General features: G+C 69.6%; 45 protein-coding genes and 1 pseudogene. All 46 read right to left on the minus strand.

Translation table 11 applies throughout. The annotated features are described in order from the left end of the window. A pseudogene (locus M3U25_RS19760) lies at window positions 1-497 on the minus strand (chemotaxis protein CheW); the annotation flags it as partial. Further along, the gene (locus M3U25_RS19765) at window positions 494-1,276 is read right to left on the minus strand and encodes a ParA family protein (RefSeq protein WP_160946684.1); all 783 of its coding nucleotides are present in this window, start codon (window positions 1,274-1,276) and stop codon (window positions 494-496) included. The gene M3U25_RS19765 and the pseudogene M3U25_RS19760, both read right to left, overlap by 4 nt. Then, complete coding sequence (gene motD, locus M3U25_RS19770; RefSeq protein ID WP_242158395.1) at window positions 1,276-2,223, minus strand: flagellar motor protein MotD; 948 nt, start codon at window positions 2,221-2,223, stop codon at window positions 1,276-1,278. The genes M3U25_RS19765 and motD overlap by 1 nt, the downstream gene beginning before the upstream one ends. Before the next feature lie 7 nt (window positions 2,224-2,230). Continuing rightward, the gene (locus tag M3U25_RS19775) at window positions 2,231-2,971 is read right to left on the minus strand and encodes a flagellar motor protein (protein ID WP_010341770.1); all 741 of its coding nucleotides are present in this window, start codon (window positions 2,969-2,971) and stop codon (window positions 2,231-2,233) included. A gap of 507 nt (window positions 2,972-3,478) precedes the next feature. Further along, complete coding sequence (locus M3U25_RS19780; RefSeq protein ID WP_355503645.1) at window positions 3,479-5,233, minus strand: chemotaxis protein CheA; 1,755 nt, start codon at window positions 5,231-5,233, stop codon at window positions 3,479-3,481. A 4-nt stretch (window positions 5,234-5,237) separates the two neighbouring features. After that, complete coding sequence (locus tag M3U25_RS19785; RefSeq protein WP_242083539.1) at window positions 5,238-5,846, minus strand: protein phosphatase CheZ; 609 nt, start codon at window positions 5,844-5,846, stop codon at window positions 5,238-5,240. After that, entirely contained in the window at window positions 5,847-6,239 is a 393-nt protein-coding gene (cheY, locus tag M3U25_RS19790; RefSeq protein ID WP_010341542.1) for a chemotaxis response regulator CheY, read from the minus strand. A gap of 19 nt (window positions 6,240-6,258) precedes the next feature. Next, entirely contained in the window at window positions 6,259-7,008 is a 750-nt protein-coding gene (locus M3U25_RS19795; protein WP_242158434.1) for an RNA polymerase sigma factor FliA, read from the minus strand. Next, window positions 7,005-7,889 (minus strand): P-loop NTPase, encoded by an 885-nt coding sequence (locus M3U25_RS19800; protein WP_010341540.1) that lies wholly within the window; start codon window positions 7,887-7,889, stop codon window positions 7,005-7,007. The genes M3U25_RS19795 and M3U25_RS19800 overlap by 4 nt, the downstream gene beginning before the upstream one ends. Continuing rightward, window positions 7,876-9,501 carry a flagellar biosynthesis protein FlhF gene (gene flhF / locus M3U25_RS19805; RefSeq protein WP_355503641.1) on the minus strand — a complete coding sequence of 542 codons (1,626 nt, stop codon included), beginning with the start codon at window positions 9,499-9,501 and terminating at the stop codon, window positions 7,876-7,878. The genes M3U25_RS19800 and flhF overlap by 14 nt, the downstream gene beginning before the upstream one ends. Window positions 9,502-9,671: 170 nt before the next feature. Then, window positions 9,672-11,732: a flagellar biosynthesis protein FlhA gene (gene flhA, locus M3U25_RS19810; RefSeq protein ID WP_242159054.1), complete on the minus strand. Its 2,061-nt coding sequence runs from the start codon at window positions 11,730-11,732 to the stop codon at window positions 9,672-9,674. A 17-nt stretch (window positions 11,733-11,749) separates the two neighbouring features. Further along, window positions 11,750-12,880, minus strand: coding sequence for a flagellar biosynthesis protein FlhB (gene flhB / locus M3U25_RS19815; RefSeq protein ID WP_355503639.1), 1,131 nt, complete (start codon window positions 12,878-12,880; stop codon window positions 11,750-11,752). A gap of 101 nt (window positions 12,881-12,981) precedes the next feature. Next, window positions 12,982-15,879: a diguanylate cyclase gene (locus M3U25_RS19820; protein ID WP_355503638.1), complete on the minus strand. Its 2,898-nt coding sequence runs from the start codon at window positions 15,877-15,879 to the stop codon at window positions 12,982-12,984. 269 nt (window positions 15,880-16,148) lie between these two features. Next, on the minus strand, window positions 16,149-16,940 hold the full coding sequence (gene fliR / locus M3U25_RS19825) for a flagellar biosynthetic protein FliR (RefSeq protein WP_242158467.1): 792 nt from the start codon (window positions 16,938-16,940) through the stop codon (window positions 16,149-16,151). Then, complete coding sequence (locus tag M3U25_RS19830) at window positions 16,940-17,482, minus strand: hypothetical protein (RefSeq protein ID WP_355503636.1); 543 nt, start codon at window positions 17,480-17,482, stop codon at window positions 16,940-16,942. Before M3U25_RS19830 ends, fliR begins: the two co-directional genes overlap by 1 nt. Before the next feature lie 5 nt (window positions 17,483-17,487). Beyond that, window positions 17,488-17,757 (minus strand): flagellar biosynthetic protein FliQ, encoded by a 270-nt coding sequence (locus M3U25_RS19835; protein ID WP_010343869.1) that lies wholly within the window; start codon window positions 17,755-17,757, stop codon window positions 17,488-17,490. A gap of 4 nt (window positions 17,758-17,761) precedes the next feature. After that, complete coding sequence (fliP, locus tag M3U25_RS19840) at window positions 17,762-18,592, minus strand: flagellar type III secretion system pore protein FliP (protein WP_160947163.1); 831 nt, start codon at window positions 18,590-18,592, stop codon at window positions 17,762-17,764. A gap of 2 nt (window positions 18,593-18,594) precedes the next feature. Then, the gene (fliO, locus tag M3U25_RS19845) at window positions 18,595-19,011 is read right to left on the minus strand and encodes a flagellar biosynthetic protein FliO (protein ID WP_184502590.1); all 417 of its coding nucleotides are present in this window, start codon (window positions 19,009-19,011) and stop codon (window positions 18,595-18,597) included. A gap of 8 nt (window positions 19,012-19,019) precedes the next feature. Beyond that, window positions 19,020-19,295 (minus strand): flagellar motor switch protein FliN, encoded by a 276-nt coding sequence (fliN, locus tag M3U25_RS19850; protein ID WP_223875781.1) that lies wholly within the window; start codon window positions 19,293-19,295, stop codon window positions 19,020-19,022. A 59-nt stretch (window positions 19,296-19,354) separates the two neighbouring features. Beyond that, window positions 19,355-20,362 carry a flagellar motor switch protein FliM gene (gene fliM, locus M3U25_RS19855; RefSeq protein ID WP_019796142.1) on the minus strand — a complete coding sequence of 336 codons (1,008 nt, stop codon included), beginning with the start codon at window positions 20,360-20,362 and terminating at the stop codon, window positions 19,355-19,357. Between the two features lie 12 nt (window positions 20,363-20,374). Beyond that, entirely contained in the window at window positions 20,375-20,893 is a 519-nt protein-coding gene (locus M3U25_RS19860; RefSeq protein WP_242158469.1) for a flagellar basal body-associated FliL family protein, read from the minus strand. 249 nt (window positions 20,894-21,142) lie between these two features. Continuing rightward, window positions 21,143-22,447, minus strand: coding sequence for a flagellar hook-length control protein FliK (locus M3U25_RS19865; RefSeq protein WP_355503632.1), 1,305 nt, complete (start codon window positions 22,445-22,447; stop codon window positions 21,143-21,145). Continuing rightward, on the minus strand, window positions 22,444-22,905 hold the full coding sequence (gene fliJ / locus M3U25_RS19870) for a flagellar export protein FliJ (protein ID WP_160947166.1): 462 nt from the start codon (window positions 22,903-22,905) through the stop codon (window positions 22,444-22,446). Before fliJ ends, M3U25_RS19865 begins: the two co-directional genes overlap by 4 nt. Window positions 22,906-22,908: 3 nt before the next feature. Next, entirely contained in the window at window positions 22,909-24,285 is a 1,377-nt protein-coding gene (locus tag M3U25_RS19875; RefSeq protein ID WP_184502432.1) for a FliI/YscN family ATPase, read from the minus strand. Continuing rightward, window positions 24,282-24,905: a FliH/SctL family protein gene (locus tag M3U25_RS19880; RefSeq protein WP_355503629.1), complete on the minus strand. Its 624-nt coding sequence runs from the start codon at window positions 24,903-24,905 to the stop codon at window positions 24,282-24,284. The genes M3U25_RS19875 and M3U25_RS19880 overlap by 4 nt, the downstream gene beginning before the upstream one ends. Next, the gene (gene fliG / locus M3U25_RS19885; protein ID WP_242158483.1) at window positions 24,902-25,891 is read right to left on the minus strand and encodes a flagellar motor switch protein FliG; all 990 of its coding nucleotides are present in this window, start codon (window positions 25,889-25,891) and stop codon (window positions 24,902-24,904) included. The genes M3U25_RS19880 and fliG overlap by 4 nt, the downstream gene beginning before the upstream one ends. Window positions 25,892-25,901: 10 nt before the next feature. After that, window positions 25,902-27,623, minus strand: a complete 1,722-nt coding sequence (fliF, locus tag M3U25_RS19890) for a flagellar basal-body MS-ring/collar protein FliF (protein WP_355503627.1) — start codon at window positions 27,621-27,623, stop codon at window positions 25,902-25,904. Window positions 27,624-27,635: 12 nt separating this feature from the next. Further along, window positions 27,636-27,998 carry a flagellar hook-basal body complex protein FliE gene (gene fliE / locus M3U25_RS19895; RefSeq protein ID WP_355503625.1) on the minus strand — a complete coding sequence of 121 codons (363 nt, stop codon included), beginning with the start codon at window positions 27,996-27,998 and terminating at the stop codon, window positions 27,636-27,638. A 254-nt stretch (window positions 27,999-28,252) separates the two neighbouring features. After that, complete coding sequence (locus tag M3U25_RS19900) at window positions 28,253-31,777, minus strand: glycosyltransferase (RefSeq protein ID WP_355503623.1); 3,525 nt, start codon at window positions 31,775-31,777, stop codon at window positions 28,253-28,255. 273 nt (window positions 31,778-32,050) lie between these two features. Then, window positions 32,051-33,295 (minus strand): FkbM family methyltransferase, encoded by a 1,245-nt coding sequence (locus M3U25_RS19905; protein ID WP_355503621.1) that lies wholly within the window; start codon window positions 33,293-33,295, stop codon window positions 32,051-32,053. A 187-nt stretch (window positions 33,296-33,482) separates the two neighbouring features. After that, window positions 33,483-34,100: an acetyltransferase gene (locus M3U25_RS19910; protein WP_355503620.1), complete on the minus strand. Its 618-nt coding sequence runs from the start codon at window positions 34,098-34,100 to the stop codon at window positions 33,483-33,485. After that, window positions 34,097-35,236: an aromatic ring-hydroxylating dioxygenase subunit alpha gene (locus tag M3U25_RS19915; RefSeq protein ID WP_355503618.1), complete on the minus strand. Its 1,140-nt coding sequence runs from the start codon at window positions 35,234-35,236 to the stop codon at window positions 34,097-34,099. Before M3U25_RS19915 ends, M3U25_RS19910 begins: the two co-directional genes overlap by 4 nt. A 26-nt stretch (window positions 35,237-35,262) precedes the next feature. Then, the gene (locus M3U25_RS19920) at window positions 35,263-35,904 is read right to left on the minus strand and encodes a NeuD/PglB/VioB family sugar acetyltransferase (protein ID WP_355503616.1); all 642 of its coding nucleotides are present in this window, start codon (window positions 35,902-35,904) and stop codon (window positions 35,263-35,265) included. After that, complete coding sequence (locus M3U25_RS19925) at window positions 35,901-36,662, minus strand: SDR family oxidoreductase (RefSeq protein ID WP_242158533.1); 762 nt, start codon at window positions 36,660-36,662, stop codon at window positions 35,901-35,903. The genes M3U25_RS19920 and M3U25_RS19925 overlap by 4 nt, the downstream gene beginning before the upstream one ends. Before the next feature lie 14 nt (window positions 36,663-36,676). Next, on the minus strand, window positions 36,677-37,438 hold the full coding sequence (locus M3U25_RS19930) for an SDR family oxidoreductase (RefSeq protein WP_355503613.1): 762 nt from the start codon (window positions 37,436-37,438) through the stop codon (window positions 36,677-36,679). Window positions 37,439-37,440: 2 nt separating this feature from the next. Next, the gene (locus tag M3U25_RS19935; protein ID WP_355503611.1) at window positions 37,441-38,481 is read right to left on the minus strand and encodes a ketoacyl-ACP synthase III; all 1,041 of its coding nucleotides are present in this window, start codon (window positions 38,479-38,481) and stop codon (window positions 37,441-37,443) included. 1 nt (window position 38,482) lies between these two features. Beyond that, window positions 38,483-38,707 carry an acyl carrier protein gene (locus tag M3U25_RS19940; protein ID WP_043091966.1) on the minus strand — a complete coding sequence of 75 codons (225 nt, stop codon included), beginning with the start codon at window positions 38,705-38,707 and terminating at the stop codon, window positions 38,483-38,485. Further along, the gene (locus tag M3U25_RS19945; protein WP_355503609.1) at window positions 38,704-39,888 is read right to left on the minus strand and encodes a DegT/DnrJ/EryC1/StrS family aminotransferase; all 1,185 of its coding nucleotides are present in this window, start codon (window positions 39,886-39,888) and stop codon (window positions 38,704-38,706) included. The genes M3U25_RS19940 and M3U25_RS19945 overlap by 4 nt, the downstream gene beginning before the upstream one ends. Before the next feature lie 274 nt (window positions 39,889-40,162). Continuing rightward, on the minus strand, window positions 40,163-41,650 hold the full coding sequence (locus M3U25_RS19950) for a sigma-54 dependent transcriptional regulator (protein WP_355503607.1): 1,488 nt from the start codon (window positions 41,648-41,650) through the stop codon (window positions 40,163-40,165). After that, window positions 41,647-42,030 carry a response regulator transcription factor gene (locus M3U25_RS19955; protein WP_010341669.1) on the minus strand — a complete coding sequence of 128 codons (384 nt, stop codon included), beginning with the start codon at window positions 42,028-42,030 and terminating at the stop codon, window positions 41,647-41,649. The genes M3U25_RS19950 and M3U25_RS19955 overlap by 4 nt, the downstream gene beginning before the upstream one ends. 15 nt (window positions 42,031-42,045) lie before the next feature. Continuing rightward, window positions 42,046-43,449 (minus strand): RNA polymerase factor sigma-54, encoded by a 1,404-nt coding sequence (rpoN, locus tag M3U25_RS19960; RefSeq protein WP_355503604.1) that lies wholly within the window; start codon window positions 43,447-43,449, stop codon window positions 42,046-42,048. A gap of 267 nt (window positions 43,450-43,716) precedes the next feature. Next, the gene (locus M3U25_RS19965) at window positions 43,717-44,349 is read right to left on the minus strand and encodes a response regulator transcription factor (protein ID WP_017908534.1); all 633 of its coding nucleotides are present in this window, start codon (window positions 44,347-44,349) and stop codon (window positions 43,717-43,719) included. Between the two features lie 90 nt (window positions 44,350-44,439). Continuing rightward, a complete protein-coding gene (locus tag M3U25_RS19970; protein WP_242158574.1) occupies window positions 44,440-45,018 on the minus strand; it encodes a PilZ domain-containing protein in 579 nt (192 codons plus the stop codon). Next, entirely contained in the window at window positions 45,015-45,314 is a 300-nt protein-coding gene (locus tag M3U25_RS19975; RefSeq protein WP_160947182.1) for a hypothetical protein, read from the minus strand. Before M3U25_RS19975 ends, M3U25_RS19970 begins: the two co-directional genes overlap by 4 nt. Next, complete coding sequence (gene fliS, locus M3U25_RS19980; RefSeq protein ID WP_010341674.1) at window positions 45,311-45,730, minus strand: flagellar export chaperone FliS; 420 nt, start codon at window positions 45,728-45,730, stop codon at window positions 45,311-45,313. Before fliS ends, M3U25_RS19975 begins: the two co-directional genes overlap by 4 nt. Window positions 45,731-45,879: 149 nt before the next feature. Next, the gene (gene fliD / locus M3U25_RS19985) at window positions 45,880-47,202 is read right to left on the minus strand and encodes a flagellar filament capping protein FliD (protein ID WP_355503601.1); all 1,323 of its coding nucleotides are present in this window, start codon (window positions 47,200-47,202) and stop codon (window positions 45,880-45,882) included. Window positions 47,203-47,424: the final 222 nt, after the last annotated feature.

A 47,424-nucleotide genomic window follows, 5' to 3' on the forward strand; every position in this document is an offset into this window, starting at 1 on the left:
ATCTGTTCGGGCGTCGGGCCGGCCGGGGCGGGCGCCAGCGCTTGCTGCGACATGATGCCGGCCAGGGCCGGATCGGAGTCGGCCTCGGCCAGGACCGCGGCGGCGATCTGTTCGGGCGTGGGACCGGCCGGGGCAGGCGCCAGCGCTTGCTGCGACATGATGCCGGCCAGGGCCGGATCGGCATCGGCCTCGGCCAGGACCGCGGCAGCGATCTGTTCGGGCGTCGGGCCGGCCGGGGCGGGGGCGAGTGCCTCTTGCGACATGATGCCGGCCAGGGCCGGATCGGCATCGGCCTCGGCCAGGACCGCGGCAGCGATTTGCTCGGGCGTGGGACCGGCCGCGGCTGCAGCAGCCGCAGCCGGCACCGTCTCCTCGGCGTCCGCCTCCACGTCGGCGACCGCGACCGGCGCGGGGCTCGGCGGCGTCTTCTGCTCTTCGGCGATCACGTCGTGGAGCAGGCCTTCCAGATAATCGTCGATGATGCCGGGGGTGCTCATGCGGCTTGCTCCATCGGTGTCGCATCGCTGGCCAGCAGCCATTCCAGCGCGCGGCGGTAGGCGGCCAGGCCGCGGCCGGGGTAGTCGCCGGGCACGCCGGCCACGGTCAGCGCCTTGACGTTGCAGATCTTGGTATCGACCGGGATGGCGTCTTCCCACACCCGCTCGCCGTAGCTGTCCTGCATCTGCCGCAGGGTCTCGTTGCCGGCACGGGTGCGCTTGTCGAACAGGGTCGGCAGGATCGAGGCGGGCAGGGGGCGGCGCCGCGAGCGCTCGACCATGTCCACGGTGCGGACCATGCTGGCCAGGCCGTGCAGGGCCAGCGGTTCGGCCTGGGTCGGGATGATCACGCGGTCGGCCGCGGCCAGCGCGTTGATCATCAGCAGGCCCAGGGTCGGCGGGCAGTCGAGCAGGATGTAGTCGTGCTGGCCGGCGTGGCGGGCCATGGCCTGCTGCAGCGCCAGGCCCAGGCCGGGCTGGTTGGCGCTGCGCCGTTCCAGCGTGGCCAGCGCGGTCTGCCCGCAGACGAAGCTCAGGCGCTCGACCGCGGTGTCGCGGGCCAGTGCGGCGAGCTCGCCCGGCGGGGACGCGAACAGGTCGAGTACGCCCGGCGGCTGCGGTTCCTGCGGCACGTCGAAGGCCCGGGTCAGCGAGGCGTGCGGATCGAGATCGAGCATCAGCACGCGGTGCCCGAGCATGGCCAGCCCACGGCCCATGGCCAGCGTGGTGGTGGTCTTGCCCACGCCACCTTTCTGGTTGGCGATCGCCCAGATGCGCATCAGTTGACTCCTTCAATGGCAGGTACAGCGCGGGGACTGCCGGCGCTGCCGGCGGCCGCCGCGGCGGGGGGTGTCGGGGTGGCCGGCGCGGCGCCGGCGCTCAAGCGGTCGGAGGCCGACGGTGTCGCATCGGTGCTGTCGCCGGAATCGGCCAGGATCACCAGCACCACGCGGCGGTTGGCGTTGCGGCCGGCCGGCGTGTCGTTGCTGGCACGCGGGCGGAACTGGCCGTAGCCGATCATCGACAGCCGCGAGGGCTGCAGGCCCTGGTCGGCGAACAGGTGGACCACGCTGGCCGCGCGTGCCGCCGACAGTTCCCAGTTGGACGGGAACTGCGCGGTGGCGATCGGGGTGTTGTCGGTGTAGCCCTCCACGCGCACGCCGTTGGGCACGCCGGCCAGCACCTGCGCCAGTTCCGACAGGGTGGCGCGTGCGCTCTGGTCGAGCGCGGCCGAGCCGGAGCCGAACAGGATATCGCTGTTGATCTCCACTTCGATCCACAGCCCGGCGCGGCGCACGGTGATCAGCTTCTTCTGGATCAGCGGCGCCAGCGCGGCGCCGAGGCGGTCGGCGATGCCGTCGAGCTGGCGCTGCGCGCGGCGCAGCTGTTGCGCGTCGCGCAGGTCGTCGCCGCGCTGCGCATTGCCCGAGGGCAGCCGGTTGGGATCGGGCAGGGTCAGTGCCGGGCTGGACTTGATCGGGGTCGGCCGCTCGCCGCCCTGGCCCTGCAGCGCCTGGTCGCCGACCTGCACCGGGCGCAGCGTCTTCGGGGTGCCGCCGAACGCCGCGCTCATCGCGTCGGCCATCACCCGGTACTTGGCTTCGTTGATCGTGGACAGCGCGTACATCACCACGAAGAAGGCGAGCAGCAACGTCATCAGGTCGGCATAGGGGATGGCCCATGCCTCGTGGTTGGCGTGCTCGTCGTGGGAATGCTTGCGGGCCATTCGGAACTCAATGCAAGAATCCGGCCAGTTTCGATTCGATGTTGCGCGGGTTCTCGCCCTGGGCGATGGCGATCAACCCTTCGATGATCATTTCGCGCTCGCCGCAGCTGTGCTTGATCACGCTCTTGAGCTTGGCGGCCATCGGCAGGAACAGCAGGTTGGCCGAGGCGATGCCGTAGATGGTGGCGGTGAAGGCGGCGGCGATGCCGTGGCCGAGCTTGCTCGGGTCGGCCAGGTTCTTCATCACCGCGATCAGGCCCAGCACCGCGCCGATGATGCCCAGCGTCGGCGCATAGATGCCCATGCCCTCGAACACCTTGGCCGCGGCCAGGTCGCAATGTTCCTGGCCTTCCAGGTCGATCTCCAGCATGTGCCGGATGGCTTCCGGCTCCACGCCGTCCACCAGCATCTGCAGGCCCTTGCGCACGAACGGATCCTGCTGCTGCGGCACCTGGTTCTCCAGGCCGAGCAGGCCCTGGCGGCGGGCGATGTTGCTCCATTCCACGATCTGCTTGAGCAGCGCCTGGCGATCGCTCGGCGGCGGCCACAGGATCCACTTGGCGATCTGGAACGCGCGGCGGAACACGGACGGCGGGGTGTGCACCAGGATCGCGGCGACGGTGCCGACGATCACGATCACGAACGCAGCCGGCGACCACAGCGCCGAAATGCCGGCGCCCTTGAGGATGCTGCCGCCGATGAGCGACAGAATCGCCAACAGCAGGCCGATGAGACTGAGCTTGTCCATGCAGGAGGTATCGGCCAGGGGGCTTGGGACTTGATGGGTTGGGGGCGGGATTGGGGATTGGGGATTGGCAAGAGCGCGCGTGCTTAGGGTTGGTCGGAGTCTCGTAGGAGCGGCTTCAGCCGCGACGTGCAGACGCCAGCCAGGCGGCGAGCCAGTGCCAGGGCGCTACGGGCACCCGGTTTCGCGAATCAACAATCGCGAACCGCTCATCCCGGCCTTATCGCGTCGCGGCTGAAGCCGCTCCTACAGCGGGAGGTGAGGCACACGGGAGCCGCTGTCGCGATTCCCCAATCCCCATTCCCGGATCCCAGCTTCATGGCGTCGCGGCTGAAGCCGCTCCCACAATGAAGGCATGCCAGTGGTGAACCGCTGTTGCGAATCCCCAATCCCGATTCCCAGCCTCACCGCGTCGCGGCTGAAGCCGCTCCTACGAGGAGATCAGGAAAAACGAGGCGCCAGGGAAGCGGCTTTGACGATTCCCCATTCCCGATTCCCCAATCCCAGCTCTCAAGCCTTCAAGCCATCCACATCCAGGATCAGCGCCAGGCGGCCGTCGCCGATCAGGGTGGCGCCGGCGTAGCCGGGCAGGCCACGCAGGGAGCGCGGCAGCGGCTTGATCACCACTTCCTCGCGGCCGCGGACCTGGTCCACCACCAGGCCCATGCGCGATTCGCCGGCCTGCAGCACCACCACGGTGAGCAGCGGCAGTTGCGGGGCGTCGATGTTGAGCCACTGGCGCAGGTCCACCAGCGGCAGGGTGTGCGACTGCCGGTCGAGCACGGCGCGGCCGTCGAACCAGCCCAGCGAGCGGCGCGGCGCATGCAGCACTTCGACCACGCGCGCCAGCGGCAGCGCGTAGACGGTGTCGCCGGCCTGCACCAGCAGGGTCGGCAGGATCGCCAGGGTCAACGGCACGCGGATCAGGAAGCGGCTGCCGCGGCCCAGCTCCGACTGGATCTGGATCTGCCCGCTGAGTTCGCGGATGCGCGACTGCACCACGTCCATGCCGACGCCGCGGCCGGAGATGTCGGTGACTTCGGACTTGGTCGAGAAGCCGGGCAGGAACACCAGGTGCAGGCATTCCTCGGTGCTCAGGCGGGCCGCGGCCTCGGGGTCGATCAGGCCCTTCTCGCGTGCCTTGGCGCGCAGCCGTTCCGGGTCGATGCCGGCGCCGTCGTCCTGCACCTCGATGCTGACGTAGTCGCCTTCCTGCTGCGCCGACAGGCGCACGTGGCCGCCGCGCGGCTTGCCGGTGGCCTCGCGCAGCGCCGGCGCCTCGATGCCGTGGTCGATGGCATTGCGCACCAGGTGCACCAGCGGATCGGCCAGCGCCTCGACCAGGTTGCGGTCCAGTTCGGTGTCGGCGCCGATCAGTTCCAGTTCCACTTCCTTGTTGAGGGAGCGGGCGACATCACGCGCCACCTTGGGGAAGCGCGAGAACACCTTGCCGACCGGCTGCATGCGCGTACGCATCACCGCCGACTGCAGGCGCGCGGTGGCGATGTCCAGGCTGCTGACCGCGCGGTCCAGTTCCTCGTCGCGCAGGCGCACGCGCAGGGTCTTGAGCCGGTTGCGCGACAGCACCAGTTCGCCGATCAGGTTGACGATCGCGTCCAGGCGCTTGGTGTCCACGCGCACGGTGTGTTCGGGCTCGGCGGCCTTGGCCGGGGCGGCCGCGGCCTTGGGTGCGGGGCTGGGTGCGCGCGGCGCCGGCTGCAGCGCCTGCGGCGTGGCCGCCGGCGGCGCATCGCCGTGCAACTGGTCCAGCAGCGCCTCGAATTCGTCGTCGCTGATCAGGTCCGCATCGCCGGCGGCGGCCGCTGCGGCCTTGGGCGCGGGCGCCGGCGCGGCGCTCATGGCCGGTGCCGGCGCCGGGGCGGCGTCGCCGTGCGCATCGAACTGCGCGATCAGTTCCGCCGGCGCGCGCGGCGGCTCCTGGCCGCTGCCGAAGGCGTCGAGCATCGACTGCAGATAGTCCAGCGACTGCTGCGCGGCGTCGAAGTGCCGCGCCTGCAGGGTGGCCTGGCCGGCACGGGCCATGCCCAGGGTTTCCTCCGCGGCGTGGCATAGCTCGACCATGGCGTTGATCGCCAGGAAGCCGGCGCCGCCCTTGAGCGTATGGAAGCCGCGGAACACGGCGTTGAGCTGGCCGCTGTCCTCGGGCGCCTGCTCCAGCGACACCAACTGCTCGCCGAGCCGGTCCAGGATCTCCTGGGCCTCGATGATGAAGTCGGCAGCGATGTCGTCGGGTACGGCGCTCATAGATTTACAGTCCCAGGCCCGAGAGCAGGTCGTCGGCGTCGTTCTGCGACACGCCGTGGCGGTCCAGGCCGGGCAGGGCCGGGCCGGCCAGGCTGCCGTCGGCCTTGCGTTCTTCCTTCGGCGGCAGACCCAGCGCGCCGAAGCCTTCGTGCACGCGGCGCACGATGCCGGCGACGCGGCGGATGATCTGCCCGGTCAGGTCCTGGAAGCTCTGCGCCAGGGCCATTTCGGTGAGGTTGTGGCGGATCTTGTCGAGGATCTCGCTCTGGTCGCCGCTGAGGCCGCCGGCCGCCAGCTGGTTGGCCAGCGCACGGCATTCCTCGGCCAGGTCCAGGGTGCGGTGACTGGCCTGTTCGGTCATCTCCACCACGTGGTCCAGGCGCGAGCAGGCATCGTCCAGCTCGCCGGCCTCGCTGGGCACCATCGGCAGTTCGCCGAGCGCCTGGCCCAGATCGCGCGCGAGCCGGCTCAGGCCCTGCATCATCGGCCGCGTGCGCCAGGCGGCGAGGGTGTCGATCTCCCTGCGCCAGCCGGCCTCGTCGCCGTTTTCCAGCGCGTCCAGCGCGCCTTGCAGGCGTTCGATCAGGGCAGTACGTTCGGCGGTGGCTTCCATTTAGGCAGTCGCCCCCAGGCGCTCGAAGATCTTGCCCAGCTTCTCCTGCAGCGTCTGCGCGGTGAACGGCTTGATGATGTAGCCGTTCACGCCGCACTGCGCGGCCTCGATGATCTGCTCGCGCTTGGCCTCGGCGGTGACCATCAGCACCGGCAGGTGCTTGAGCTTGTCGTCGGCGCGGATGTTGCGCAGCAGATCGATGCCGGTCATGCCCGGCATGTTCCAGTCGGTGACCACGAACTCGAACGGCGCCGAGCGCAGCGCGGCCAGGGCGCTGTTGCCGTCTTCGGCCTCGGCGGTGTTGGTGAAGCCCAGATCGCCGAGCAGATTCTTGACGATGCGTCGCATCGTCGAGAAATCGTCCACGATCAAAATCCGCATGTTCTTGTTCACCACTGACTCCTAAGGGTTCCTATTCTTCGTCTTCCAGACCGGCATCGGCGACCTCGAACGCCTTCAGGCGTCCGCGCAACCGTACCGTGGCCTGGCCATGGATCTGACACACGCGCGACTCGCTGACCCCGAGCACCGCGCCGATTTCCTTGAGGTTCAATTCCTGCTCGTAGTACAGCGACAGCACCAACTGCTCGCGTTCGGGCAATTGCGCGATGGCCTTGCCCAGCTCGCGGCCGAATTCGCTGCGCTCGAGCATCTGCTGCGGATTGGGTCCGCCCTTGGCGATGGTATCCAGCTCGCCATGGTCCTCGATGCGCGACTCCAGGCTCAGCACCTGGCCGCGGGCGGCATCTTCCATCAAACGCAGGTATTCGGGAAGCGGCATCTCCATCGCCGCGGCCACTTCGTTGGCGGCGGCGGCGCGGCCGGTGCTCTGCTCGATCTTGCGGATCGCCGAGGCGGCGTCGCGGGCGCGGCGGTGCACCGAGCGCGGCACCCAGTCGCCGCGGCGGATCTCGTCGATCATCGCGCCGCGGATGCGGATCGAGGCGTAGGTCTCGAACGAGGCGCCCTGTTCGGCGTCGTAGCTGCGCGAGGCCTCGATCAGGCCGATCATGCCGGCCTGGATCAGGTCGTCGATCTCCACGCTGGCCGGCAGCCGCGCCGCCAGGTGGTGGGCGATGCGCCGGACCAGGTCCGAGTGCTGGGCGATGTAGTCGTTGGCGCTGTTGCGCTGGACGGCGCGGTAGTGGGCGGCGGCGTTCATGCGGCCACCCCGCGCTGGATGATGCGTTCGACGAAGAACTCGACGTTGCCGCGGGGGGCGGTCGGCGCCTGCCAGCGCGCGGTGCGCCGGGCGATCTCGGAGATCGCCTGCGCCGACGGGCTGGACGGGTAGGCCTTGACCACCGGCTGCTGGCGCTGCACCGACAGGCGCAGCCAGTCGTCCTGCGGCACGCAGCCCAGGTAGTTCAGCGACACGTCGCCGAGGAACTTCTCGCAGACCCGGCTGAGCTTGTCGTACAGCAGGCGGCCCTCGTTGAGGTCGCGGACCATGTTGGCGACGATCTGTACCCGGTCCACGCCGCGCTCGCGCGAGAGGACCTTGATCAGGGCGTAGGCGTCGGTGATCGAGGCCGGCTCGTCGCAGACCACCACCACCGCGTCCTGCGCGGCCTGGCAGAAGGTCAGCACGCTGTCGGTGATGCCGGCGGCGGTGTCGACGATCATCACGTCCAGCTCGCGCTGCAGTTCGGAGAACACGTTGACCAGGCCCACGTGCTGGGCCGGCGGCAGCTCGGCCATGTAGCGGCGGCCGGAGGCGGCGGGCACCACCATCAGCCCGTTGGGCATGTCGATCAGCACCTCTTCCAGGGTGCAGCGCCCGGCGACCAGGTCGGCCACGGTGAACTTGGGGGTCAGCCCCAGCAGCACGTCGACGTTGGCCAGGCCGAGGTCGGCGTCCAGCAGCAGGGTGCGCTTGCCCATGTCGGCCAGCGCCATGGACAGGTTGACGGAGATGTTGGTCTTGCCCACGCCGCCCTTGCCGCCGGTCACGGCGATGGTGCGCACCGGACCCAGCGGTTCGCTGCGCGTCGCCGACAGGGGGAAGGCATTGGTCAGATTGACGTAGTCACGCGACGGCATGGGTCTGCTCCGGAGTACAGGGCTTATCGGCAGCGCGCCGCAAATCTTCAAGGCGCAATACCAGGCTGGCGGCGTTGGCGCGGTGCAGGTCGTCCGGCACACGCTGTCCATCGGTCACCCAGGTGATGGGGAGGCGGTGGTCCACGACCACCGACAAGGCACTGCCGAACCGCCCGGTCTCGTCCAACTTGGTCATGATGACCCCCTGTGGGTCGGCGCCGGCGAACCGGCGCACCACCTCGTCCAGGTCGGAGAAATGGGCGTTGGCAGGGAGGACCAGCAAGGATCGGACCACGCGCGAGGCGCGCAGCCAGTGCAACTGGGCGGCCAGGGCGCGGTCGCGCTGGCCCATGCCGGCGGTGTCGATCAGCACCAGCTTGTAGTCGGCCAGGCGCTCCAGCAGCTGCTGCAGCGCGGCGTCGCTGTCGGCCTCGTGCACGGCGATGCCGAGCTGGCGGCCGTAGCTGTGCAGCTGTTCGCGGCCGCCGACGCGGACGGTGTCGGTGGTGACCAGGGCCACGTCGCGGGCGGCATGGCGCTCCAGGAAGCGCGAGGCCAGCTTGGCGATGGTGGTGGTCTTGCCGGCGCCGGTCGGGCCGATCAGGGCGATCACGCCGCCTTCCTCGAGCGGGTCCAGCGCGGCGATCGGCAGGCGCTTGGACAGCAGGCCCAGCATCAGCCCGCGGCCGCGGTGCAGCTCCAGGTCGGCGGGGATCTGCATGACCACGTCGCGGGTGATGCCGCTGTCGAAGCCGTAGTCGTCCATCAGCTCCAGCGCCTGGGCGCGGACCGGCGAGCCGCGCAGGCGCTCGTCGGTGAGGCGGTTCATCTCGCGCTCGATCATCTGCCGCATCAGCGCCAGTTCGTCGCGCAGCTGCGTCAATTGTTCGTCGTTCTGCGGGGCGGGGAAGGTCGGTACCGCCGCCAGCGCCGCCGCCGGGATTCCGGCAGTGGCCGGCGCCTCGGCCTTGGCCACGCTGGGCGCGGCCGGGGCCGGGCTCGCCACCGGGGTCAGCGCCACCGCGGCGACGTCGTCGCGCCAGGCCGGCGCCGCGTCGACGACCGGCGCCGGGGTGGCGGCGGCGAACGGGCTGGGCATCGGCACGCTGATCGGGGCGTTGCGGAACACGTCCTCGGGGATGCTGAAGTCGGAGCGGGCGGGGGCCGCGGCCGGGGCCTTGGCCGCTGCGGCCGGACGCGCTGCGGCGGCCGGGACCGCCGCGGCGGGCATGGCAGAGGCGGCCAGCGCCGCCGGCTGGGTCAGCGGCCGGGCCGCGGGCGCGGCCGGGGCAGCCGGCGCGGCACCGCCGCGGCGTTCGCTGATCGCGGCCATCATCGCCATCGCCGGGTTGGCCGCGGCGCTCTCGCCCCGCGCGGCGCGCGGGGCGGGAGCGGCCGGTGCCTGCGCCGCAGCGGCGCGCGGCGCCTCGTCCGGGCGCACCGCATCCAGCGCCCGCTGCACCAGGGCTTCGTCGTAATTGCTGGCGGCGACGATCTCGATGCCCTCGTCGGTACGCCGGTTGGACAGGATCACCGCATCCGGGCCGTGCTCGTCGCGCACCATCCGGAAGGCGGTGCGCATGTCGGGGGCGACAAAGCGTTTGATCTTCATGGGTGGGAGCCGGGAATGGTGAATGGGGAATTGGGAATGGATGCGGGATCGGTGCCGGTACGTGGCGGGCCGCGGTGTCGTGTCTGGTTTTTCGTGATCGTGTTCATTGCTCTCTCCGCTGCCGGGGCAAGGGTGCGATTCCCCATTCCCTATTCCCGATTCCCGTCATCTCAACTGATCGTGCCCACCAGCTTCAGCCGCTTGTCCTCCGGCACTTCGCTGTAGGACAGGACCGACAGCGCGGGGACGCTGTGGCGGACCAGGCGGGCGAGGGCGGCGCGGACCTGCGCCGGGACCAGCACCACCGCCGGTTCGTTGCGCGCCTCCTGCTTGCTCACGCAGTCCGCCAGACTTTGGTGCAAGCGTTCGGCCAGTCCGGGTTCCAGCGCCGCGCCGTTGCCCTGGGTAGAGTCCTGCAAGACACGTTCCAATTGCGGGGCCAGGGTGAACACCGGCAGTTCCGGGGCCATGCCGGCGATCTCCTGGACGATGAAACGGCCCAGGGCGTTGCGCACGGCGGCGGTCAGCGCGCCGGGTTCCTGACTCTGCGGGGCATGCTCGACCAGGGCCTCGACGATCTTGCGCAGCTGCCGCACCGGGATCTTCTCGATCAGCAGGTTCTGCAGCACCCGCACCACCACCGACAGCGGCAGCGCCTTGGGGGTGAGGTCCTCGACCAGCTTCGGCGCGCTCTTGGCCAGGGTCGCCAGCAGCTGCTGCACTTCCTCGTGGCCGAGCAGTTCCGGGGCGTGCTCGCGGATCAGGTGCGAGAGGTGGGTGGCGATCACCGTGGCCGGGTCGACCACGGTGTAGCCCATGGTCTCGGCCTGGGCGCGCAGGTGCGGCTGGATCCAGATCGCATCCAGGCCGAACGCCGGGTCCTTGCCGGGAATGCCATCGATCTTGCCGAGCGCGCCGCCCGGGTCCAGCGCCAGTTCGCGGTCCGGGTGGATGTCGGCGGTGGCCACCGGCACGCCGTGCACCAGCAGGCGGTAGGCGTTGGCCGGCAATTCCAGGTTGTCGCGGATGTGCACCGGCGGCACCAGGAAGCCGATGTCCTGGGTCAGCTTGCGGCGCACGCCCTTGATGCGTGCCATCAGTTCGCCGCCCTGGGCCTTGTCCACCAGCGGGATCAACCGGTAGCCGACCTCCAGGCCCAGCGGGTCGATCGGGCGCAGTTCGTCCCAGCCCAGTTCGGCATTGGCTTGGGCCGCAGCCGCGGCCTGCGGCGCCGCCTCGGCGGCGGCCGGCGGCGGCAGCAGGCTGCGCTTCCACATCTTCCAGGCCAGCAGGCCCAGGATCAGCGCCAGCGTCAAGAAAGCGACATTGGGCATGCCCGGGATCAGGCCGACCAGGCCCAGGATCGCGGCGGCCACCGCCAGCGCCTTATGCTGGCCGAACACCTGGCCCATCATCGAGGCGCCCATGTCCTGCGAACGCGAGGCGCGGGTGACCAGCATCGCCACCGCCGAGGACACCAGCAGCGCCGGCAACTGCGCGACCAGGCCGTCGCCGATCGACAGCAGGGTATAGGTGGAGGCCGCCTGCGCGAACGGCATGCCATGCTGCAGCACGCCGACCGCCATGCCGCCGATCAGGTTGATGAACAGGATCAGGATGCCGGCGATGGCGTCGCCGCGGATGAACTTGCTGGCGCCGTCCATCGAACCGTAGAAGTCTGCTTCCTCGCGCACTTCCTCGCGGCGGGCCTTGGCTTCCTCGCGGGTCAGCAGGCCGGCGTTGAGGTCGGCGTCGATCGCCATCTGCTTGCCGGGCATGGCGTCGAGGATGAAGCGCGCGGTCACTTCCGACACGCGCCCGGCGCCCTTGGTGATGACCACGAAGTTGATGATGGTCAGGATCGCGAACACCACGATGCCGACCGCATAGTTGCCGCCGATCACGAATTCGCCGAAGGCCTCGATCACCTTGCCGGCGGCGCCGTGGCCGTTCTGGCCGTTGATCAGGATCACGCGGGTGGAGGCCACGTTCAGCGCCAGGCGCAGCATCGTGGTCATCAGCAGCACGATCGGGAAGATGCTGAACTCCAGCGGCCGCTTCACGTACACCACCGCCAGCAGCACCATCAGCGAGATGGCGATGTTGAAGGTGAACAGGGCGTCCAGCACCGGGGCGGCCAGCGGCACCACCACCATCGCCAGCATCAGCAACACGATCACCGGGGCGCCGAGCCCGTGCTTGATCATGTCCATGACTTTGCGCGTGTTCATCTGCGCGGCGGGCTGACTCATGGCTGGCTCCCCGGGGCGAATTCATCGACTTCCAGCGGCGGCAACGGCGGCATCGGCCCGCTGCGCCAGGCGCGCAGCTGGTAGACGTACGAGAGGACCTGCGCCACCGCGGAATACAGTCTCACGGGAATTTCCTTGCCGAGTTGGCCTTCCCTATACAAGGCGCGTGCCAAAGGCGGGGCCGAGATCACCGCCACCCGGTGCTGCTCGCCCACCTCGCGGATGCGGAAGGCGATCTCGTCCACGCCCTTGGCCACCACGGTGGGGGCGCGCATGCGCCCGCTCTCGTACTTCAGCGCCACCGCGTAGTGGGTGGGGTTGACCACCACCACGTCGGCCTTGGGCACCGCTTCCATCATCCGCCGCTGCGACATCTGCATCTGCATCTGGCGGATGCGGCCCTTGACCTCGGGGCTGCCGTCGCTTTCCTTCATTTCCCGGCGCACTTCCTCCCGGGTCATCTTCAATTTGCGGATGTAATTCCATTTCTGATAGGGCGCGTCGATCGCGGCCAGCAGCGCCAGCGCGCCGGCGGTGTACAGCAGCAGCCGCAGGGTGAACCCCAGGCCGTGACCGATGGCCTGCTCCAGCGGCTGCAGCAGCAGCCCGCGCAGGAAGTCGACGCTGCCCCACAGGCACAGCAGCGCGGCGCCGCCGACGAAGCCCATGCGCAGGATCGATTTCAGCAGTTCGGCGATGGTCTCGGCGCCGTACATGCGGCTCAGCCCGGCCATCGGGTTGAGCCGGTCGAACTTGGGGATCAGCGCCTGGCCGGAGAAGCGCAGGGTGCCCATCAGCACCGGCGCGGCGAAGCTGGCGGCAAAGCAGATGCCGACCAGCGGCAGCACCACCCAGAGCAGGCTCAGCAGCAGCTCGCCGAAATGGCCGAACATGGCCTCCGGATGCTGGCGCAGCGACAGGTCCGGGCGCAGCGCCTGTTTCAGCCAGGCCACTGCGCCGGCGGTCATGGAGGTGGACAGCCCCATCAGGGCGAAGACGCCGGCGCTGAACACCGCGGCCGTCGCCAGTTCGCGCGAATGCGGGATGTTGCCCTGTTCGCGGGCTTCGCGCAGACGTTTGTCTGTTGGCTGTTCTGTGCGCTCTGCGCCTTCTTCGCTCTCGGACATCGGGGGATGCGCTCGGCCAGGATCGACCCTGCGCACTGCAAGGACCGTGCCGGTCCTTGGTCGGGCGCCTGCCGCCGCCGCGGCGCGCCTTCAGGCCCCGGCTAGGCCGGCTGCAGTTCCACCCGGTCGCGGCCCAGGCGCTTGGCCTGGTACAGCGCCGCATCGGCGCGCGCCAGCAACTGCTGCAGGGATTCGCCCGGGCGGTACCAGGCCACGCCGATCGAGGCGGTGATGGCCAGCTGGCGCTCGCCGATGCGCAGCGGCTGCCCGGCGATGGTGGCGCGCAGGGCCTGCAGCCGTTCGCCGCAACTAGGCGGCAAGCCGGGGAGTACCGCCAGCAGTTCCTCGCCGCCGTAGCGGCCGACCAGGTCGGCGTCGCGCAGGTTGGCGCCCAGGCGCCGCGCCACCTCGATCAGCACCGCATCGCCGACCAGGTGGCCATGCTCGTCGTTGATCCGCTTGAAATGGTCCAGGTCGATCATCGCCACCGCCAGCGACGTGTGTTCGGCCTCGCTGCGGCGCATCTGCGCGGCCAGCGCGTCGAGGATGCCGGCGCGGTTGAGCAGGCCGGTGAGGGCGTCGTGCGAGGCCTTCACCGCCAACGCGGCACGGGCGATCTCCAGTTCGCGCTTGTCGTGCTCCAGTTCCTCGGTACGCCGTGCCACCAGGTCGGCCAGCTCGCGCTGGCGCTGGTGCAGGCGGCGTTCGCGCCAGTGCAGCAGCGCCGTCACCAGGCCGCCGCCGAGCAGCAGGTACAGCGCCAGCATCGGCTGGCTGCGCCACCACACCGGCGCCACCGAGAACGCCACCCGCAGCGGCGCCGAGGCGCTGCGCCGGTAGGCGTCGAGCAACTGGATCTCCAGCACGTAGTGGCCCGGCGCCAAGGGCGGTTGCTCGAACTCGAAGTTGGGCGTGTGCAGCCAACGGGTGTGGGCGCCCTTGAAGCGGTAGCGGAAGCTGATGCGGCTGCGTTCGTCGTAAAGATCCGGCGAACCGACCGCGATGTGCAACGGATCGTCGCTCCAGGGCAGGCGCGCGCCCGCGCCGATGGCGACGCCGCCGCGGCTGAAATTCTGCAGCGCCAGCCGCGGCGCCCGCGCCGGGAACAGCCGGGACGGATCCTGCAGGTGGGTGACGCCGCGGCTGCTGCCGAGCCACACCGAGCCGTCGTGGTCCTCCAGGAAGGCCGATTCGGACATGTCGTTCCAGAGCAGGCCCTGTGCCTGGGTCAGCCGCGCCCAGGCGCGTCCGTCGTACACGTCCACGCCCTGGTTGTGGCTGATCCAGATCCAGCCGTTGCGGGTACGGCGCAGGCTGTAGATCTGCAGGTCGCGCAATTGCGCATCGCCCGGCTGCAGGTGCAGGATGTCGCCGTCGAGCCGGCCCTGCCAGGCACCCGGACCGTACAGACTGGCCCAGGCCTGGCCGTCGTCCAGCACCAGCAGCTTGCTGAGTACCGCCGGCGCCGGCGCCCCCTCCAGCGCCAGCCGCAGCGGGGTCCAGGTCTCGCCGCGCAGGCGGAAGACGCCGGCCAGCCCCACCACCAGCACGCTGCCGTCGCGGCGCTGCTGGATGTCCGAGTACTCGCCGCCCGGCAGCGCCTGCACCTTTTGCGGCCGCGCATCGGCGTCGGCGTGCGCCAGCAGGTAGATGCCGCGATTGGTGAGGATCCACACCCGACCGCGTGCGTCCACGAACAGCTGTTTGGCGATGGCGTCCAGCGGCGGGTAGGCACGCAGCAGCCGGCCCTGGGCGTCGTAATGGCGCAGCACGCCGACCGACCCGATGCTCCACAGCGTCCCATCCGCGCCGCGTCGCAGCCCGATCATCTGCGTGCCGTCGTCGCTGGGCCAGTGCTGGAAGCGGCCGTCCGCGCGCAGGTGGTCGACGCCGCCCTCGTTGCCGGCCAGCAGCTCGCCTTGTCCGGTGCGCTGGATGCTCCAGGTCGGCGCCCGGCTGATGCCCTGCGATACGTCCCAGTTCTCGATCCAGCCATAGCCGTTCCAGCGCAGCACGCCTTCGCCGTCCATGCTCAGCCACAGGTCGCCGGCCTGGTCGAAGCGCATGGCCACGATGTTGCCCTCGGGCAGGCCGTGGCGGCGGTCGAAGCTGCGCCAGTGGTCCTGCTCCCAGCGCGCCAGGCCCTGGTTGGTGCGCATCAGCACGCGGCCCTGCGGGTCGAGCAGGATCGGCGTGCGCCACGTCACCACGGTCGGACCATCCATGCCGGGTGGCGTCTGGTCGTGGAAGCGCGCCGCGCCGGCCGGTAGCCGCATCACCTTGCTGCTGCCGACGACCCACAGGGTGCCGTCGCGGTCGCGCACCGCATTGCGCCAGAACTCGGGCGGCAGGCCCTGGGCCTGGTCGTAGCGGGTCGCGCGGCCATCGGCCTCGACCCGGCACAAGGCCTTGGCGCATCCCAGCCACAGCGTGTCGTCGGCCACGAACAGATCGTGGATATCGGCCAGTTCCGGTTGCCGCGCCAGCGTCGCCGTATCGAACAGGGGCCGCAATTCCCATCCCGCGCCATCGGCCTTGCGCACCGCGCGCAGCATCCGGTGGTCGTCGAGCACCACCGTGCCCCAGGCGGGCGTGGCCAGGCGCGGGCGGTTCAGCTGGCGGTGCGAGGGCGGGCTGTTGTGCTCCAGCGGGATCCAGCGCGACGGGGTGCCGTCGCCGACGTAGATCGCATCGAAGGTCGCCAGCCACAGGCGTTGCGCGGCATCCTCGGTGGCATCGGAAATGTAGTGGCCGCCGCGGCCCTCCAGCGGTAGCTGCTGGAACTGGTCGCCGTTGAACGCGTACAGGCCGCTTTCGCTGCAGACCAGCAGGCTGCCGTCGCGACGCTGCAACAGGCAGGTACCGGCCAGGCCGAGCAGGCCCTGGTCCTGCGCGTAGTGCCGCAACGGGATCACCTGCGCCTGCGTGGCCCCGCTGCAGGTCAGCGCCGCCAGCAGCCACAGCGGCCAGCGCAGCCATCGGCCCAGGAACGTCCCCATATGACGCTCAGCCGCCGCTGTGCCGCCGTGGGACACGGCGATGGCTGGCACGAGCGAGCGCTGGCGGGTGGTGGAGCATGGCGTGCGCGGGCGGCGGAGGAGGGGCGGAGCGGCGATCGGCAGTGTAAGGACAGCCGGCCTTGCCGCCGCTCATCCTGGCGTCACACTGCTCGCCTTCTGCCGGTATCGGCCGGGTCGCGGCGCAGCTTGAGTACCAGGGCGTGTCAGCCATTCCCCGGTGCGGCATGCCTGGGGATGGCTGACACGGCCTAGGCGGTGAGCGCGCGCGCCGCGTCGAAGGCGCTGTCGAACAGGCGCTGCACCGGCGGCCCCATCTCGCCGACCAGCAGCGCCAGCAGCGCCAGGCCCAGCACCACCGCCACCGGCAGGCCGAGCTGGATCGGGTTCAGCGACGGCGCCGCCTTGGCCAGCGCGCCGAAGGCCAGGTTCACCGCCATCATCGCCACCATCACCGGCAGTGCCAGCGTCACCGCACCGCGCATCATGCTCATGAAGAAGTTCGGCGCCACTGAGGCCATCGCCTGCGCATCCGGCAGCGCGGTGCCGATCGGCAGCGCCTTGTAGCTGTCCACCAGCAGCGAGACCACCGCCAGATGCCCGTTGGCGGTGAAGAACATCAGCCCGAAGGCCAGGTAGAACCACTGGCCGAGCACCCCGGAATTGACCCCGCGCAGCGGATCGGCCATCTGCGCGAAGCCCAGGCCGGTACTCTGCGAGACCAGTTCCCCGGCCATCGCCCCGGCCTCGAAGATCAACCGCAGCATGAAGCCCATGCTGGCCCCCACCGCCAGCTCCCGGGCCACGCTCAGCACCACCGCCGCATTGAACCCATCCCAGTCCGGCACCGGCGGCAGGATCGGCGCCAGCGCGATGGCCAGCGTCCCCGACAGGATCACCCGCACCCGTCCCGGCACCGCCTTGGTCCCGACCAGCGGCATCACCGTGAACATCGCCCCGATCCGCAGCATCGTCCACAGCACCGCCCCGATCATCGCGAACGCCCGCGACCCATCGACCACCATTTGCGTGGCGGCATCCATCAGCCCGAGACCCCGGCAGACATCACGAAGGAACGGCCAGCGCCAATCGCGCAACGCGAGCGGCCTGCAGCCAAAGACAGACCGGCGAGCCCACGAACAACAACGGACACAGCACGACCGGCAATGAAGCCAAAGCCAAAGCGGCTATAGCCGCAGCCGTAGCCGTCGCTTTTGCTGTTGCCGTCGTTTTTGCTGTTGTTGTTGTTTCGCTCTTGATCCACTGGGTCCCCTCCGCAGCGGCGGAGCTGGCGGGTCAAACCCCCCGCAGGGGGGCGGCGCACAAGGATGTGCGCCGTTTTCGGTCGGGGCAGGATGCCCCGTCCGAAAATCCCGCTAGCGGAGCGGACCCGCGTAGCGGGCGCTGCGGCGGGGTGTGCTTTCTTTTGGTTACTTTTCTTTGCACAAGCAAAGAAAAGTGACTCGCCGCCAGGCGAAAGCTCTTGCCTTTCAAACGGCTCGCCGCGAAGCGAAAGCCGTTGCTGTTCCTGCCCAACAACCGAGGACATCAACACGCTGGCAAGCGTAGCGGCAAATGCAGCCATCCCCGCTACCCAATCAAATGCGGAATACGCTGAAACAGCATCGTCGTGTACTCCACCAGATGCGCCAGCAACATACTCCCCGTCGCGAACAACATCGCCGTCAACGCCACCACCTTCGCGATGAACGCAATCGTCGGCTCATTGAGCTGCGTGGCCGCCTGGAACACACCGATCACCACACCCACCGCCAACATCGCCAGCAACAACGGCCCGGCCACCCACAACACCGTGATCAGCCCACCGCGCAACTCCGTCAACGCCAGTTCCGGACTCATCGCCTCAGACCCCGTTGAAACTGGCGGCCAACGTGCCGACCGTCAGCACCCAGCCATCGACCAGCACGAACAGCAGGATCTTGAACGGCGCCGAGATCAGCATCGGCGACATCATCATCATGCCCATCGACATCAGCACGCTGGCCACCACCAGATCGATGATCACGAAAGGAATGAAGATCAAAAAGCCGATCTCGAACGCCGTCTTCAGCTCGCTGGTGACGAACGAGGCCACCAGCACCTGGAACGGCACCGCGTCCGGGCTGCTGTAGGTGCCGTTGCCGGCCATGCCGGCGAAGGTCATCAGGTCGGTCTCGCGCACCTGCGCCAGCATGAAGGCGCGCAGCGGCTGCGTGGTCAGCGTCCACGCCGTCTGGAAATCGATCTGGCCGTTGAGATACGGGCTCATGCCCTGGCCCCAGGCCTTTTCCCACACCGGCATCATCACCAGCGCGGTCAGGAACAGCGCCAGGCCCATCAGCACCTGGTTGGACGGGGTCTGGCCGGTCCCCAGCGCCTGCCGCAGCAGGCCCAGCACGATGGTGATGCGGGTGAAGGCGGTCAGCACCAGCAGCATCGACGGCAGCAGGGTGATGGCCGTCATCAGCAGCAGGGTCTGCAGCGGCAGGCTCACCGGCTGCGCGCCGATCTTGCCGACGTTGACCTCGGGCAGCGAGGGCAGGGTGGGCGCGGCGTTCTGCGGGTTCTGCGCGGTCGGGGTGGCGGCCGGCGCCGTGTTGGCCTGCGCCCAGGCGAACGCGGGCAGCAGGCTCAGCGTCAGCAGGATCAGCAGCAGGCGCAGGCGGCGGGCGTTGCGGTTCCAGAAAAACGGCATGGTCATTTGTCCTTGCGCAGCTTCTGCGCCAGAAGCTGGGCGAAATCGGGAAGCTGCTTGAACTGCTTGATCGAGGGCAGGGTCGGCGCGGGTGCCTGCGGCAGCGGCTCGGGCAACTGATGCAAGGTGCGTACCCCGCCGGGCGACACGCCCAGCAGCAGTTGTTCGCCGTTGACCTCGACCACCACCACCCGCTCCTTGGCGCCGACCGCCAGGCTGGCGACCACGCGCAGGCCCTGGGCCGGGCGGAAGCCGCTGCCGGGCAGGCGCTTGAGCACCCAGGCCATGGCCAGGATCAGCCCCAGCACCAGCAGCAGCGCGAACACCGCGCCGAGCAGGCTGGGCGCCGACGGCGCCGCGTTGCCGACGCTCGCGCCGTGCTTGGCGGTCTGCGTTGCGGTCTGCGCGGCGACGGCCAGCAGCAGGTTCACCGCAGTCTCCGGATGCGTTCGCTGGGGCTGACCACGTCGGTCAGGCGCACGCCGAAGCGGTCGTTGATGGTCACCACCTCGCCATGCGCGATCAGGGTGCCGTTGACGTACACGTCCAGCGGCTCGCCGGCGCCGCGCTCCAGTTCCACCACCGAGCCCTGGTTGAGCTGCAGCAGGTTGCGGATCGGGATGCGGCTGCGGCCCACTTCCAGCGACAGCGTCACCGGCACGTCCAGGATCACGTCCAGGTTCAGGTCGTTGGACTCGGCCATGGCGTCCGGCTGCAGGCTGTCGAACTGGGCCGGCGCCGGCTGGGTGGGATCGGTCTGGGTCATGGCAGGTCTTCCTGGAGAGCGGGGCGGCGGCGCAGCGCGCCGGGGGGATGGGTGGCGGTGATCTTCACCGCGTTCTGGCCGTGCGAAATGCCGAACTCGCCGGTGAACACCGGGATGTTCTCCACGCACAGCGGCACCTGCTTGGGCAGGTCGATCGGCAGCACGTCGCCGATCTTCAGCCGGGTCAACTCGCGCAGGCTCATCTGCTTTTGCGCCAGCACGCTGGAAATGGTGACCTCCGAGCCGAACAGCTGCTCGCGCAGCATGATGTTCCAGCTCTCGTCGCGGTCCACACGGTCGCTCTGGATGCCGGCGTCGAGCAGTTCGCGGATCGGCTCCAGCATCGAATACGGCAGGGTCACGTGGATCTCGCCGCCGCCGCCTTCCAGCTCCACGTGGAAGCGGCTGACCACCACGTACTCACGCGGGGTGACGATGTTGGCGAAGTGCGGGTTGACCTCGGAGTTGAGGTACTCGAACTCCACCTCCATCACCGGCGCCCAGGCTTCGGCCAGGTCGGCGAAGGTCTGCTTGAGCATCAGCTGGATGACCCGCATCTCGGTCGGGGTGAACTCGCGGCCCTCGATGCGGGTGGGGTAGCGGCCGTCGCCGCCGAAGAAGTTGTCGACCACGGTGAACACCAGGGTCGGCTCGAACACGATCAGGCCGGTGCCGCGCAGCGGCTTGAACTTGATCAGGTTCAGGTTGCTCGGCACGTACAGCGAGTGCATGTAGTCGTTGAACTTGATCAGGTCGATGCCGCGCACCGACAGGTCGGCCGAGCGCCGGATCAGGTTGAACAGGCCGATCCGCCACAGGCGCGCGAAGCGCTCGTTGACCATCTCCAGGGTCGGCATGCGCCCGCGGATGATCCGGTCCTGGCTGGAGAAGTCGTAGTTGCGCGCTTCACCCGGCTCGGCGGGCGCCGGCTCGGTGTCCACCACGCCGGCGTCGACGCCATGCAATAGCGCATCGATCTCGTCTTGGGAGAGCAGGTCGGTCATCGCGGCAGCGCCTTACTGGGTAACGAAGCTGGTGAACAGCAGTTCTTCCACGCACTTCTTGCCGGTCTCGGCGGTCATCAGCTTCTGCGCGTCGGCCAGCGCCGCGGCCTGCAGCTTCTTGCGCCCGTCGATGTTGGCGATGTCGGCCGCCTGCACCTGCGAGAACAGCATCAGCAGGTGCGCGCGGATCGCCGGGGCGTTCTCGGTGATCAGCTTCAGCTCTTCCGGGTCGCGGGTCATCAGCTGCACTTCCAGCTGCAGGTAGTGCGGGCCGTCTTCGGCGCCGCCATTGAGGTTGACCACGAACGCCGGGTCCATCGCGAAGTACTGCGCCGGCTTGGGGATCTCGGCGGTCTTCTCCTCGGCCTTGGCGTGGCCGCCGCCTTCGGGCTTCTTCAGGAAGAAGAACGCGCCGGCGCCGCCGCCGCCCAGGACCAGCACGGCCGCGACGACGATGATCAGCATCTTCTTCGACTTGCCGCCTTCCGGGGCGTCCTTGGCGTCTTTCTTGGATTTGTCGGCGGCTGACACAGTACAGGCTCCTGAAGGGGGTCTGCCCCTGAGGATGCAATCGCCGTGCCGAAACCGGGCGCCTGGCGCGCCGGGTGTTTGACGGTGTCGCCGCGTGCGCTGCGGGCGATGGCCGAGACCGTTGCGGGAGAAGGGATCGGGGCAGTGAGGGCTGCAGCCCCGACGCGTTTTGCAAGCAGCGCGTCGGGGCTGGAAGCGGGTCCCGGAGCGGACATCACGCCGCCCGGGAAGGCGGCAGTGCCGCCAGGATCAGGCGTAGGCGTCGAGCAGGCCGCGCTGGCGCAGCACCATCGCCGGAATCCCGACGCTGCCGGAGAGGTCGTCGGCGAGCTCGCCGCCGCTGCGGCTGCCGCCCTGCGGCGTGCCCTGCGCATTGGCCTGCTGTTGCTGCGGCTGCTGCTGGCCGACGTCGGCCTGGCCGAGCTGGAAGCCGTGCTGGCCGAGCATGTCGCGCAGGCGCGGCAAGCTGTTCTCCAGGGCCTGGCGCACGTCGGCCTGGTTGCTGCTGAAGCTGGCGTTGACCTGGTCGCCGGTCATGTGCAGGCGCACCTCGACCGGGCCGAGCTCGGCCGGATTGAGCTTGATGTGGGCGTGGCCGATCTTCTGGTCGGCCAGCCAACTGATGCGCGCGCCCAGTTCCTCGTCGAACTGGTTGCCGTGCAGGTTCGGGGTCGGCGTCGGCGAGCCGCTGAACGGCTGCGGATCGGCCAGCCGCGTTGCGGCGTGCAGCGGGGTCGCCGCCGCGGTCGGCGCGATCGCGCTGGGATCGGCGGCGGGCGCGGCGTCGCCGCCGTCGCCGCTCTTGCCGCCGGCCGCCGCGGCAATGGCGGCCAGTGCCGCCAGCGGAGCCGCGGTCTCGGCGCCGCCGGCCTTGTCGCCCGCGCCGGCCTGCGCCAGCAGCATCGCGCCGAAGCCGCCGGCGGCGGACGCCGGGGCGGTCCCGGCGGTGCCGGCCGTGGCCGCATTCGGATCGGTGGCGCCGGCCGCGGTCTGCGGCAGGGCATCACCGCCGCCGAGCAGGGCGGCCGCGCCGCTGGCCACGGCACCGGCAACGCCGACGGCCAGCCCGGCCGCCGCGCCCAGCGAGGTCGCCGTGGCCGCCGGCAGCACCGCCGCGCCGATCGCCGGCAGCAGGCCCAGGCCGATCCCGGCCAGCCCGGCCGGCGGCCAGGCGCTCTCGTCCGGCTTGGCGTCGTCGCGCTTGTCCTCGGTCTTGCCCTTGTCCTTGCCCGAGGCCTTGGTCTCGGTGCTGCTCTTTTCGGTGTCCTGGGCGACCTTGTCGCCGGCCTGCGCGGTGCGCGCGGGATCGCTGGCGGCGTCGTCGGCGGCAGCCGGGCGCTTGTCCGCCTGGTCCTTGTCGGCGGGCTGCACCGGCTTGGCCGTCTCGCGGGCGGCCGGCTTGGGCGCGGTGGTGCGCGCCGAGCCGCCGCCGCCGAGCAGCTTGGCGAAGTCCTTGTCCTTGCCGCCGCTGCGGTCAAGGCCCTGGGTGTCGTGACCGCCGCCGATCTGGCTGGCGCGGCCGCTGCCGCCCAGCGCGGAAAGCGCGTTGTTCATCGTCCGTCTCCGTTCTCGTGTTCGTCGGCGGTGGCGGCCAGGCGCGCGCGGCGCGCGCCGAGGTCGTCCATCTCGCGCTGGCTGCGGCGGTCGTCGACCTTGCGTTCCTGCGCGCGGTAGCTGGCCGCGAGCTGTTCCAGCACCTGCTTGTCGCGGCTGGCCAGCAGCAGCCGGCTGCGCTCCATCTCCACCTTCTCGCGGTTGCGGTCCACGGTCTGGCACTGCTGCTGCACCGCGCTCTCCAGCCGGTCCAGGAAGGCGCGGCGGTTGGCCAGCTGCGCCAGGCTGGTCGCGGCCATCTGGCTGTTGGCGTACTCCTCGGCGTAGCGGCGCAGTTCCTCCAGCCGCGACTCGTGGGTGGCCAGGGCGCGTTGGCGCTCGGCGAGATCGCGGGCGACCTCGTCTTCGTGCTGCTGGGCGCGGCGGAGCAGGGGATCGAGACGTTGCGATTGCATCATGGCTTAGTTCTCGCGGTCGACCAGCCGCTTCAGGGCGGCCTGGCTGTGGGGCAGATCTGCGGCTTTGGCGACGTCCTGTCCGAGGAATTCCATGATCTCCGGCCAGCGCTCCAGCGCTTCGTCCACGGCCGGATCGTTGCCGCGCTGGTAGGCGCCGATGGTGATCAGGTCGCGGTTGGCCGAGTACGCCGCCACCAGCCGCTTCAGCGAACGGATGCGCAGGCGCCACGGCTCGTCGGCGATGTCCTGGACCACGCGGCTGACCGAGGACTCGACGTCGATGGCCGGGTACAGCCCGCTGTCGGCGACGCGCCGCGACAGCAGGATGTGGCCGTCGAGGATGGCGCGGGCGGCGTCGGCGATCGGGTCCTGCGGGTCGTCGCCTTCGGTGAGCACGGTGTAGAAGGCGGTGATCGAGCCGCGGCCCTTGGCGCCGTTGCCGGCGCGTTCGACCAGCGCCGGCAGCTTGGCGAACACCGACGGCGGATAGCCGCGGGTGGTCGGCGGCTCGCCCACCGACAGGCCGATCTCGCGCTGGGCCTGGGCGAAGCGGGTCAGCGAGTCCATCAGCAGCAGCACGTTCAGGCCCTGGTCGCGGAACCACTCGGCGATGGCGGTGGCGCGGTAGGCGCCGTGCAGGCGCGCCAGCGGCGGGCGGTCGGCCGGGGCGGCGACCACCACGGCGCGGCGCAGGCCTTCCTCGCCCAGGGTGGTCTCGACGAAGTCGCGCACTTCGCGGCCGCGTTCGCCGATCAGCCCGACCACGATCACGTCGGCGGCGGTGTAGCGGGTCATCATGCCCAGCAGGGTGGACTTGCCGACGCCGGAGCCGGCGAACAGGCCCACGCGCTGGCCGCGGCCGATCGGCAGCAGCGCGTTGATCGCGCGCACGCCCACGTCCAGCGGGGTGGTGATCGGTTCGCGCGCCAGCGGGTTGATCGACACGCCGGCCATGCCCACCGAGCCTTCGGCGCGGATCGGGCCCTTGCCGTCCAGCGGCACGCCGTCCGAATCGATGACCCGGCCGAGCAGGCCTTCGCCCACTTCCACGCCGCCGCGGCGGTGCAGCGGCACCACCCGCGCGTTGGGCAGCAGGCCGTGGGTTTCGGCGCTGGGCATCAGCGAGGTGCGGTCGCCGGAGAAGCCGACCACTTCGGCATCGACCCAGCCGCCGTCGACCTCGACCTTGCAGGTGGCGCCCATCGGCGCCTCGCAGCCGACCGCTTCCAGGGTCAGGCCGACCGCGCGGCGCAGGATGCCTTCGCGGATCAGCCCGCGGCCGGCGGCCGCGTCCAGATCGAGCCGGCCCAGGCGGCCGGCCAGGCGCAGGTTGCGCGCATCCAGCCAGTCGCCGGGATGGGTGCCGGACAGGGCGCTCACAGGCCTGCTCCGGACTTGCGCATCACCGTTTCCAGGGCCGCGCGCAGGCGCGCCTCCAGGGTGCCGTCGATGCGCACGGATTCGGCGTGCACGCGCAGGTCGCCGCGGCTCAGGCTCAGGTCCGGCACCAGCCGGATGCCTTGGTCCATCATCGTCAGCAGCGGGGTCAGCGCGGCGATGTCGTCCGGGTGCAGGCGCACCTCGACGTCGCGGCGCGCGCCGCCGACCGCGTCCAGCGCCTCGGCGACCAGTTCCGACAGCAGCACCGGGTCGGCCTGGTAGGCGCGGCCGACCAGGCTGCCGGCGATGCGCACGGCCAGTTCGCCGAGCGCGCCGACCACTTCGTTCTCCAGCCGCGCCAGCGGCCGCGAGAAGTTGTCCAGGATGCCTTCGATCTGCGCGGTCAGGCGGCGGATCTCGGCCTGGCCCTGGGCCAGGCCCTCGGCATGGCCGCGCTCGAAGCCTTCGTGCTGGGCCGCGGCCTCGATCGCCTGGATCTCCTCCAGGCTCGGCGGACGCAGCACCGGCTCGTCCGGCAGGGCGTCCTCGTACGACTGCGCCGCCTGCGGGGGCGGGGCATCGAGTTCCGGCGCCAGCCAGCGCACCACGTTGCCGTTCATACCATGGCCTCCGCACCGCTGCCGCCCAGGGTGATCACGCCTTCATCGGCCAGGCGGCGCACGATCGCCAGGATCTCCTTCTGCGCCGCTTCCACGTCGGACAGGCGCACCGGACCGCGCGCTTCCATGTCTTCGAGCAGGATCTCGGCGGCGCGCTGGGACATGTTCTTGGTGATCTTGTCGCGCACCTTGATGTCGGCGCCGCGCAGGGCCAGGCCGAGGCGGTCGCCGCTGACTTCGCGCAGCATGGTCTGCAGGGCGCGGTCGTCCAGTTCCACCAGGTTGTCGAACACGAACATCAGGTCCTGGATGCGGCTGCCCAGGTCGGCGTCGATCTTGCTGATCGCCGACAGCACGCCCTGGTCCGAGCCGCTGTCGAGGAAGTTGAGGATGTTGGCCGCGACCTTGACCCCGCCGACGTTGGACGACTTCAGGTTCTGGTTGCCGGAGAACTGCCGCTCCATGATCTCGTTGAGCTCGTTGAGCGCGTGCGGCGGGATGCCGTCGAGGGTGGCGATGCGCATCAGCACGTCGGCGCGGGTGCGCTCGGGCAGCAGCTTCAGCGCCTCGGCGGCCTGGTCGCTGTCCAGGTGCGCCATCACGATGGCGATGATCTGCGGATGCTCGTTGCGCACCAGGTCGGCGATGGAGCGCGGGTCCATCCACTTCAGGGTGTCCAGGCCGGTGGTGTTGCGGCCCAGCAGGATGCGGTCGATCAGGCTGCCGGCCTTGTCGGCGCCCAGCGCCTGCACCAGCACGTTGCGGATGTAGTCGTCGGCGCCCACGCCCAGCGAGGTCTTGCTGCCCAGCTCGGCGTTGAACTCTTCCATGACCTTCTCGACCTGGTCGCGCGAGATGCCGCTCAGCGTCGCCATGGCGATGCCGATCTTCTGCACCTCCTTGGGGTCCATGTGCTTGAGCACCTCGGCCGCGTCGGCTTCGCCGAGCGACAGCAGCAGCACGGCGGCGCGCTGGGTGCCATTCATTGCGTTCGCATCAGGCTTCACTGGCGACCCATCCCTTCACGACCTGCGCCACGCGCTTGGAATCCTGTTTGACCGCTTCGCGGGCCTGGCGCAACCGTTCCTCGTACGCGTCGGGCAGGGCGATGGCGGGGTTGCCGCCAGTGCCGCCGCTGAGGCTGGCGGTGTCCTCGCCCAGCGACGGCAGCAGCGGGTTGTCGTCGTCGAGCATGGACAGCTTGGCATCGCGCGGCTCGCCGCCTTCGCGGTCGTGGCCAACGGCCGCGGCCGGCGCCGGACCGGCGATCTGGCGCAGCGCCGGGCGCAGCACGCCGAACAGCAGCGCCAGCACCACCGCCGCACCCAGCAGCAGGCGCGCGCCGTTCATCACCCGCGGATCTTCCCACCAACCGGGCTTGTCGGCCGCTTCCGGGGCCTGGCGGACGAACGGGGCGTTCATCACCGAGACGGTGTCGCCGCGTTCGGCGTTGAAGCCCACCGCCTGCTTGACCAGGCCTTCGATGCGGGTCAGCTCGGCGGCGCTGAGCGCCTGTTCGGTCATCTTGCCCTTGGCGCCCGGACGCATCACGTGGTCCACCAGCACCGCCACCGACACGCGCTTGATGCGGCCGGCCGGCTGCCGGGTGTGCTGCAGGGTGCGGTCCAGCTCGTAGTTGCGGGTGGCGCTCTTGGAGCTCTCGGTCGGCGTCGCGGCGGCGGCCTGCTGGGTGCCGGCCGTGCCCGGGGCGGGCGGGGCGCCGGTCGCGCCCGGCTGGCCTGGCGCGCTGCCCGGCGAGTTGCTGGTCGCGCCGGGCGCGCCCTGCGGGCCGCCGGTGCTGGTGCTGCTGTCGCTGACCTGCTCGCTGCGCAGCTTCGGCGGGTCGCCGTTGTACAGCTCGCGCGCTTCCTCGACCACCGAGAAGTCCATGTCCACGTTCACTTCCGGATTGACCCGGCCCGGGCCGGTCATCGGCTCCAGCAGTTCGCGGATGCGCTGGTTGTAGGCGCTTTCCTGGCGCCGCACTTGGTCGAACTGGGCGGCATTGAGCGCCGCGTCGCTGTTGGGGTCGGCGATGGTCAGCATGCGCCCGCTCTGGTCGACCACGGTGACGCGGTCCGGCGACAGGTCGGGGATGCTGGAGGCGACCATGTTGACGATCGCATCGACCTGGTTGCGTTCCAGGGTGGTGCCGCCGCGCAGTTCCAGCACCACCGAGGCGCTGGCGGCCTCGCGCTGGCGGGTGAACGCGCTCGGCTTGGGGATGGCCAGGTGCACCCGCGCCTCGCGCACCGGGCGCAGGCTGGCGATGGTGCGCGCCAGTTCGGTTTCCAGGGCGTGCTGGTAGCGCGCGTTCTCCACGAACTGGCTGACCCCGAAGCCGGGATCCTTCTCCATCACCTCGAAGCCCATGTTGCCGTTGTCGGTCAGGCCGGAGCCGGCCAGCTTCAGCCGCGCGTCGTACAGCTTGTCCTCCGGCACGGTGATCGCGCCTGTGGCCGGGTCGAGCTTGAACGGGATCTGCGCGGTGCGCAGCAGGTCGGTGGCCTCGGCCGTGCCTTTCTCGTCCAGGCCTGTGTAGAGCGGGGTGTAGGCCGGCTTCTGCGACCAGAAGAACACGAACAGGCCGGCCGCCACGGCCACCGCAATCATCGCCATCAGGCCGATGCGACGGGTGATCTGCAGGCTCTGCAGGCGGTCGAACCAGGCGCCTGCCTTTTCGTTGCTGAACGTCTCTTTGCTGATCGCAAGCGCCATCGTCTTCTACCCTTACAGCGGCATGTTCATCACGTCCTGGTACGCCTGGACGAGTCGGTTGCGGACTTCCACGGTAGCGCGAAACGCCACCTGGGACTGTTGCGCGGCCAGCATCACCTTGGCCAGATCCGCGCTGGGGTCGCCCAGTTCGAAGGCCTTGGCGAGGTTGCCGGACTTCTGCTGGGCGTCGTTCACGCCGCCGATCGCGTTGCGCAGGGTCTCGGTGAAACTCGGACCCTGCACGCCCTGGTTGCCGGTCAGGCCTTCGATCGCATTGCTGCGGCCGACATCGCCCACCCGCGTCTGCGCCGCCTGGCCGACCTGGCCTTGGTAGCTGCGGATCTGCGAAAGAATGGAGCTGATGGAGTCGCTCATACGGTGAAGTCCCTGCCGGGAGACGGCTTGCCCGTATGCAATGCAAGCGGTGTGCCGAAACTGCATTCACCTGTGGCGGCGCTCACCAGCGCGGTGCGGGCGGGGAGGCTGGGCGGCGGTGACGGGTTCCCGGCGCCGGCAGCGTGGCCGGCGCAACGTGGGGGGCGGCGAGGTGTCGGCGGGTTGACGCTGTGCGCCGCGTCACGGTCGGGTGCCAGCGGTGCGGCGATCCTGGGTCGGCGCGGGCGGCTGTCTCAGTCCGGCAGCCAGGCCGCGCGCCACTCCTCCAGGTTGTCGCCCTGCAGCAGCCAGTCGCGCTGCACCGCTGTGCGTAGGGCGGTGCCGGCCGCCATCCGCGCGTCGGCGTCGGCCAGGTGCGCGCGGATCGCGTTCACCCAGTCGCGGAAGCGGTTCTTGACCAGGGTGACGGGCAGTCCGCCGTCGCGGTAGGGCGGCAGGTCGCTGGCCACCACCGGATAGCCGCAGGCGCCGTACTCGAGCAGGCGCAGGTTGCTCTTGCAGCGGTTGAACAGGTTGTCTTCCAGCGGCGCCAGCGCCAGGTCCAGCCTCAGCGCGGCCAGCGCCTGCGGATAGCGGGCGAAATCCACGCCGTCGTGCACCTCATGCACATGCCGGCGCAGCCGCGCCGGGCACAGGCCCATGAACACCCAGTGCACCTCGCCGGCCAGCGCCTGCACTACGTCGGCGATCAGCTCCAGATCGCCGGTGTGGCTGAGCCCGCCGGCCCAGCCGACCCGCGGCTTGGTCGCGGCAGACGCCGCCGGTGCCGGCAGTGCGCCCCACAGTTGCGGTTCCAGGCGGTTGCGCACCACGCGGATGTCGCCGTGCAGGCCGGCCAGCGCTTCGGCCAGGTCCGGGGTGGAGACGGTGACCCGGTCCACCAGCGTGGCGGCGCGCCGCAGCGAGCGCAGCACGTCCTTGGGCATCTGCTCGCGGTGCGCGCTCTTGAGCGGCAGATTGGGCAGGTAATCGTCCAGTTCGTAGACCATGAAGGCATTGCCGAACCGGCGCATGCGCTCCATCCGCGCCAGTTCCGCATCGCCGACCCGGCGCTGCAGTACCACCACGTCGGCGCCGATGCGCTGCAGTTCCACCGGGTCGAGCAGGCGCGCGTAGTACAGGCCGTCGATCTGCGCGGCCGCGGCCAGCGCCTGGAACGGCTGGATCACCCGGTACTGGCCGCTGCCGAAGGTGTCGCCCGGATGCGCCAGGACCCTGGGCAGCGGCTTCCACGACAGCGGCTGCCAGGAGAACTCGGACTCGGTCAGCTGGAAGCCGCCGGGCTGGTCCAGGCCCAGGCTGGGCGAGTAGGCCGGGTCGTGCGCCAGCGCCGGCAGCCAGCGCTGCAGCAGGGCCTCGTCGGCCGCCTCGCTGCGCGTGGCCGGGGCCGGCTGCAGCAGCAGCGCCTGCGGCGTCCACACGGTCCAGGCGCCGGCCGCCGCGGCGCGCAGGCACAGATCCACGTCGGCGCCGCCGGCGGCGAAGCCGGCCGCGTCGAAGCCGGACAGGTGTTCGAACAGCGCTCGCCGCACCAGCAGGCACTGCGCCGACACCGCACTGTAGCGATGCGCGACCTGCAGCCGGCCCATGTAGCCGGGCTGGGCCATCGCCTCGCCGGCGAAGGCGTGGCCGGCGCCGGCCAGCAGCCCCGGCAGCAGGCCGGCATGGGTGATGCGGCCATCGGCGGACACACCCTTGGCGCCGACGATGCCGACCTCCGGCCGCTGCGCGTGGTTCATCAGCGCGTGCAGCCAGCCGTCCTGCACCGCGGCGCTGTCGGCATCCAGGAACAACAGGTACTCGCCCTGCGCCTGGGTGGCGGCGAGGTTGTGCGCCTCGGCTTGCGAGACCCGCTGTTCCAGTGCGAACACGCGGATGCGGCCGTTGCCCAGTTCGGCCACGGCCTGCATCCACGCGGTGATCTCGGGTGCGTGGCTGGCGTTGTCCACCAGCAACAGTTCGTAGGCGGGGTAGGCGGTCTGTTCGAGCAGGCTGACCACCGCGCGCTGCAGCGCCGGCAGGTTGTCCTGCGCCAGCAGCACGATCGAGACCGGCGGCTGCGCGGGGTGGCCGTAGTCGATGCGGAACAGGCCGCCGGGCAGCGGCTCGACCGCGGCCTGCGGATAGCCGCGGGCCTGCAGGTGCGCGGCGATCGCGCGCTGACGCGCCTGTCCGCCGGCCTCGGCGCTGGCCGGTGCGGCGAGCAGCAGCGGCTCGGGCAGGTGCGCGATGCCGTCGCCGCCGTCACGCAGGAACAGGCGCAGGATCAGCTCGAGTTCGCTGGCACCGTCGTAGGCCGGATCGAAGCCGCCCAACGCCTGCACCGCGGCGCGGCGGAACACCCAGTGCCCAGCGGTGGCCAGCGGATTGCCCAGCAGCAGGTCCAGGTCCGGATCGGGCCGCAGCAGCGGCGCCAGGGTGTCCGCGTCCACCGCCAGCCATTCGTCCGCATACAGCGCGTTGCATTGCGGCTGCTGCGCCAGTTCCAGCAGCAGCCGCAGCAGGCCGCCGGCGTAGAACCGGCTGCCGGCCGCTACGCGCAGGCACCAGTCGCTGGCCGGCGCGGCGTCCAGGGCGGCATGCAGGGCCGCCGCATCGGCCTCGGGCGCCAGCGGCGGCAGGATCCGGACCCGCGGATCCGGCCACGCGGCGAGGGGCGCATCGCCCAGCACCAGCGCCTGCACCTGCGCGAACGGCGCGCCCTCCAGCAACAGGCTGTCCAGGGTCGCCGCCAGCGCGGTGCGATCGGAGCCACGCGCGTCGATCAGCACGGCCAGCCGCGGTGCGCCGCCGAGTGCGGCCAGGCGCGCCTCGAGCAGGGCGCGTTGCGCCGGCGTCACCGTCCGCCGCGCCTGCCAGTCGCGCAAGGCACTTTGCACGCAGACGCGCGCGTAGGCGTCCTGGATCGCCTGCAGCAGGTCGACCGGCGCGCCAGCGCCGCCGCCCAGCGGCCTCACCGTGACCTGGCGGACGTCGCCATCGCCGTGGTACCAGCCCATCGCGCGCACGCCCTGGCGGAAGTTGGCGTGGCCCTGGTCGCCGATGCCGGGCTGGTCGCGGCCGACCTGGCTGTATTGCTCCTCCGACACGCGGAACCGGGTCAGCGGTCGCGCCAGCAGGGCCAGGTGGCCGCGGTGCAGCAGCTTGGCGTACAGCGCCAGGTCGCCGACCCAGTTGATCACCTTGCCGGCCAGCGTCATCAGCTCGTCGCCGATCTCCAGCAGGTCGCTGCGCCGGCACAGCACGCAACTGGGTTCGCCGACGAAGTTGATGGTGTGGTCGGCCAGGAACGACAGCAGTTCCGGCCCGTCCAGCAGCACGTCGCCGGCGAACGGGAAGGCAGTGGCCGGGATGTCCTCCAGCGGCGCGCCGTGGCTGTCGATGCGCTGCCGTCGCGAGGAGGCCAGCAGCACGTCCGGCGCCGATTGCATCGCTGCGACCAGCGCGGCCACGCAGTCCGGCGCCAGCACATCGTCGTCGTGCAGGAACTTCACGTACTCGCCCTGGGCCAGGGCGATGCCGCGCGCGGTGCTGCCGAGTTCGCCGTATCGCTCCGGATTGCGGTGGTAGCGGATCGGGAACGGGGCCGTGGCGGCGCGGCGTTCCACCACCTCGGCGATCGCCTCGGTGGGGTTGTCGTCGCAGATGACCAGTTCCAGCGCCGGATAGGTCTGGGCCAGCACGCTGTCGAGCGCCTGCTCGAAGTAGCGCAGCTTGTAGGCCGGCATGACCACGCTGACCAGGGGCGGGTGGGGCATGAACGATGGACCGTGTCGGAAAAGGAGCGGGGCGCACACTGCGCCTGATCCATCGCTTATGCAACAACCATGCCGCGCGTCGCGGACCTGCCGCGGCGATGTCGTGGGCTCGGCAGCAGAGCGGTCAGCAGATCGCCGTGCAGCGGGGACAGATCCACCGGGCCGGTCACCATGCCGTGTCATGCCGCGTGCGGCGGGACGTGCCGGCCTGGCATGCCTATCGCGGCGTAAGTGCTGGCCCCAAAAAGCGCGACACAGCGGAACGTTCCGCCATCAATCCCATTCCACGTAAAGCACGGTGTCGTAGAAGTACAGCGAGTACTTGCGCAGGCGCAGCCTGGCGCCCGGCAGGATCCGGTCCAGCTCGGCGACGATGTCCAGCAGGTCGAGCGCGTGGTGGTAGCAGGTGATGGCCAAGCGCGGGCGGCAGCGCCGGATCAGTTCGGTGGCCCCGCGCAATACCAGCGGCTCGGCGCCTTCCACGTCCATCTTCAGCAAGGTGGCGCGCTCGACGACATCGTCCAGGCGCAGGCAGTCCACATGCGCCGCGCCGTTGCCGTCGAGACGGCTGCCCATGGTGCCCTGTGCGTCGAATGCCAAAGTGCCGGCGCTGTCGGCGACCGCCGCGTTGTACAGCGTGGTGCGGCCACCATCCTCCGCCAATCCCTGCTGCAGGACGGCATAGTTGGTCGGGTCCGGTTCGAATGCATGGATGGCCGCATAGCGGTTGCGGGCGGCGATGCGGAACTTGCGCACGGTATCGCCGTCGTAGGCGCCGATGTCCACATAGTGCTCGTCCGCGCCGATCCGGATCGGATGCGGATTGCCTGCGAACATGGAGAAATATTCCTGTTCGCCCGGGCACAGCACCTCCAGCAAGGGCTGCCGATCGCCGTTCAGCGCCATCTGCAGGACCGCATCGAGCGTGCCTACGCTCAGGGCATCGGCGAGGCGAGCGCGCACGGCGTCGAAGCGTTTGGCATGTGCCAGTGTCTGCGCGCGGGTCGTCGGTCCGGTCTGGTAGATCAGGGTCATGTCCAGCGCGTACATCAACTCCGGCAGATCGACGTGGCGGCCGCCGACCTGTTGCACCAGTTGCGCAAAGTGCAGCCACGTCGGGATCGAGTAGCCGCAATTGATTGCAGGGAGCTTCGCCAGTTGCGAATCCCGCCGCAGCGCCGCCGTAGGCAGTACGGTATCGAAACCGGCGACCGGCGTGCCTTGCGCATCCAGCACGTCGTCCACTGCGACGATCTGGATGCCGGGAGCCCTGGCACGTAGTGCAGCGGCCGCAGCGGCGGCGAAGACGTTCCCCAGGTAGGAACTGGGGGCGAGGAACATCGCGCCGCCGGCGCGCATGCAAGCATCGATCAGGTCCGCTTCGCGCTGAAGCGCGGCCGGAGGGTCGGTCATGGGTCCACTCGAAAGGGCGCGCCATAGGAGGCGTGCGGATGCTGGAAAGACGGATACGAGGGGCATGTCGCGTGGTAGCGCGATCAGGCCGCGGGGGATCGTCACCCGCGAGCGATCCTAGCGAAGCCTGTCGCGCTGGGATCGTGCATGCATCCCAGCCCGGCGCGATGTCGCACGTGACGCCTGTTTTGGCAAAGTGAACGGGGGACGTCGGCACAGCGACGCCACTCCCGTCACTGGCGGAACGTATAGTGAAACGGCACCGCGACTCGGGCGTTCGCGCGCGCCTACGTCAACGCAGGATGCGGGCGCCGCCAGGCATCAGCGCATCGTAGAAACACCGGTCCGGCAACACGTCCGGCACGGTGCCGGGCAGCAACCATTCGCAGTGCCTGCCGATCTTGGCGCCGCTGCGGGTCATGCTGCCGCCGCCCAATGTGCTGCCCTGGCCAATCTGGGTGCCGCGGCCGAGGTGCACGCCGGCATGCAGGGTGACGCAGGCGCCTACGCGCACATCCTGTTCGACGATTACCTGCCGTTCCAGCCAACTGCCGGCGCCGATGCTGCTGCCGGCCGCCAAGTTGCAGCCCGGGCCGACATGCACGTTGCCGAGCAGGCGCACGCCGGCGTCGACATGCGTCTGCGGCCAGATCAGGTCGATACTGCCGTAGCCGGCCAGGCGCACGTCGGCGAGCAGCTTGTGCCGCGACTGGTTGACCGCGCGTTCGTCCATGGCGACGAACACGTCGGTCGTGGCAGGCATATGGCTGGCATGCAGGGCGCCCAGGTCGAAGTTGTAGCGGTCCTGCGCGTCCAGGACGATGTCCACGTGCGCCAGGCCACATGCCTGCACGGTGCGCTGCGCCTGTTCCAGCGCATGGCCCTGGCCGATCAACACCAGCGCGTTCATGCCGGTTGCTCCAGCACATTGGCGCGGTACCACAGGTGCTGGCGCACCAGTTCGGTCTCGTAGTCGCCATGCATGAAGGGGCGCGAATGCGCGCCCAGGCCCGCCTGGAGGCGTTCCAGCACCGCCGTGTCCTCGGCGATCACCTGGTGCTCGATGCGCATCAGCGTGCTCAGCAGCGCAGTGAAATCGGTGCGTTCGCTCTTGCGTTGCGCAGTCGCCACCCACAGGTGGTAGTCGGTCTCGTGCGGCGAGACCGGATCGTACTGCTGCAGCACGAAGGAGTCGCCGCGCACGCTGTAGAAGTTCACGTTCGGATACAGGAACCAGTTGTAGAACGCCGAGTCCTCGCCGTAGCGCTCGCATAGCGGCCGGTACCACTGGTCCTGTGCCGCGATCTCGGCCTTGGCCGGAAAGCTCAGCGCATGCAGCGGAGGGCACTCGGCCTCCTGCAGCAGTTGCTCCACTACCGAGGGGACGTCCGCCGGCCGCTCGACATGCGCCGAGGGCTTGGGCGCCGCGGTCATCAGCGGATTGAAGGTCTTGGGATGGATGAACGGGACATGGTTGTAATCCTTCACGTTCTCCATGTTGAGTTTCCAGTTGTAGCGCACTCGGTGGCAGCTGTAGATCAGTTGGGAGTCCACGTGCGATGCCGCCGCGCGCAACGTCTCCAGGAACGCCGGCGCGAACTGTTCCTCCAGCGGCAGCGGCTGCGCGGCCATGTTCACGAACAACAGTTCGCCGACCTGCTGCACATGCAGTTTGGTCAGGCAGATGCCGGCCTTCTCTTCGGCGGTGAACTGGTACAGGCCGGAATTGGGCAGCCCGCGCAGTTCGCCCTCGGCGCCGAAGGACCAGGCGTGGTACGGGCACACCAGCGGGCGCTTGCCGTGCGACTCGATCTGGATCGCCGACTGCCGGTGCGGGCACTGGTTGAGGAAGGCGCGGATGCCGGCCTCGGTGCGCTGCACCAGCACCGGTACCCCGGCCACCTGGCGCGCGAAGAACTGGTTGCGCTCGCGCACCATGGAGGCGAAGCCGGCGAAGATCCACAGCTTGCCGAACAGCCGCTGCTGTTCCAGGCGCAGGCTCTGCGGGCTGATGTAGTGCTCGGCGTCGAGGGCGTGGCGAGTCATGCGGAAGGGCGTTCCTGCGTGCGGGGTCAACGGCTGAAGATGGTCCGCGCCGGATTCCCGGCGACGGTGACGTTGGGCGGGACGTCCTTGACCACCACGCTGCCGGCGCCGATCACTGCGCCGTCGCCGATCGCGATGCCGGGCAGCACGGTGGCGTGGGGGTGGATGACCACGTCGTTGCCGATGCGCGCGCCGCCGCCGACGAACACGAAGTTGCCGATCTGCACGTAGTCGCCGACCACCACATCGTGGCCGACGATGGTGGTGGCGAGGATGGTGACGAACTCGCCGATGCGGCTGTCGGCGCCGATCGATACGCCAACCTCGAACAGGCTGCCGCGCCCGATCGGCGTCTCCGAGGCTTCGCGCAGGCGCGGGCGCAGCACCATGAAGTCGGCGCCGCGTTCCAGCAGCGGCTGGCTGTAGCGGCGGCGCGCGGCCGGATCGCCGAGCGCACAGACGAACAGGTCGCCGGGCAGCGGCTGGTAGGTGTCCGGGTCGCCGAGCAGCGGCCAGCGCAAGCCGGGTGCCAATGCGTTTCGGCTGTCCAGGAAGCCCTTGATGTCCCAGGCCTGGCCGTAGCCGGGATCGTCGGCGCATGCCATCGCCGCCACGCCGCGGCCGAAGCCGCCAGCGCCGACGATCAGGACATGTTGCGGCACGGTCATACGTACTCCACGCCGCCATCCATGCTGAAGGCCTGGCCGGTCACCTTGCTGCTCGCCTGCGACAGGAAATACAGGCATGCCAGGGCGACGTCCTGGGGCGTGCCGATGCCCAGCGGATAACGCGCGCGGTTCTCCTCGAGCCAGGCCTTGTCCTCGCTGGTCAGCGGCGTTTCGACCAGACTCGGGCACAGTGCGTTGGCGCGGATGTTACGCCGCACCAATTCCAGTGCCAGCGGGCGCAAGGTGCCGATCAAGGCGGCCTTGGAGCCGGCATAGGGGCCCACGCCGACGGTGCCGGTGAGCGCGGCGATGGACGACAGGAACACGATCGAACTGCCGGGGCGCAGCGACTGCCGCGCCAGCAGATGCCGGGTGAGCATCGTCGGCGCGATGTAGTTGATCGCCATCACTTCGTTGAGAAACGGTTCGCTGACCAGCTTCATCGGCGACAGGCCACGGATGCCGGCGCTGTGCACGACGCCATCGAGCGGACCGCACTCGGCGGCGAGCCGTTGCACGGTCGCTGCCTCGCTCAGGTCGCCGGCGAACAGGCGATGGCCGTCGCCAGGCAAGGCGTCCAGCACGGCCTGCAGACGTGCCTGATCGCGTCCAGCCACGATCAGTTGCGCACCCGCGCCGGCGCAGGTCTTCGCGACCGCCTCGCCGATCCCCTTCGATGCACCGGTCACCAGCACGGCCTTGCCGTCCAGTCCATACAACCCGCGCAACAGCGCGGAAGGCTCGTCCAACAGGGACATCGGGGTTTCCATGTTCATAGGCGCATCGGCAGGGAGAGGCCGCCATCGATGGTGAGGGTGCTGCGGGTGATCCAGCGGCTGGCGGCGGACAACAGATAGACCGCGCCCTTGGCGATATCGTCGGCATCGATGCGCCCGAGCGGCGTCAGGCTGATCTTGTTTTCCATTTTCGCCGTGGCGCCGAGGGCGTCGAGCATTGGCGTATGCACATAGCCAGGCGCGATGCAGTTGGCGCGGATGCCACGCTTGGCCTGTTCCAGCGCCAGCGTGCGTACCGCGGCCTCCAGGGCGGCCTTGGATCCGGCGTAACCGGCGCTGGCCTGCGGTGCTGCCCGTGCGGTCAGGGCGGATACGTAGACCAGCGAGGCACCCGAGGCCAGGCGACGTTTGGCCAGCAACTGTTGGGTAAGTGCGACCGGCGCCAGATAGTTCACCGCCAGCATCTGTTGCAAGTGCTGTTCGGCGGCCATGTGGAACGGCACCAGGGTCGCGATCCCGGCGCACGACGCCAGCCCGTGGTAGTGCTCCGCGGCTTCCAGCAGGCGCGTGCGGGTGGCTGGTTCGGTCAGGTCGCCATCGATGGTCCGATGCCCGGCGCCGTGCAGCGCGTCGGCGACCGCCTGCAGCCGCACGCGATCGCGTCCGTTGAGCACCAGGGTGGCGCCGAAGCGCGCGCACAGCGTCGCGACAGCGGCGCCGATGCCCGAGGAAGCACCGGTCACCAGGATGGTCTTGCCCTGCAGCCCGAAGACGTCGGTGGGTGCGGCAGGCGCCATCGTCAGGACTCGATCAGGTCGGGGAACACCGCGCCGTCGATATCGACCAGGCAGCTGCCCCAGGACAGGCCAATACCGAAGCCGCACAACAGCACACGCTTGCGGCCTTCTGCCAGTTCCTTGTTGATCCGCGCGGTCATGGTCACCGGCAGCGAGGCGCCGCTGGTGTTGCCGAAATCGCGCAGGGTGGAGGGCACCTTTTCCGGGGGCAGGCCAAGCTTCTTGCGGATGGTCTCGTTGATCATCCGGTTGGCCTGGTGGAAAACGAAGTAATCTATCTCGTCCTTGGACACGCCGCTGTAGTCCAGCAGCTTCTGCACCGCCGGCGGTACCCGCTGGGTGGAGAAGCTCAGCACCGCTACGCCGTCCAGTTGCAGGTCGGTACCACGGTGCCAGCGGTCGTGCTCGTCGGCGCGGTACGGGATCAGGTGCTGCACTCCGACCGGTTCGCGGTGGCCGCCGACCGGTAGGATGATCGCGCGGTAACCGCTGCCATCGCTGTTGAGGTCGAAGTGCATCGGCGCGGCGTCGGCACTGAATTCCAGTGCGGTGGCGGTACCAGAGTCGGAGAAGATCGGGTCCTCGAGGTTGGCACTGCGGTCGCCGACCAGCAGCAAGCCTTTCTTGACACCGCCGGCGGCGATCATCGAGCCGAGCAGGTTGATGCCGAACGGGTAGGCCGAGCAGCCCAGGTTGACGTCGAAGGCGATGGTGGCGTGCGACAGGCCCAGGCGGTCCTGCAAAATGATCGCCGTGGCCGGGATCGGGTAGTCCGGCGACTGGGTGACCACGATCAACGCATCGACCTCCTCACGCTGCCACTGCAGGCGCTCCAGCAGTACCTGCGCCGCGTCGAAGGCCAGATCGGAGAAGCACTGCCATTCGGCGGCCATGCGCCGCGTCTCGATGCCGATATTGCGCACCAGCCGCTCGCGCTCGGAGCGGATTTGCGGCCGGCAATCGGTGAGATTGGAGACGACGCGCTTGGGCACGCAGGTCGCCATGCCGGCGAAGCGTACGTTACGCAGCGTGGAGGTCGGCATGTTACGCCCCTGTTAGCTTGTAGAGGTCTCCCAGGGTGACCACGGCGGCCAGGTGCTCGCCGGTGATGGTCTTGCCGTAGTCCGTATCGAACATCACGATCACGCCCAGCGCGGCCAGCGAATCCCATTCCGGCAGTTCGCGCAGTACCGTATCCATGTTCACCTCGACCGGATTCTGAAAATCGGTCGCGGACAGGAAATTCTCGATAAACGTTTCTTGGCTCATGCTGCGGGTTCCACGGGTTGGGCGAAGGAGGGAGGGGCGGTGATGCTAGCGGAAGAGGAAGGGCGCGCGGGCATGACGCCGCCCGCCGCGGCGATCAGGTCGACGATGGCGTCCACCTGCTCGGCCGCCAGTCCGGGAAAGATCGGCAGGCACAGCACGCGGTCGGCCATCTGCCGGGCCACCGGCAGGCCGGCCGGCGCGGAGGAGGGCAGACCGCGATACATCGGGAAATCGCTGATCAGCGGGTAGAAATAGCGGCGCACCAGGATGTCGTGGCTGCGCAGCAGCCGGTGCAGTTCGTCGCGGGCCAGCGGGAAGGCGTCCTCGACCAGGATCGGGAACGAGGCGTAGTTGGACAGCGCCGGTTCCCGCGGCGCCAGGCAGCGGATCCCCGGCACCTGCGCCAGGCGCCGCCGGTAGTGCGCGTCGATCGCCCCGCGCTGCGCCAGCGCGTCGTCGATGTGCTGCAGTTGCAGCAGCCCGAAGGCGGCGTTGATCTCGCTCATCTTGCCGTTGATGCCGGTCGCCACAACGGTGGTCTCGTCGACGAAGCCGAAGTTCTTCAGCCGGCTGATGCGCTGGTAGGTCTTGGCGTCCGGGCAGACGATGGCGCCGCCTTCGAAGGTGTTGAACACCTTGGTGGCGTGGAAGCTGAGCACGCTGAGGTCGCCATGGCGCAGGATCGAGCCGCCCTCGTCCTTGACCCCGAACGCATGGGCGGCGTCGTAGATGACCTTGAGGTTGTAGGTGTCGGCGATGCGCTCGATCGCGGTGGTGTCGCAGGGCGTGCCGTAGCAGTGCACCGGCATGATCGCGGTGGTGTGCGGGGTGATCGCCGCCTCGATCTTGAGCGGATCCAGGTTCATCGTCTGCGGATCGATGTCAACGAACACCGGCTTGATGCCGCGCCACAGCAGCGAGTGCGCGGTGGCGACGAAGGAATACGGCGTGGTGATGACCTCGCCGGTGATGCGCAGCGCCTGCAGCGCCGTCAACAACGCCAGGGTACCGTTGGTCAGCAGCGCCAGATGGTTCACCCCCAGGTACTCGGCCAGGGCGTTCTCCAGCGCGCGGTGCATGTCGCCGCCGTTGGTCAGGATGCGGCTGCGCCAGATCTGCTCCAGGTACGGAACGAACGCCTCCAGGGGCGGCAGCAGCGGACTGGTGACGGGGATGGACATGGGACCTGCCTGGCGACGGGTGGAAGTCCCCGGTGCGGAACACGCCGCCCGGTGCTGTGGAAACGTGAAGCAAGCCACATGCCAAAGGCGCTGTCCACTGTCGGCGTGGCCGACCGGGATCCGCTGCCGGCGAAACGCCGCGTGGCCGTCGCGCACGCACGCCGCCTGCGCGCGCCCGCGCGTGTGGATGGGGAAGGCAGGGGGAGGGAAGGGAAAGGAGCCCGCTGCCAGGCGGGCGCGCCGGGTGCGGCCGCACCCGGCGCCGTGCGCCGACTCAGCTGGCCAGTTCGGTCTGGTCGCGGTCGATGCCGTACTTGCGCAGCTTCTCGACCAGGGTGGTGCGCCGCAGGCCGAGCAATTGCGCTGCATGCGCGACCACGCCCTGGGTGCGCTCCAGCGCCTCGTTGATCAGCGCCAGCTCGATGTTGGCCATGTGCCCGCGCAGGTCCAGGCCGCTCTCTGGCAGCGTCGCCGCAGCCGCCGTCGGCGCATCGGCGTCCGCGCTGCCCGGCTTGCCGCCGGCGTGCAGGTCGACCACGTTGGGCACCCGTCGCGGATCGGCGGCGATCGGCGCCGGCGGCGCCGATACGTCGATGGACGAGGCGAAGTCGCCGCGATAGCGCGCCGGCAGGTCCTGCACCCGCACCAGGCCGCCCGGATGCAGCACGGCCAGGCGTTCGACCAGGTTGGTCAGCTCGCGCACGTTGCCCGGCCACTCGTAGCTGCGCAGCGCCTGCAGGGCCTCTTCGGAGAAGCGCACTTCGCCGCGCCCGGTCCGCGCCAGCTGCGCGGCGATGGTGTGCACCAGCGCCGGCAGGTCGTCGCTGCGTTCGCGCAGCGCCGGCATCTCGATCGGGAACACGTTGAGCCGGTAGAACAGGTCCTCGCGGAACTGGTTGCCGGCGATGCGCTCTTCCAGATTGCGGTGGGTGGCGGCGATCACCCGCACGTTGCAGCGGATGGTGACGTTGCCGCCGACCCGCTCGAAGCTGCGCTCCTGCAGCACGCGCAGCAGCTTGACCTGCATCGGCAGGCTCATGTCGCCGATCTCGTCGAGCAGCAGGGTGCCGCCCTCGGCCATCTCGAAACGGCCCTTGCGCGCGCTCAGCGCGCCGGTGAACGAGCCCTTCTCGTGGCCGAACAGCTCGCTTTCCAGCAGATCCGGCGGGATCGCGCCGCAGTTGATCGCCACGAACGGGCCATCGCGGCGCGGCGACTGCTGGTGGATCGCCCGCGCCACCACTTCCTTGCCGGTGCCGGACTCGCCCAGCACCAGCACGGTGGTATCGAACGCGGCGACCTGGTCGATCAGCCGACGCAGGCGGGTCACCGCCGCGCTGGTACCGGTCGGGCCGTTGTCCTGCGCGGCGCCGGCCTGGTGCTCGGCGTCCAGCCGCTTGAGGCTGGCGCGGCGCAGCAGGGTTTCCAGTTGCGCGTGGCGCAGTGGCGCTTCCAATTGCCACACGTTGGCTTCGTGCAGACCGTGGCGCTGGGCGAACGCCTGCGCGTCGTCATTGAGCAGCAGCACCGGCGGCGGCAGCGAACTGCGCGCCACCCAACCGAAGAAGGCGTCGGCCTGCTCCTGGTCGTCCAGCCCGCCGACCAGGATCGCCATCCATTCGGTCTGCCGGTGCCGGCCGGGCTGGACGTCGGCGACGTCGGTGACCCAGCGCGGGTTGAGGTCCATGAATTCGAGCAGGCTCACGGTCCGCTCGGCGCGCACCGCGTCGTCGTCGATCACCAGGATCCGCGATTCGCTCATGCCGGTACTCCTTCGGTCCGAAGCCCCTCCAGGATCGGCATCACTTCCTGGATGTAGGACAGCTTGCTGACGAAGTTGTCGGCGCCGGCGCGCATGGCGTGCTCGCGGTGCTCGGCGTCGTCGAAATGGCTGGCGATCACGATGTACGGCGCCTGGTCCTGGGTCTTGATCAGGCGCGTGGCCTGCAGGCCGCCCATCTCGGGCATGGCCAGATCCATCAGCACCACCTGCGGGCGCAACGACTCGGACCGCTCGATGGCTTCCAGGCCATTGGCGGCGCTGCCGATCACTTCCATCCAGTCGAGCTTGCGGAAGTGGCGCATGGCGGCGTTGATGAAACCTTCGTGGTCGTCGACCAGAAGCACGGACAATTTGTTCATATGCGTCGTTTTTCCTTAGCCCACACGGGCCAGCAGCGGTTTGCTGCCGCGGCGGCGTTCGCGTGCGGGAGCGATGTCCAATTGTTCACGATACTTGGCGACTGTGCGCCTTGCCACGTTCACGCCCTGTCGCGACAGCAGTCCGGCGATGGCCTCGTCGGCCAGCGGCCGCCCGGCCGGCTCGGATTCGATCAGGCGCCGGACCATGGCCCGCACCGCCTGCCCGGACACCGCGGCGCCTTCCAGGCGCACGGCGAAGAAGTGCTTCAGCTCGAACGTGCCGCGCGGGGTCTGCAGGTACTTGCCGGTGGTGATGCGCGAGATGGTCGACTCGTGCATGCCGATCGCCTCGGCCACCTCTTTCAGGGTCAGTGGCGCCATCGCTTCCTCGCCCTTGACCAGGAACGCCGACTGGCGCTCGACGATGGCGCGGGTGGTGCGCAACAGGGTCTCGTAGCGCATCGACAGGCCGCGGGTCAGCCAGCGCGCTTCCTGCAGCATCTCGCGCAGCGGCTGCGCGGCGTCGCCGGCCTCGGCCAGGGCGCGCTCGTGCATCGGGTTGACGGTGACGCGGTGAGTGGTGGCCGGGTTCAGCGCCACCCGCCAGGTGCCGTCGGCATGCCAGGCGACCACGTCCGGCAGCACATGGCCGGCGTCCTGCGGCTGCAGGCTGTCGCCGGGCCGCGGCTGCAGCGACAGGATCAGCCGCACCGCCTCGCGCACGTCGTCGGTCTCGGCATCGAGCTGGCGCCCGAGCAGCGCGTAATCGTGGCTGGCGAGCAGATTGAGATCGCCGGCGAGGATGCGCGCGGCCAGGTGGCGGCCCGGCACGCGGCCGGGCAGGTCGCTCAACTGCGCCTGCAGGCATTCGCGCAGGTCGCAGGCGGCCAGGCCGGCCGGGTCGCCGTGCAGCAGGCGCTGGCGCACCGCTTCGGCCTGCGCCAGCGGCAGGCCCAGGCGTGCGCTGGCCAACTGCTGCAAGGTGTCGAGCGGGCCGTCCAGGTAGCCGGCATCGTCGCAGTGTTCCAGCCAGAACGCAGCCGCTTCCAGTTCCAGCGCCGGCAGTTCCAGGGCCAGCCGCTGCAGCACGCGCAGGTGCGGGTCGGTGGATTCGCCGGCGGCGATGCGCTGCATGCGATCGTCTTCGCCGTCGTTCCAGCCGGCGGCCGGGATGTCCCACATCGAGGATTCGGGCAGTTCGTCGAACGCCGCGGTTTCCAGCGCCGCATCCTCGTGCTTGACCACCGGCTCGATCACGCCCTCGGGCTCTTCCAGTTCGAGCAGCGGATTGGTTTCCAGCGTGCGGCGGATTTCCAGTTCCAGTTGCATGCCGTCGAGTTGCAGCAGCCGGATCGACTGCAGCAGTTGCGGGGTCAGATGCAGTTGCTGGCCCAGTTGGGCGGAAACGGTCGGCTTCATGCGGACTCCCTCGGTTCGGCGCCAATACGCTGGCGCCCGTGGAACGCATACTGCTTGTCGCCCGACGGTAACAGAATCGGGGTGTTCCTGAGTAGGGTAGTCAAATTCCCGACAGACTGTCAGGAATTTCCCGACATGCGGGTCGTGGACGCCGGACAGTCGACGGCGCAATGCCTGATGTGGCGGGCTTCGGCGGGAATGTCACGCCTGCTGACCGGTTAAGGCAAACCCCATGCCAAAGGTGCGTGTCGGGATGCCGTCCCCAGTTCAGCTCAACTCGCCCTGATGGCGCGCGGCCAGTAGGACCAGATCGTTGGCGCGGCGGCAGCCCAGCGATTCCATCATCCGTGCGCGGTGGGTCTCCACGGTCTTGACGCTGATGCCCAGGTCCGAGGCGATTTCCTTGTTGCTCTGGCCGCGGCCGATCTGGCGCAGGATCTCGCGCTGTCGCGGCGACAGGGCGGCAATGCCCACCGGGCGCTCGCGGCCAAGCATCGGCGCGATCATCTTGGAGGAGATCTGCGGGCTCAGGAACACCTGGTTGGCGCTGGCCGCGCGCAGCGCCAGTTCCAGTTCCAGCGGAGCGGCGTCCTTGACCACGAAGCCGGTGGCGCCGCGGTCCAGCGCATCGCGCACGTGCACCGGATCGTCGTGCATCGACATCATCACCACCCGGGTCTTGGGCGAGCTGTGCAGTACGTCCGTGAGCGCGTCCAGGCCGCTGCGTCCCGGCAGGGACAGGTCCATCAGGACCAGGTCGGGGCGGTGCAGGGTGGCCAGGTCCACCGCCTGCTGCGCGTTGCTGGCCTCGGCGACCACGTCGACGTCCGCAAACGTCTGCAGCAGCCGGCTCAGGCCGGCGCGTACCAGGGTGTGATCGTCGACGATGATGACTCGCACGGTGCAGGTCCTTCTATTCAGATCCGCACCTTAGCCGAGCCGCTCGCCGCCGCCAACCTCGGCGGGCGGCCGGGCGCGGCGGGAGCCGGCTCAGCGAGCCCGCCGGCTGTCGGCGATCTGCCGGCGGTGCAGCCGGAACAAGTGGCGTTCCAGGGCCTCTTCCAGGCCCGGCGGCTGTGTCTCGAACCGTAGCCAAAGTTGGACGACCCCGGCGGTGGTGGCCTCGGCCAGCACCCGTACCGGCAGTTCCAGGTGGTCCGGCAGCCAGTCCGAGGGTTGCAGGCGTAGCAGACCGGCGGCCCCGGGCGCTGCGCCCGAGCGCGCGCCCAGGTCCAGCCGGACGCCCCGGCGCGACCAGCACAGCGGCCGCAACGGCAGGGCATCCTCGTGCTGGCGGGCCAGCCGGCCCAGCAGGACCAGCATCAGGTCGAGCTTGGCCTCCATCCGCTGCGTCTGCGCGCTGGCGTCGCTGCGCTCGTCGCTGCCGTCCTCGCCGCGCAGATCCTCGATCTGCGCCAGGCTGCGCAGCAGCGCCTCGCCGGCGGCAAGGCGGCCGGCGCCGTTGCCCAGGCGGAAATCCGCCGGCAGCGCCAGTTCGCAACTGAGCGTGTCGTGGAACAGCTCGGCGTCGGCCGGATGTTGCGCGACGCCGTCCGGGCCGGCGTTCATCCCAGCAGTCCGGCCTGCGAATAGAGCCGCGCGGCGTGGCTGGACTGGCGGCTGCTGCGCAGCCAGGCCGCGGCATGGTCGCGCTCCATGCGCATCTGCGCGGTCACCGCCTGCTGCAGGGCGAGCAGTGGCTTGAGCGCCTCGCGCGAGCGGTCGGCATCGTCCTGCTGCAGATACGCCTGCAGGCGTCGCGCATGGTCGGTGACCATCGCCTGGGCCAGGGCATAGTCGTCGCCGCGCAGGATCTCGCGCAGTTCGTGCAGGTCGTTGTGCAGGTCGGCGAGCTGGATGCTCACGATGCGTTCGCCGTGGCTAGTTCGCGCTGCTGCGCCGGAATGGCGGCCCAGGCCGCGTCGATCTCGCTGAGCAGTTCCAGCGCTTCGGTCAGCGCGGCGTCGTCGTTGTGCAGGTTGGCTTCGGTGAGCCGGTGCATCACGTAGTCGTAGAGCGCCGACAGATTGCCGGCGATCTCGCCGCCGGCCTCGTGGTCGAGCGAGCCGTTGAGATGGCCGACGATGGCGCAGGCCTCGCCGATCGCCTTGCCCTTGCGTGCCTGGTCACCCTGCGCGAGGCAGGCCTGCGCCTGGCGGATGCGCTGGCAGGCACCGGCGAACAGCATGGCGACCAGCTTGTGCGGATCGGCATCCGTGACGCTGGTGGAAATGCCCATCTTGCGATATTGCTCAGCGTACTGGCGGCTGGAACCGTACATGGAAAACTCCCTCGGGTGGACTGGCGGGGCCTGGCGCTATGCCGGTTGGCGGCGACGCCGGGCGGTTGTTGCCGCAGATCCACAATGACTGTCGATACTCTTCATATCGGCCGCGACGCGCTTCGACTTGAGCCGCGGCCACACGCGCGTCAGCTGAATTGCTTGGTCAAGTTGTCGCTCGTGGTCTGCATCTGCGTCACCAGCGTCTCCATCGCGGTGAAGCGCGCGGTGTACTGGTCGGTCAGTGTCTGCATGCGCGCGTCCAGATCCCTGAGCTGATCGGTCAGGTCGGAGATGTGCTTGTTGAGCACGTCGGTCCGCTGGGTCAGCGTGCCGCTGGTGGTGTCCAGGTTGCTCTTGAGCAGCGTGCTCATCCCGGCGCCGAAGCTGCCGGCGCTGCCGAGCATGGTCTTGGCCGCCGACGGATCGGTGGCCACGGCCGTGTCGAACTTGCTGCTGTCCAGGCTCATCACGCCATCCTTGTCGATGGTGACGCCCAGCGCCATCAGCCCGCTCACGTTGTCGCTGACCAGCCGGCGCAGCGACTGCTGCAGGCCGCGCACCATGGCATCGCCGGTCATCGGCGAGGCCTTCTTGTTGGTGGCGTCGTAGGCGCTGGACGACTTGAGCACGCTGTTGGCGGAGTTGTAGGCACTGACCAGGGCGGTCAGGTTGGCCTTCAGCGGGCTGTTGTCGGCAGTGATGTTGAGATTGAAGGTGGTGCCGGCAACGGCCTTGGTGAGATTGATGGCTACGCCGGGCACCAGGTCGGCGATGGTGTTGCTGCTGGAGGTGCGCTGGAAGCCGTCCACCTTTACCACCGCGTCGGCGGCGGCGATCGTCTGGGTCAGGCCGCCGCTGTTGCCGGGCGGGTAGGTGAGGTTGGCCAGGCCGCCGTCGCCACCGGAGGTGGTGATGGTCAGGGCGCCCTTGGTGCCGGTGTCGACCGCGTTGAGCACCAGGTGGTCGCCGTCGTCGGCGGTGACCACGCTGGCGGTCACGCCGGCACCGTTGGCGGCCTTGTTGATGAAGGCGGCGACGTCGCTGAGCTTGCTGCCGGCATCGACGTTGATGTTGAGCTTGGTGCTGCCGTAGGCGATGGTCAGGGTGCCGCCACCGACGACCGCGCCACTGGCATAGGCCGACGAGGTCAGCTTCTGCGCCTGCGCCAGCTTCACCACCTCGATCCCGTATTTGCCGGCATTGGCGCTGGAGGTGACCGTGGCGGTATAGCCTGCGCCGTCGTCGATGCTCGCTTTGTAGGCGCCCTTGTCGGCGCTGTTGGACACCGTGTTCATCGCCGTCTGCAGGTTGGACAGCGCGCTCTTGATCGTGCTCAAGGACGACAGCTGCGCACTGGAGGCGGTGCCGTCACGGTTGATCCTGTTTTCCTGCGGCTGGCGTTCCTTCGACACCAGTTTGGCGACGAAGGTCGGAATGTCCAGGCCTGAGCCGATTCCAGTGGTGGACATGTTGGCGGTCCTTGAGGTGGCCGGCACGCGGTGCGCCAGCGGCTGAGGGGAGTATCGGCGCGCGGGGCCGCTTCTTGAGCGCCGCCCGCGCGTCGTCGCGGCTCCCGGTTGCGATGCAAATCCTGTGCCGCGTCGGCAGCGTCAAAAAAAAGACCCCTCCTTGCGGAGGGGTCCGGTCGTGCGGTGCGGCTGGCTGGGCTTAGCCCTGGAGCAGGCTCAGCA

Source organism: Xanthomonas sp. PPL134 (genome assembly GCF_040595915.1).
Classification (GTDB): domain Bacteria; phylum Pseudomonadota; class Gammaproteobacteria; order Xanthomonadales; family Xanthomonadaceae; genus Xanthomonas_A; species Xanthomonas_A indica.

What these genes read in the sequence shown, in the direction of transcription:
- flhF (WP_355503641.1), bottom strand. Translation starts at nt 9,501, where the DNA reads ATGAAGATCAAACGCTTTGTCGCCCCCGACATGCGCACCGCCTTCCGG.
- M3U25_RS19925 (WP_242158533.1), bottom strand. Translation starts at nt 36,662, where the DNA reads ATGTCCCTGTTGGACGAGCCTTCCGCGCTGTTGCGCGGGTTGTATGGA.
- M3U25_RS19830 (WP_355503636.1), bottom strand. Translation starts at nt 17,482, where the DNA reads ATGGCTGCATTTGCCGCTACGCTTGCCAGCGTGTTGATGTCCTCGGTT.
- fliM (WP_019796142.1), bottom strand. Translation starts at nt 20,362, where the DNA reads ATGACCGACCTGCTCTCCCAAGACGAGATCGATGCGCTATTGCATGGC.
- fliE (WP_355503625.1), bottom strand. Translation starts at nt 27,998, where the DNA reads ATGAGCGACTCCATCAGCTCCATTCTTTCGCAGATCCGCAGCTACCAA.
- fliD (WP_355503601.1), bottom strand. Translation starts at nt 47,202, where the DNA reads ATGTCCACCACTGGAATCGGCTCAGGCCTGGACATTCCGACCTTCGTC.
- M3U25_RS19835 (WP_010343869.1), bottom strand. Translation starts at nt 17,757, where the DNA reads ATGAGTCCGGAACTGGCGTTGACGGAGTTGCGCGGTGGGCTGATCACG.
- fliJ (WP_160947166.1), bottom strand. Translation starts at nt 22,905, where the DNA reads ATGATGCAATCGCAACGTCTCGATCCCCTGCTCCGCCGCGCCCAGCAG.
- M3U25_RS19915 (WP_355503618.1), bottom strand. Translation starts at nt 35,236, where the DNA reads ATGACTCGCCACGCCCTCGACGCCGAGCACTACATCAGCCCGCAGAGC.
- M3U25_RS19865 (WP_355503632.1), bottom strand. Translation starts at nt 22,447, where the DNA reads ATGAACAACGCGCTTTCCGCGCTGGGCGGCAGCGGCCGCGCCAGCCAG.
- fliR (WP_242158467.1), bottom strand. Translation starts at nt 16,940, where the DNA reads ATGGATGCCGCCACGCAAATGGTGGTCGATGGGTCGCGGGCGTTCGCG.
- fliG (WP_242158483.1), bottom strand. Translation starts at nt 25,891, where the DNA reads ATGAATGGCACCCAGCGCGCCGCCGTGCTGCTGCTGTCGCTCGGCGAA.
- fliP (WP_160947163.1), bottom strand. Translation starts at nt 18,592, where the DNA reads ATGCCGTTTTTCTGGAACCGCAACGCCCGCCGCCTGCGCCTGCTGCTG.
- motD (WP_242158395.1), bottom strand. Translation starts at nt 2,223, where the DNA reads ATGGCCCGCAAGCATTCCCACGACGAGCACGCCAACCACGAGGCATGG.
- fliN (WP_223875781.1), bottom strand. Translation starts at nt 19,295, where the DNA reads ATGGCCGAGTCCAACGACCTGAACCTGGACGTGATCCTGGACGTGCCG.
- M3U25_RS19775 (WP_010341770.1), bottom strand. Translation starts at nt 2,971, where the DNA reads ATGGACAAGCTCAGTCTCATCGGCCTGCTGTTGGCGATTCTGTCGCTC.
- flhB (WP_355503639.1), bottom strand. Translation starts at nt 12,880, where the DNA reads ATGTCCGAGAGCGAAGAAGGCGCAGAGCGCACAGAACAGCCAACAGAC.
- M3U25_RS19820 (WP_355503638.1), bottom strand. Translation starts at nt 15,879, where the DNA reads ATGGGGACGTTCCTGGGCCGATGGCTGCGCTGGCCGCTGTGGCTGCTG.
- M3U25_RS19955 (WP_010341669.1), bottom strand. Translation starts at nt 42,030, where the DNA reads ATGAACAAATTGTCCGTGCTTCTGGTCGACGACCACGAAGGTTTCATC.
- M3U25_RS19940 (WP_043091966.1), bottom strand. Translation starts at nt 38,707, where the DNA reads ATGAGCCAAGAAACGTTTATCGAGAATTTCCTGTCCGCGACCGATTTT.
- M3U25_RS19950 (WP_355503607.1), bottom strand. Translation starts at nt 41,650, where the DNA reads ATGAGCGAATCGCGGATCCTGGTGATCGACGACGACGCGGTGCGCGCC.
- M3U25_RS19785 (WP_242083539.1), bottom strand. Translation starts at nt 5,846, where the DNA reads ATGGAAGCCACCGCCGAACGTACTGCCCTGATCGAACGCCTGCAAGGC.
- M3U25_RS19795 (WP_242158434.1), bottom strand. Translation starts at nt 7,008, where the DNA reads ATGAACGCCGCCGCCCACTACCGCGCCGTCCAGCGCAACAGCGCCAAC.
- M3U25_RS19800 (WP_010341540.1), bottom strand. Translation starts at nt 7,889, where the DNA reads ATGCCGTCGCGTGACTACGTCAATCTGACCAATGCCTTCCCCCTGTCG.
- M3U25_RS19945 (WP_355503609.1), bottom strand. Translation starts at nt 39,888, where the DNA reads ATGTCCATCCCCGTCACCAGTCCGCTGCTGCCGCCCCTGGAGGCGTTC.
- M3U25_RS19935 (WP_355503611.1), bottom strand. Translation starts at nt 38,481, where the DNA reads ATGCCGACCTCCACGCTGCGTAACGTACGCTTCGCCGGCATGGCGACC.
- M3U25_RS19930 (WP_355503613.1), bottom strand. Translation starts at nt 37,438, where the DNA reads ATGGCGCCTGCCGCACCCACCGACGTCTTCGGGCTGCAGGGCAAGACC.
- M3U25_RS19765 (WP_160946684.1), bottom strand. Translation starts at nt 1,276, where the DNA reads ATGCGCATCTGGGCGATCGCCAACCAGAAAGGTGGCGTGGGCAAGACC.
- M3U25_RS19880 (WP_355503629.1), bottom strand. Translation starts at nt 24,905, where the DNA reads ATGAACGGCAACGTGGTGCGCTGGCTGGCGCCGGAACTCGATGCCCCG.
- M3U25_RS19900 (WP_355503623.1), bottom strand. Translation starts at nt 31,777, where the DNA reads ATGCCCCACCCGCCCCTGGTCAGCGTGGTCATGCCGGCCTACAAGCTG.
- M3U25_RS19910 (WP_355503620.1), bottom strand. Translation starts at nt 34,100, where the DNA reads ATGAACGCGCTGGTGTTGATCGGCCAGGGCCATGCGCTGGAACAGGCG.
- fliS (WP_010341674.1), bottom strand. Translation starts at nt 45,730, where the DNA reads ATGTACGGTTCCAGCCGCCAGTACGCTGAGCAATATCGCAAGATGGGC.
- M3U25_RS19970 (WP_242158574.1), bottom strand. Translation starts at nt 45,018, where the DNA reads ATGAACGCCGGCCCGGACGGCGTCGCGCAACATCCGGCCGACGCCGAG.
- M3U25_RS19780 (WP_355503645.1), bottom strand. Translation starts at nt 5,233, where the DNA reads ATGAGCGCCGTACCCGACGACATCGCTGCCGACTTCATCATCGAGGCC.
- flhA (WP_242159054.1), bottom strand. Translation starts at nt 11,732, where the DNA reads ATGAACACGCGCAAAGTCATGGACATGATCAAGCACGGGCTCGGCGCC.
- M3U25_RS19920 (WP_355503616.1), bottom strand. Translation starts at nt 35,904, where the DNA reads ATGACCGTGCCGCAACATGTCCTGATCGTCGGCGCTGGCGGCTTCGGC.
- fliF (WP_355503627.1), bottom strand. Translation starts at nt 27,623, where the DNA reads ATGGCGCTTGCGATCAGCAAAGAGACGTTCAGCAACGAAAAGGCAGGC.
- rpoN (WP_355503604.1), bottom strand. Translation starts at nt 43,449, where the DNA reads ATGAAGCCGACCGTTTCCGCCCAACTGGGCCAGCAACTGCATCTGACC.